The sequence below is a fragment of the Reyranella sp. genome, assembly GCF_965279465.1.
Classification (GTDB): domain Bacteria; phylum Pseudomonadota; class Alphaproteobacteria; order Reyranellales; family Reyranellaceae; genus Reyranella.
Genome location: NZ_OZ257242.1, coordinates 3,966,210 through 4,022,987, shown reverse-complemented (window position 1 = coordinate 4,022,987; position 56,778 = coordinate 3,966,210). Strand labels below are relative to the sequence as shown.

Below are 56,778 nucleotides of genomic sequence, written 5' to 3'. Positions count from 1 at the left end.
ATGCACGTCGTACTGCAGCACCAGCAGGCAGGACGCGAGGCCGGCCAGCGCGCCGCCGATCGCCGAGGTGACGACGTAGATCCGCTTCGTGTCGACGCCCATCAGCGCCATGATCTGGCGGTCCTGCGCGATCGCCCGGATCGCGGTGCCGGTGTAGGTGCGCGTCATGAAGAGATAGACGGCGATCATGCCGACACCGGCGGCGAGGAAGGCGAGCAGGCGCGAATAGCTGAAATGCATCTCGCCCAGCGCCAGCACCGGCAGGCGGATGCCGAGATTGCGGAAGTCGATGCCGAAGGCGACGGTGGCGAAGCTCTGCAGCACGAACAGCACGCCGCCTGTCGCCAGCAGCTGGTTGATCGGCGCGGCCGAGAGCAGCGGCGCGATGACGATGACGTGCAGCGCCGCCCCCAGCCCCGCCACCAGCAGGATGCAGAGCGGTGCCGCGATCCAGTACGGCACATGATAGACGCTGAAGAGGTAGTACATGCCGTACATGCCGATCATCACCAGCTCGGCGTAGCAGATCCACGTCACGTCGATGACGCCGAAGATCAGGTTGAGCCCGAGCGCCAGCAGCGCCAGCACCCCACCCAGCAGGATGCCGTTGACCACGGCCTCCAGCAGATAGATGTCGAAGATCTCGATGAAGGACTGCATCGCTACCCTTTTTTCCTCACCTCGCCCGAAACGGGCAGGGCAATCGCATATAATCCTGTCCTCCCTGGCGAAGCCGGGGAGGTGGCGCGGTAATCCGCGACGGAGGGGTCAGACGCAACCCTTTGGCGCTCATGACCCCTCCGACCGCGTAAGACGCGGCCACCTCCCCGGCTTCGCCAGGGAGGAAAGGAATATGAAACGCATCAAACACCGAGATACGCCTGCTTGATGGTGTCGCTGGCCAGCATCTCGGCCGAGGTGCCGGAAGCGCGGATCGAGCCCGCCTCCAGCAGGTAGGCGCGGTCGACCACCTTCAGCACCTGCTGCACGTTCTGCTCGACGATCAGCACCGTGAGCCCGCCGGCCCGGATGCGCTTCACCAGCTCGAAGACCTGCTGCACGACGACCGGCGCGAGACCGGCCGACGGCTCGTCGAGCAGCAGCAGCTTGGGATCGCTCATCAACGCACGGCCGATGGCGCACATCTGCTGCTCGCCGCCCGACATGGTGCCGGCCATCTGGTGGCGGCGCTCCTTCATGCGCGGGAAGAGGTCGAACACGAAGGCCAGCCGGTCGGCGAACCTGGCCCGCGCCGCCGGCATGAAGGCGCCCATCTTGAGGTTGTCCTCGACCGTCAGCCGCGGGAACAGCCGGCGGTTCTCCGGCACGTGGGCGATGCCGAGGCTGACGATGCGGTGCGGCGCGGTCGCGAGGACGTTCGTGCCCTCCATCGTGATCGTGCCCTTGCGCGGCCGGATCAGCCCCGAGATGACGCGCATCAGCGTCGTCTTGCCGGCGCCGTTCGGACCGATCACCCCGACCGCCTCGCCCGGATGGACGTCGAGGCTGACGCCGAACAGCGCCTGGAAGCTGGCGTAGCCCGCGTCGACCGACCTGAGCTCGAGCATCGCGCTCATCGCCGGGCCTCCGCCGCAGCCGCCTGCGTCGCGTCCGCGTCGGTGCCGAGATAGACCTCGATCACGCGCGGATCGGACGACACATGGCTCGGCAGGCCTTCCGAGATCTTCTCGCCGTGGTCCAGCACCATGACGCGATCGACCACGCGCATCAGCACGCCCATGATGTGCTCGACCCAGATGATGGTGATGCCGAGCTCGTCGCGGATCTTGCGCAGCATGTCGGCAGCCTGGTCCATCTCCGCCTCGTCGAGGCCGCCGAGGCTCTCGTCGGCCAGCAGCAGCTTCGGCGCGGTCGCCAGCGCCTTGGCGAGCTCGAGCTTCTTCAGCCCGGCGGCGCCCAGCCCGTCGACACTTGCCTGCCGGTCGGTCGGCAACCCGACCATACCGAGAGCCTTCTCCGCCGACTCGAAGGCTTTCGCCCGGCTGACGCTGTTCTGGCCGTAGTAGCCGGCCAGAGCCACGTTCTCGAAGAGGGTGAGGCGCCTGAAGGGCCGTGGGATCTGGAATGTGCGGCCGACGCCCAGGTTGATGATGCGATGCGGCGCAAGCCCGGCAAGCTCCTGCCCTTCGAACAGGATTGATCCCGCCGACGGCGGGAAGGTGCCCGACAGCATGTTGAAGATCGTGCTCTTGCCCGACCCGTTGGGGCCGATCAGGCCGAGGATCTCGCCCTGGTCGACCTTGAACGACACGTTGTTGACCGCGGTGAAGCCGCCGAAGCGCTTCACCAGCCCGTTCACCGCCAGCATCGCCGGCTCCCCGCTACGCGACGCAACCGCCTACTGGTTCGAGTAGGTCATGCCCTTGGGGAGAGGCAGCACGGGTTCGCGCTGCGCCTGGCTCTTCGGCCACACGACGTACGACTTGTCGTCGATATACTGGATGACGACCGGGAAGGAGCGCTCGTTCTGACCGGCCATGGCCGCGCCTTCGGCCGGGAACTTCACGCCGAAGCCCAGCATCGTGCCGCCCTCGGGGATGTCGATCTCCATCGCTGCCTTGCGCAGGGAGTCGGGATCGATGCCGCCGTATTTCTTGATCGCGCGCGGCAGCACCTCGGTCATCAGCAGGTAGGTGTTGGACGCGGCCATGCCGACATGCGCCGAGCGGATCGCCACGCCGGGCTTGAGCTTGTCGAACTCCTCGCCGATCTGCTTGATCACCGGCGGCAGCTTGGCGTCCATGGTCTTCTGGTTGGCGAGCCAGATCGAGATCGGGTCGGTGTTGAACAGGTAGTTGGCGTCCGGCCCCATGCCTTCCTTCAGCTTCTCGTAGACGCCGTAGCCCGCACCATGGCCGACCAGCGCGGCGAACTTCAGCCCCTGCTCGCGCGCCTGGCGGGCGAACAGCGTGATGTCCGGGTTGTAGCCGGTATGGAAGATGACGTCCGGCCGGGCGCGCTTGAGCTTGGTGACCAGCGCGGAGAGATCGGGCGCCGTCGCCGAGTAGCCTTCCTTCATCACGACGTTGAAGCCCGCCTTCTTGGCGCCGGCCTCATTGCCCTTGGACACGTCGACTCCATAGGCGCCGTCCTCGTGGATGATCGCAACGCGGAGGTCCTTCGGCTCCTTGCCCAGCTTCGACTTCGAGAAGTTCTCGATGAAATCCATCGTCATCTTGCCGAACTGATCGCCGCTGGCTTGCGGACGGAAGACGTACTTGTAGTTCTTGTTCTCGAGCACGGCGGAGGAAATGCACGTGGTGATCCACATGAACCGCTTGAGCTGCTCGACCTTGGCCGCGACCGGCACGCACTGCGCGGACGAGTAGAAGCCCATCACCAGATCGACCTTCTCCTGCTCGATCAGGCGGGTCGCTTCGTTGATCGCCACGTCGGGCTTGGATTGGGCGTCGGCATAGACGACATCGATCTTGTAGCCCTCGATGCCGGTCTTGACGAACTGGTCGAGCATGATCTTGGCGCCGATGTACTGCAGCTCCGAGCCGCCGCCCGCGAGCGGGCCGGTCAGGTCGTAGACCACGCCGATCTTGATCTTCTTTTCCTGGGCGGCGGCTCCGGCCGCCAGTCCCAGCACCGCCGCCGCGGCGAGGACGCACGCGCCCGCACGGCGCCCAATCCTGCGCATGGACATGTCGTTTCTCCCTGAATGGCTTTCTTCTTGTTGTCGCCATCACAGGGCGCGCGCTGCCCGATGTCAAGCGTGCAGCGATCTACAACCGGCCTTCTCCCGGCGTCAGGATGTCGAACATCAGGGTCGACGGCTGGTCGAGCATGCCGAACAGGGCGGCGAGCCGCGACGGGTCGCCGTCGATCTTCAGCGCGCCCGACATCAACGCCTCCGGGACCTGGAGCTTGCCGAGGATGAGGGAATCGAGCGTCGCCCGCGTCGTGGTGACGGAGGCGGCCGCACGGTCCGACCATGCGCCGAGCCGGTGGCTGAGCGTGCTGTGGGCGAGAGTGAGCGCGAGCTTCTCGTCGCGATCGGTGAAGTGCCAGTTGACGACCATCGCCTGGCCGGCCGACTTCGCCGGATCGAGGCGGATCGCCAGCATGTCGAAGAAGACGTCGGTGGCGAGACCGGCCAGCGTGTCTGCCGACAGGTTGATGCGGGCCGGCATCCTGAAGACGCCGTGGCGCAGCTCCTGCGCGCCGTAGAGGAAGGCGTTGCGCCAGGTCGCCGACTCGGCCTGGTAGCCCATCTGCTCCAGCGCATCCGCACACAAGGCGCGCGCCTCGATGTTGTCCGGCTCGGCGTAGACGACCTCCTTCATCACCTGCGCAACCCAGCGGAACTCGCCCTTCGCGAAATCGGCCTTCGCCCGCGCGATCACGGCCGCGGCACCGCCCATGTATTCGACGAGCTTCCGCGCCGCCGGCCCCGGCGGCAGCGGATGGAGATTGCACGGGTTGCCGTCGTACCAGGAGAGATAGCGCTGATAGACGGCTTTCACATTATGGCTGACGGTGCCGTAGTAGCCGCGCACCGACCAGCGCTCGGCCAGTCCCGGCGGCAGGTCGATCGCCTCCGCGATCTCGGCCGGCCGCCAGCCCTTGTTCATGTGGCGCAGGGTCTGGTCGTGGATGTGCTTGTAGAGGTCGCGCTGCGCCGCGAGATAGTCGGCGATCGCCTCGCGACCCCAGGTCGGCCAATGATGCTGGCCGATCATCACCTCGGTGCGCGGGACATACAGGGCGATGGCGTCGCCGATGTATTTCGCCCAGATGCGCGGATCGCGCGCCACCGAGCCGCGCAACGGGATGAAATTGTGCAGCAGCGGACAGGCGTTCTCCGCCATGTTGAGCACGCCGAGCCCGGGATAGAACATGTGCATCTCGGCCGGCGCCTCGGTCTCGGGCGCAAGCTGGAAGACGATCTCGATGCCGTCGATCGTATGCGTCTCGATCGGCCGTTCGATGCTCCGCGTCGGCGCGATCAGCCCCGACGTCCCGCGCGCGATTCCCTTGCCCAGCCCCGCATCGACCTGCCCACGGGCGCCGCGCGGCAGCAGGGAGCCGAACTGGAACTGCGCGCGGCGCATCATCGGCAGGCCGGCCAGCACGTTCTCGCCCGAGATCGCGTCCATGAAACCGGCCGGTGCAATGACCGCGACCTTGCCGGCCTTGACGTCGGCCTCGTCGATCACGCCGCGCACGCCGCCGTAGTGGTCGATATGGCTGTGGGTATAGATCACCGCGACCACCGGCTTGTTCGGCCGGTGCGCGTAGTAATGCGCGAGCGCGGCGCGCGACACTTCCGCCGTGGTGAGCGGATCGATCAGGATCACGCCGCTGTCGCCTTCGAGCACCGTCATGTTGGCGATGTCGAAGCCGCGCAGCTGGTAGACGCGCTCGGCGACCTTGAACAGGCCGTTGGCGAGATTGAGCCGCGCCATGCGCCACAGGCTGGGATTGACTGTCGCCGGCGCCAGCTCGCCGTTTATGAAGGCGTACTCGCCGAGGTTCCACAGGACGGTGCCGGTATCGGTCCGCACGATCCCGTCGGGCACCGGCGCGATCAGGCCGCGCCTTGCCGCCTCGAAGTCGCGCGTGTCGCCGAACGGAAGCTTCGCCGCCATCGCCGCATTCGCGGCCCGAGTGGCGGCTTCGGCGTCACGCGCCACATCGAGGTGGGAGGCCGGGACGGGAACGGCGGAGCCTGCAGCCATTTCGCTTTTCCTTGTATGTCGACCGCGGCACTTTGCGGGTCCACCATGGCCGCACGCAAGCTCTCGCTCGCCACCATCCGAAAGGTCGCTCGCCCTGCCCGGCGTCGAGCAAGGCACGTCCTACGGGACAGCGGCTTTCTGCTTCAGGATGAAGCGGATCGCGCGCCTGCATCGGGACGGCGAGGCTCTTGCGCCGGGCGATTACAGGAGCAACGAGATGAAACTCTACTTCAGCAACGGCTCGCCGTTCGCCCGCAAGGTCCGGGTGGTCCTTGCCGAATTGGCACTCGCCTACGAGACCGACATCCTGGACGGGCTTCGGCCGACATCGTCCCCGCCGGGACCGACGATCGCGGTTCCCGTGCTGGAGGACGGAGCGTTGCGGCTCTGGGAATCCGACCTGATCGTCGACTACCTGCTGCGCTCTTATCCGGTCGCAAAACCCGCGGGAGAGCCGCCGCTGTCGCCCTGGATGGCCCGGCCGGAACGGCACTGGCAGGACATGACCGTCCTGGCGACGATTGCGACCTGTGCCACCAGCATCGTCAATCTCCGCCTGATGCAGCCCGACGGCATCACGCCCGACAGCTCCGCCTACATGGCGCGGCAGAAGGCGAGGGTCGACAGCTGCCTCGACTGGCTGGAGACGCAGGTCACCGACGACGGCTTCGCACCGGGTTGGTTCTCGATCATGGACATCGCGTTCTTCTGTCCCGTCGCCTTCTGCGATGCGCGGGGCGTAATGCCCTGGCGCGGCCGGCGGAAGCTCGAAGCACTATACGATCGCTGCCGCGCGCGTCCCTCCATGCTCGCCACACCGATCGGCGGGCTGCAGCCTTCATAGTCTCGGAATTCTCATGCTCTTCCGGACCGCGAGCGTCTCGCTCGCTGATGTGCATGAGCGAGCGAGACGCTCGCGGTCCGGAAGAGCATGAGCGGCTCGGCCACAGCTTCTTTTCCTCCCAGGCGAAGCCGGGGAGGAAAGCTAGCTCGCTAGCCCTCGACCTTGATGTTGTTGTCCTTGACCACCTTGGTCCAGCGCTCGGTCTCGAACTTCAGCTTCTCCATATAGGCCTCCGGCGTGCTGCCGGTCATGACGAAGCCGAGGTCGTTGTAGCGTTTGATGACTTCGGGATCCTTGATGATCTGCTGCACCAGCCCGTTGAGCCGATCGATGATCGGGCGCGGCACGCCGGCCGGCGCCACCAGGCCGTAGAACACCGCGCTCTCCATGTCCTTCATGCCGAGCTCGCCGACCGTCGGCACCATGGGGCAGATGCTCGAGCGCTCGGCCGAGGCCAGCGCGAGCCCGGTCAGCCGGCCCGCCGCAACGTGATTGCCGGTCGGCAGCACGACGTCGATGATGATCGGCACATGACCCGCGAGGACATCGCGCAGCGTGTCGGCGACGCCCTTGTAGGCGACGTTCTCCATCTTGAGGCCGAGCCGGGCCAGCAGAAGCCCGGCCCACAGGTGCGGCTGGTTGCCGACACCGGACGTGCCGTAGCGCACGGTCTGGGGCTGCTTCTTCACCCACTCGACGAACTCGGCAAGGGTCTTGGCCGGCACCGACGGATGGATCGCGACGATGTCGGGGATGTCCGCGACAGTCGAGATCGGCTGGAAGTCCTTCAGCGGATCGTAGGGCTGCTTGAGGCCGAGCGCGGCGTTGGTCGCCAAGGTCGTTGTGCCCAGCAGCAGCGTGTGGCCGTCCGGCTTGGACTTGGCGACCAGCTCCATGCCGATGATGGTGTTGCCGCCGCCCCGGTTCTCGACGATCACCTGCTGGCCGAGCAGCGCGGTCATCTTCTCGGCCACGATGCGGCCCGCCGTGTCGGTTGCGCCGCCCGGGATGTAGGGCACCACGATCTTGATCGGCTGGCTCGGCCACGCCTGCGCCCGCACGGCCGAGGCTCCGACGATCGTCCAGCCGGCCGTGCCCGCCAGCACTCCGCGACGCTTGATCATTGCTTCCTCCCTATTGGGAGGCTTCTTACTCTGCGGGTTTCAGGGCCGCCATGGCGTTCTGACGCTCGCTGGGCAGAAACGAAATGGCGATCACGGTGCACAGCGCCACGAGCGCGAGCGTCATCAGCAGGGTCGGAAAGCCCGCCGCCTTGACCGACGGACCGATCGCCGCGACGACCAGCGAGCTGACGCCGAAGCCGATCGCAAGCCGCATGCCGGTGACCCGGCTGCGCATGCGGTCGTCGACGTAGCGCACGATCATCGCGTCGGTGAACGGGATGGCGCCGAACACGAAGACCATGAACAGGGTCGTCACCCCGACCAGCGCCCAGCCTTCGGCATAGGCGGCGAGCAGGAACAGCGGCACCTGCGCGATCAGGATCGGCAGGTAGATGTTCTTCAGCGGATAGCGGTCGATCAGCGCGCCGACCACGAGCTGGGCCAGAGAGGCGATGGTGAAGACGAAGAACAGGACAGTGCTCAACAGCCAGGGATTGGCCGCCAGCTCCTCGATGCGCGCTTTCAGCATCTCGCCGTTGGAGTTGGTCGTGAAGTTGAACACGATCGAGCCGGTGACAGCGGCGCAGGTCATGATGAAGAAAACCTTGGCCATGACGCTGGGCGGCAGGTCGAGCATCTTGGACCTGCGCTTGGCCGGCGCCTCCCTCTCCTTCGGCACCAAGGCAGCGAACAGCAGCGCGGCAACGAGGCTCACGACGCCGGGCACAATGTAGGCCATCTGCCAGCCGTAGCGCGTGGCCAGCAGCACCGACACGCTGGCACCGATGGCGATGCCGAGATTGCCGACAAGACCGTTCACGCCGATCACGAAACCGGGCTTGTCGGCGCCCTGAACGATCATCGGGATGCCGACCGGATGGTAGATCGACGCAAAGGCGCCCATCAGGGTCAGCGCGATGCCGATCTGCCACGCATTCTGGCACAGCGCGATCAGCAGGCACGAGACGCCGAGGCCCGCGAAGAAGACGATCATCATGGAGCGCCGACCCCAGGAGTCGCCGAGCTTGCCGGAGACGATCGAGCCGGCACCGAACATGAAGGAAGCGCCGAATGCGTAGGGCGTCAGTTCCTTCCAGTCGGTCCCCCAAACGCCGGCGATCACGCTCACCGTGTAGAGAAAGATCGCGATGACCCAGTGGTCCATCGCATGGCCGAGGTTGAGCAGGAGGGAGGTCGGGCTGCTGAGCTTCATGACTGTAGAATAGGTCGCACGTTGCTGGCGGTCTTGCGCTAGAATGCCAAACTATGTCGCGAAATAGCCAAATCGAGCGTTCGACCGACCCGGCCGACTATCAGCATGTGCCGGGCGCCGTCGCGGCCATGCCCAAGGATTTCGTCGCCGGCTTCGAGATCCTGCCCCACCATCACGAGCGGGCACAGCTCATCCATGCCACGGCGGGCACCATGCGGGTGTCGACCGATGACGGTGTATGGGTCGTGCCGCCTCAGCGCGCGCTCTGGATGCCGGCCGGCGTGCGGCATGCCATCGCCATCCTGAGCGACACGACAATGCGCACGCTCTATGTCCGCGACGATGTGGCCGCCTTCATGCCGAAGTCGTGCCATGTGATGTCGGTCTCGCCGCTTCTGCGCGAGCTGATCGTCAGGGCAACGGAACTGCCGGTGCAGTACGACGAGAGCGGCCCGGCCGGCCATGTCGTGGCGCTGATCCTTTCGGAACTGCGCGGCCTGCAATCCCTGCCCCTCCAGCTTCCGATGCCGCGCGATCCCAGGCTGCGGGCACTGTGCGAGGCGCTGCTGGCGGCACCGGCCGAACAACGCCCGCTCGAGGCCTGGGCGGAAACGATCAACACCAGCGCCCGCACCCTTGCCCGCCGCTTCCAGTCCGAGACCGGTCTCAGCTTCGGGGCCTGGCGCCAGCAGGCGCGCGTCCTGGACGCCATGGGGCGGCTGGGCGGCGGCGAGCCGGTCACGCAGGTGGCGCTCGACCTCGGCTATGAAAGCGTCAGTGCGTTCAGCGCGATGTTCCACCGAGCCACCGGTACTTCCCCCAGCCAGTTCCGCAATCGTCCTCCAGCGTCGTGAATATCCCTTTTTGACTTATGGGATTGCGGTGCTGCAGCATTTTTCGGGCGCACAGAAAACCTTGACGGAATGGGTGTGAATATACCCAATGCGCACCCCAAGTAGCGTACTATAAATTGTCATTCAGCCAGATCGGTCGCTGCCGTGCAGCTCCGGAGTGAGTTAGTTTGAAGCCGACAGACATCTCGAATCCCGACTACTTCCACAAGGTCGTGGATTGCCAGTGGGCCTGCCCTGCGCACACCCCGGTTCCCGAATACATCCGCCTGATCGCGCACGGCCGCTATTCCGATGCGTACATGATCAATTGGAGGTCGAACGTGTTCCCGGGAATCCTGGGCCGCACGTGCGATCGTCCGTGCGAGCCGGCCTGCCGGCGCAGCCGCGTCGAGGACGAGACGCTGGTGAAGGGCAAGAAGGAGCCGGTCGCGATCTGCCGCCTCAAGCGCGTCGCCGCCGACTACAAGGACGACGACGACATCGACGCCAAGATGCCGAAGGCGCCGGCGAAGAACGGCAAGCGGGTCGCCTGCATCGGCGGCGGCCCGTCCTCGCTCACCGTCGCGCGCGACCTCGCGGTGCTGGGCTACGAGATCGTGATCTACGATCAGGATCCCAAGCTCGGCGGCTTCATCCGCACCCAGATCCCGCACTTCCGCCTGCCCGAACACGTGATCGACGAAGAGGTCGGCTACATCACCGGCATCGGCAACATCGCGTTCCGCCACCAGAAGGTCGACTCGCTGAAGGCGGTCCTCGCCGAGGGCTACGACGCGGTGTTCGTCGGCTCCGGCGCGCCGCGCGGCCGCGATCTCGACGTGCCCGGCCGCAAGGAAGCCGCCGCCAACATCCATATCGGCCTCGACTGGCTGTCGTCGGTTTCGTTCGGCCACATCACGAAGATCGGTAAGCGCGTGATCGTGCTCGGCGGCGGCAACACCGCGATGGACTGCTGCCGCACCGCGCGCCGGCTCGGCGGCGACGACGTGAAGGTGATCGTGCGCTCCGGCTTCGACGAGATGAAGGCGTCTCCGTGGGAGAAGGAAGACGCGATGGGTGAGGACATCCCCATCCTGAACATGCTCGTGCCGAAGGAAGTGAAGCACGAGGACGGCAAGATCAGAGGCGTACTGTTCGAGAAGGTGAAGGCCGAGTACGACGCCAAGGGCCGCCGCTCGCTGATTCCCTCGGGCGAGCCCGACGAGTTCCACGAGTGCGACGACGTGCTGGTCGCGATCGGCCAGGAGAACGCCTTCCCCTGGATCGAGAAGGACGCCGGCATCGAGTTCGACCGGTGGGGCCTGCCCAAGCTCAACGAGGCGACCCTGCAGTCGACCCAGCCGAAGGTGTTCTTCGGCGGCGACGCGGCGTTCGGCCCGAAGAACATCATCTGGGCGGCTGCGCACGGCCACGACGCGGCGATCTCGATCCACAAGATGCTGATCGGAGAGAACGTCGAGGAGCGTCCGGCGCCGGGCGTGAACATCGTCAGCCAGAAGATGGGCATCCACGAGTGGAGCTACGACAATGCTCCGACCATCGACCATCGCCTCAAGGTGCCGCATCGTCCCAAGGTCGAGGCGCTGAAGGACATCATGGCCGAGGTCGAGCTCGGCTTCGATCCCGCACTCGCCTTCAAGGAAGCCGAGCGCTGCCTGAACTGCGACGTGCAAACGGTGTTCGAGGGCAAGCTCTGCATCGAATGCGATGCCTGTGTCGACATCTGCCCGATGGATTGCATCACCTTCACCGACAACGGCGAGGAGAAGGAGCTGCGCACACGGCTCATGGCCCCGGCGATGAACCCGACGCAGGACCTCTACATCGGCGACGGTCTCAAGACCGGCCGCGTCATGGTGAAAGACGAGGACGTCTGCCTGCACTGCGGCCTGTGCGCCGAGCGCTGCCCGACCGGCGCATGGGACATGCGCAAGTACTACATGGAAATGACCCAAGCGGAGCACGCATGCCGCAAGCACTAGCCGCCGTTAACGATTTCGTCGTCAAGTTCGCGAACGTCAACGGATCGGGATCGGCCTCGGCCAACGAGCTGTTCGCCCGATCGATCCTGCGCATGGGCGTGCCCGTCAGCCCGCGCAACATCTTCCCCTCGAACATCCAGGGCCTGCCGACCTGGTACGAGGTCCGCGTCACCGAGAAAGGCTATCTCGGCCGCCGCGGCGGCGTCGACATGATGGTCGCGATGAACCCGCAGACCTGGGCCGAGGACGTGAAGGAGATCACGCCGGGCGGCTACCTGTTCTACGATTCGACCAAGCCGATGCCGTCGTCGATGTTCCGCGAGGACATCAACATCGTCGGCGTGCCGCTCACGGCGATCACCAACGCGACCTACTCCGACGCCCGCCAGCGCCAGCTGTTCAAGAACATCATCTACGTCGGCGCGCTCTCGATCCTGCTCGACATCGACGAGACGAAAATCCAGGGATTGTTCGGCGAGCAGTTCAAGGGCAAGGAAAAGCTGATCGATTCCAACGTCAAGGCGCTGCAGCTCGGGCGCGACTGGGTCAAGCAGCATGTCGATCCCGGCACGGTGAAGCTCAAGGTCCGGCCGTCGAACAACGTCGGCAACCGCATCTTCGTCGAGGGCAACAACGCCGCGGCGCTGGGCGCGGTCTATGGCGGCGCCACGGTCTGCGCGTGGTACCCGATCACACCCTCCTCCTCGCTCGCCGAGGCTTTCCAGTCGCACTGCAAGCGGCTGCGCCACGACAAGGCGACCGGCAAGGCCAAGTACGCCATCGTGCAGGCCGAGGACGAGCTCGCCTCGATCGGCATGGTGATTGGCGCCGGCTGGAACGGGGCGCGCGCCTTCACCAGCACATCCGGCCCGGGCATCTCGCTGATGACCGAGTTCATCGGGCTGGCTTCCTTCGCCGAGGTGCCGGCGGTGCTGGTCAACGTGCAGCGCGGCGGTCCGTCGACCGGCATGCCGACGCGCACCCAGCAGTCGGACCTGCTGTCCTGCGCCTACGCCTCCAACGGCGACACCAAGCACGTCCTGCTGTTTCCCGAGGATCCGAAGGAGTGCTTCGACTTCACCGCCGAGGCGCTCGATCTCGCCGACCGGCTGCAGACGCCGGTGTTCGTCATGACCGACCTCGACATCGGCATGAACCATCGCCTGTGCGAGCCTTTCCAGTGGGACGAGACGCGCGAGCTCGACCGCGGCAAGGTGATGACCGCCGCCGACCTCGACGCCGGCAAGACCTTCGGCCGCTATCTCGACGTCGACGGCGACGGCATCCCGTTCCGCACCTATCCCGGCACGCATCCGACCAAGGGCTCGTACTTCACCCGCGGCACGACCAAGGACGAATATGCGCGCTACTCCGAGGAAGGCGCCGTCTATGTGCGCAACATGGAACGGCTGCAGAAGAAATTCCTGACCGCCGCGAAGATCGCGCCGCAGCCGCTGCGCACCTCCGCGCCCAAACCCACGAAGTACGGCGTGATCTACTTCGGCTCGACCAGCCCGGCGATGGCCGAGGCGCTCGACCACCTCGAGGCCGAGGGCCAGCACGTCAACGCGCTGCGCGTACGCTCCTTCCCCTTCTCGAGCGCGGTCGAGGACTTCATCCACGAGCACGACAGGGTGTTCATCGTCGAGCAGAACCGCGACGCGCAGCTCCGCACCATGCTGATGAGCGACTTCACGCTCGACGGCCGCAAGCTGATCCCGGTGCTGCATTACGACGGCACGCCGATTACCGCACGCTTCATCGCCGGCGACATCGCCAAGAAACTCGACCAGCTGAAGGTCGTTCCGTTCGAGAAGGCCGCGTCATGACCTATATCGCCAAGCCCAAGCTCCACCATCCGTCGCTGGTCAAGAACAAGGCCGGCTACACGCGCCGCGATTACGAGGGTGCGGTCTCGACCCTGTGCGCCGGCTGCGGCCACGATTCGATCAGCGCGGCAATCATCCAGGCCTGCTACGAGCTCGACATCCTGCCGCATCAGGTCGCCAAGCTCTCGGGCATCGGCTGCTCGTCCAAGGCGCCGACCTACTTCGTCGGCGCGAGCCATGGCTTCAACACCGTGCACGGCCGCATGCCGTCGGTGATGACCGGCGCCAACCTCGCCAACAAGGACCTGATCTACATGGGCGTGTCGGGCGACGGCGACTCCGCCTCGATAGGCCTCGGCCAGTTCGCGCACGTCATGCGCCGCGGCGTGAACATGACCTACATCGTCATGAACAACGGCGTGTACGGCCTGACCAAGGGCCAGTTCTCGGCCACCGCCGACAAGGGCTCGATCAGCAAGAAAGGCGTCGCCAACTCCGACGAATCGATCGACATGGTGTCGCTCGCCATCCTGATGGGCGCGACCTTCGTCGGGCGCTCCTTCTCGGGCGACAAGCACCAGCTCGTGCCGCTGATCAAGGCCGCGATGAGCCACAAGGGGGCGGCGTTCCTCGACGTCATCAGCCCGTGCGTCGCCTTCAACAACCACGCCGGCTCGACCAAGAGCTACGAGTACGTGCGCGAGCACAACGAGGCGCTGAACCGGCTCGACTTCATCGAGGAGCGCGAGGAGATCACGACCGAGTACGATGCCGGCACGGCGACCACGGTGCAGCAGCATGACGGCTCGTTCCTGCGCCTGCGCAAGCTCGGCGAGGAGTACGATCCGTCCGACAAGGTCGCCGCCATGAAGCGCGTGCAGGAAGGCCTCGCGGCGGGCGAGGTCGTGACCGGCCTGCTCTATCTCGATCCGACGCCGAAGGACTTGCATCACAACCTGAACACGGTCGACGTGCCGCTCAACAGCCTGAACACGCCCGACCTCTGCCCCGGCACGGCGGCGCTGGACCGCATCAACGCGAGCTTGCGCTGATCAGGATCCTGCTCGCCCTATGGGGCGGGCTGATGGCCTCCGTCATCGTGGCGCCCTTGCTGGCGATGGCGTTCGCCGCGGGCGCTACCTTTCTCTACGGCGGCTTCGAGGGCGCCGCCGCCATGGGCGGCGGCGTGATCGGCGGCGCGCTCGGAGTGCTTGCGGGCTTCGGCGGCGGCCTCTGGCTGGTGCTGCGCAAGGGTAGCCATTGGGGCGGCACCGCCGTCACCTGGCTCACCGTCGGTGCCCTCCTGATGCTCCTCTGCCTGGCCTACGTCGCCTTCTCTTGAAAGCTGGGAGCGCGGCTCTCCAGAGCCGCGCTTCCTTCGGCTTGCTAAATCCCATGAGCGGCCTGGAGAGCCGCGCTCCCAGCCACGCCCACCTCATCGGAGCGCGCCAGTCCACAGACGCTCATGAATCTGAGCGCCACTGGAGTGGCGCGCTCCGATGAATCGGCTCACCGCACCGTGCTTCAGTGCTCGAGGTCGAGCGTCTCTGGCGCCGGCGCGGTCTTCAGGTTCATGCGGCCGTCGTAGATCGGCCGGCCGCCGGTGGTCGGGCCGGGATACTGCACGAACAGCACCGTGCCGCCGGTCTCCGTCTTCATCTCGTTCTCGAAATGCGGGTCTTCCATGTAGACGATGGTGCCGGGGCCATACGTCCTCTCGCCCATCTGGAACTCGCCCTCGATTACGTACCAGACCTGCGCGAAGTCGTGCTTGTGCATCGGGAAGCCCGCGCCAGGCTCGTAGCGCAGGAAGCCGACGTTCGGCGTCGTCGGCCGCTCGGGCGTCGGATGGAACAGGAACTTGGTGACGTTTCTGAAACGCCCCATCTCCCAGTCCATCTCGTCGGGATGCTTGAATTCCGGAGCATTGTGCATGGCTTCCTCCTGTTTCAGCTCGTCGGCAACTCGACCAGCTTGCCGACCTCTCCCGGACGGCGCTGCAGGTCGAGCCGGTGGTCGTGCCACTGCCGCAGGGTCGGGCGATGCCCGATCGAGACCATCGTCATGCCGGGCAGACGTTCCTTGAGCGCGCCGTAGACTGCGGCTTCTGCCGGCTCGTCGAGGGATGCGGTCGCCTCGTCCATGAAAAGCCAGTCCGGCTTGAAGACCAGCGCACGCGCAACGGCGAGCCGCTGCTGTTCGCCGCCCGAGAGAATGTTGCTCCAGTGCGCCTCCTCGTCGAGCCGGCCGGCGAGCTGGCCGAGCTGCGCGGCCTGCAGCGCCGCCACGATCTCGGCGTCGCTCGCCATCGACTCCTCGTCGGGATACTTCACCGCGTCACGCAAGGTGCCAATCGGGATGTAGGGCTTTTGCGGCAGGAACAGCACGCGTGCGCCCGCCGGAATGCTCACGTGGCCCTGGCCGAAGGGCCAGATTCCGGCCAGCGCGCGGAACAGGGTGCTCTTGCCCGAACCGCTGGCGCCGGAGATCAGCGTCGCCCGGCCCTTGGGCAATTCGACCCGCGCATCCTTGAGCAGTGCCTGCCCGTTCGGCAGCGCCAAGGTCAGCCCGTCGGCAACGACATCCCGGCCGCCGGCCTGGGGCACGATGTCGAGCGTCGTCGCGGGCTTGTCGTCGGTCGCAGCCTGCAGGCCCTTGAGGCGATCCATCACCGCTCGCAGTTCGGCAAGCGAAGTGTAGTTGTCGATGAAGAACGACAGGGCCGACTGGACCTGCCCGAACGCCGAGGCCGTCTGCGTCATCACCCCGAAGGTGATGGCGCCGGCGAAGAAGCGCGGCGCCGTCACGACATAGGGGAAGATGATGGCCAGCTGCGCGTAGCCCGACTGGTAGAAGGCGAGCTGGGCCTGGGTGAACAGCACGCGCCAGCCGTTGGCGAAGATGTCGGCGAAACGCATGTTGAGGAGGTCGGCCTCGCGTTGCTCGCCACTGTAGAGAGCGATGCCCTCCGCATTCTCGCGCACCCGCACCAGGGCGAATCGAAAGTTCGCTTCGAAGCGCTGCTTCTGGAAGTTGAGATTGATCAGGCGCCGGCCCACCAGGTTGGCGAGAAAGGTGCCGGCGAAGGCATAGATCAGCGCAACCCAGGCCATGTACCCGGGGATGGTCGCGTCGATGCCGATGAAGGAAAGCGACAGCGGCCCGGAGAGCTGCCACAGGATGAACAGGAACGAGACCAGTGTCGCCACCGCCCCGAGCAGGCCGAGCAGCAGCGACATCGTGTACTCGCCCAGAAAGCGCAGATCCTCGGCGATGCGCTGGTCGGCGTTGTCGACGCTGCGGGTCAGCTCGATGCGGTAGTAGCCGCGGCCATCGAGCCAGTGCGCGAGATAGGTCCTGGTCAGCCAGCGCCGCCAGCGCAGCCGGAGGTACGGGCTCACCACCGCGCGCGCGACGTAGTTCAGGATGAAGAACACAGCGAGCCACGAAAAGGTGATGATCTCCGTCCAGAAGACCGCTTCGTTCTTGTTCTGGATGCTGTCGTAGAAGCGCCGGTTCCAGTCGTTGAACAGCACTTCCAGACCGACCCCGGTGAAGGTCAGGGCGATCGCGCCGATCAGCAGCGGCACCGCATAACGCCAGTCCTCGGACTTGAAGTACGGGATGACGAGCCGCCACCAGTCGACGAGGAACGAGCCTACCTTGTTCATGCGGGGGAGATCCTTTCGGCCCGCACAGTATCCTTACAAGAGACCCGGCAGCCACAGAGCGATGATGGGAAAGGCGATAAGGATGACGAGTCGCAGGATGTCGGTTGCGATGAACGGCAATACACCCTTGAAAATCGACGAAAACGTGACGTCCTGCACCACGCTCTTGATCACGAAACCGTTCATGCCGACAGGCGGATGGATCAACCCGAGCTCGCCGTCTTGCTCGTGTTGCTCCGCGGTAATCTCGTCGGCCCAGCCGAATGCGCGCGCCAGAACAAGCTTCGTAACCCGTTTCCTCCGAAATTGTTTGGTGCCCCCGCCATTCCGGCGCATGACAGAAGCGCCCCGCGGGTTTATAGCGCCGCGCGATGGACGATCCCCTCGCTTCCCGGCGCGTCGCACTCGAGGTTCTCACCTCCTGCCTCGACAAGGGCCAGCCGCTCGACGATGCGCTGGCACAACACAATGGCTTCGCGGTCCTCGCGCCTCGCGACCGCGCCTTCGTGCGCCTGCTTCTGGCGACGGTCCTGCGGCGGCTGGGCGAGCTCGACGAGGTGCTCCGCGGCATGATCGAGCGGCCGCTCGACGGAGCGAACGCGCCGGCCTGGATGATCCTGCGGCTGGGTGCCGCGCAACTGCTCTTCCTCGGCACGCCCGCCCACGCCGCAGTCGACACGACGGTTCGCCTCATCGAAGGCATCGGCCTTCCCCATCTCAAGGGCCTCGCGAACGCGGTGCTGCGCCGCCTCGATCGCGAGGGTGCCGCGGTTTTGGGCGACCGCGATGCCGGCCGGCTCAACACGCCGCGCTGGCTGTGGGAGAGCTGGGTGGCGACCTATGGCGAGGAGGTGACGCGCGCCATCGCCGCAGCGCATCTGATCGAGGCGCCGCTCGATATCACGCCCCGTTCGAACACCGACTTCTGGGCGGGCCAGCTCGACGCGGTCGTGCTGCCGACCGGCTCGCTGCGCCGCACCGCCGGCGGCTACATCGCCGACCTCCCCGGCTTCGCCGAGGGCGCGTGGTGGGTGCAGGATGCCGCCGCGACCCTGCCCGCCCGCCTCCTCGGCGATATCGCCGGCAGAAAAGTCGCCGACCTCTGCGCCGCACCGGGCGGCAAGACAATGCAGCTCTGCGCCATGGGCGCGCAGGTGACAGCCGTCGACATTTCCGCCCGCCGCATGAAGCGGCTCGGCGAAAACCTCGCGCGCTCAGGCCTGTCCGCGGAGCTGGTGACCGCCGACGCAAGCAAGTGGACGGCCGCGGAGAAGTTCGACGCCATCCTGCTCGACGCCCCCTGCTCCGGCACCGGCACCCTGCGCCGCCATCCCGACATCGCCTGGCTCAAGGACGAGGAGGATGTCGGTCGCCTCATGCTCGCCCAGGACCGACTGTTGCTGCACGCGCTCGACCTGCTCAAGCCCGGCGGCACGCTCGTCTACGCCGTCTGCTCTCTGCAGGAAGACGAAGGCCCCGCCCGCATCGACGATCTGCTGAAGCGCGAGCGTCGCGCCAGGCTCGTGCCGATCGCCGCCACCGAACTGCCCGGCCTCGCCGAAGCCGCCTCGCCCGCCGGCGACGTCCGCACCCTGCCCTCGATGTGGGCAGAGCGCGGCGGCATCGACGGCTTCTACATCGCGCGGCTGTCGGTTGATTGATTGATATTCCTCCCTGCGCGCAGGGAGGAATGTGATCCGTCGTCGAGCGGTTTAGTGGATGGCCGTCTTCGGTTTGTCCGGCCGACGATGCGACGCAAAGCGCTCCACCATGGTGGCACTTGCCTCGTTGAGGCCAATGATTTCCACCTCGGCGCCGTGCCGTCGCAGCTTCAGGACGATGACGTCGAGCGCACCGATCGCCGTCACATCCCAGAAATGCGCCTGGCCGACATCGATCCGGACCTGCGGCGGCACATCCTGGTAGTCGATCGCTTCCGTCAGAACGTTGGATGACGCAAAGAAGACCTGTCCGGTGACGACGTAGGTGACGACCCGCCCGTCCTCGGACCTCATTGCTTCGACCGACATCAGGCGGGCCACCTTGGCCGCGAAGAAGACGCCGCTCAGCAGCACGCCGACCAGGACGCCCATCGAGAGATCGCCCGTGCCCACCACCACGACCACCGTGGCCAGCATGACGACGGAAGAACTCAAGGGATAGGAACGGAGGTTGGTGACCGACGACCAGCTGAAGGTGCTGATCGATACCATGATCATGACCGCGACCAGCGCCGGCATGGGAATCTGCTTCACCCAATCGCCCAGCACCACGATGAGGAAGAGCAGAAGGCATCCGGCGAAGAAGGTCGAGAGCCGGGTACGGCCGCCGGCCGTCACGTTGATCACCGACTGTCCGATCATGGCACAGCCGCCCATCGCGCCCAGGAAGCCGGTCACGAAGTTGGCAACGCCCTGTCCGACGCACTCGCGGTTCTTGTTGCTGCCGGTGTCGGTCATGTCATCGACGATCTGGGCCGTCAGCAAGGACTCCAGAAGGCCGACTGCCGCCATGGTCAGCGAGTAGGGAAAGATGATCCTCAGCGTCTCGAAATTAAGCGGCACGTTCGGGAGCGCGAACATGGGCAGGCTGGACGGGAGCTCGCCCATGTCTCCCACCGTATGGACCTGGAGGCCACTGAACATCGCAAAGCCGGTCAAGACGACGATGCTGACGAGCCCCGACGGGACCCGCTTCGTGACGAAGGGGAATAGATAGATGATTGCCAGGCCGGCCGCGACCATCGCGTAGGTTTCCCAGCCCACGCCCGTCAGCTGCGGGACCTGGGCAAGGAAAATCAGGATCGCTAGTGCATTCACGAAGCCGGTGATCACCGATCGGGAGACGAATCTCATCAGCAGGCCGAGCCGCGCCGCCCCCGCCGCGACCTGAAGAACCCCCATCAGAACGGTGGCCGCGAACAGGTACTGGATCCCGTGATCGCGGACGAGGGTCGTCATCAGCACCGCGGTCGATGCCGTGGCCGCCGAGATCATCGCGGGCCGGCCACCCACGATCGATGTCACGACGGCTATTGAGAAAGACGCGTAGAGACCGATCTTGGGATCAACGCCCGCGACGATCGAAAAGCCGATCGCCTCGGGGATCAGTGCCAGTGCCACCAGGGTTCCGGAGAGGATCTCCGTGGGAATGTTGGACAGCCACTCTTGCCGAAAACGCGTAACGATACTCATGCAAGCATCACTACACGAAGTCGGACGAGCGTCACACCATCGAGCTCGGGCGGTAGAACGGCTCGTGCTTCGAGGTGTCGATGTAGTCGGCGTAGAACTTGCGCACGTGCGGCAGCAGCGCTTTCGAGAGTTGCCGGCGCTCGACCTCGTCGTCGCTCAGCGCCTTGGCGAGATCATCGTGCAGGGCCTTGAGCGCCACGGTCTTGTCGACCTTGGTGAACTTGCCGTCCTGGTAGATCACCTCGCCGTCGCACATTGTCATGGTGACGGCCTGGCTCTTGGCGCGCTGCACGACGGCGTCGAGCGTCGGCGTCAGCTCGTCGAGATACGGGTAGGCCACGCTGTCCCAGTCGATCAACACCATGTCGGCCGCCTTGCCGACCTCGAGCGTGCCGAGCTGGGTGCCGAACGGCGTCGTCTTCGCGCCGCCGACCGTCGCCATGCGCAGCACCTGCGCCATGGTCGGCACATCCTCCTCGATCATGCCGGGGACGCGATGAGCGCGCAGCACGAGCTTGAGCTCCTGCAGCATGTCGCGGTCGTCGTTGATGCCCGCCTCGTCGAGCCCGATGGCGGTGTTGATGCCTTTCTTCTCGAAATGGTTCAGCGCAGCCACGCCCGAGCGCAGGCGGAAGTTGGACGAGCAGTTGTGGCAGACGCAGCCCTTGGCCTCGGCCAGGCGATTGATGTCGCTCTCGTTCAGCCACACGCCGTGGCCCAGGGTCAGTCGCTCGTTCACCAGGCCGAAGCGATCGATGTATTCGAGCGCCGTGCAGTCGCCGCGCCGCTTGGCGTATTCCTTCTGATAGGCGGTCTCGACCAGATGCATGTGCATCGGCGCGTTGTATTTGGACGAGGCGTCGGACAGCAGTGTCAGCGCCTTGTCGGAGCACCAGTGAAGGTTGGCCGGCGCGAGCTGGATCTTCACCCGGCGTTTGTTGTGATGGATCGAATGGAACGACTTGAACATGTCCATCGCATCGTCGAGGCCCATCTGGAAGCGGTCGTACCAGCGCTGCATGGGGCCTTGCAGGTCCTTGGGCAGGCTCTTCACGAACTCCTCGTCGGCCTGATAGACGAGCCGGTTCTGGTCGCGCACGGCGTAGCAGTAGCTGACCCGCATGCCGACGTCTTCGTAGGCCTTGATGGTGTCGGTCGCGCGCTTCTCGACGTCCGGCAGGGTACCCGGCATCCAGCCCTGGATGTGCTGCACCGTCGTGATGCCCGAGCCGATCATCTCGAAGGCCGAATAGAGCGTGTCGAGATAGAGATCGACGTTGCGGATCACCATGCGGGTGATGAACCACAGCTCGAGCGGCATGTCGGGTGAGCCGAGCTGCACCGGCGTCAGGCCGACATGGTGATGGCCGTTGACGAAGCCCGGCAGCAGGATCTCCTTGCCGTTGCCGATCACCGGCACGGTGGGGTGCTTGCGGTGCAGGTCGTCGTAGGTGCCGACGGCTGTGATGACGCCGTCCTCCTGCAGGACGGCGCCGTCCTTTATCTCGTTCCAGGACAGACGGTCGGTCGTGCCGGTGATCGCGGCACGGCTACGGATCAGGCTGGTGGCCATTCTGGCTTCTCCTAGAGGGCTGAGGCTAAAGAGCTGAGGCGAGAGCTTCCTGCTCGGCGAAGGCGCGGTCGACCTCGTCGCGCAGCAGGTCGGTGAGCTGGATACGCAATCCTTCCGCCTCGGGCGAGAAGAGATTGCGCGGCCGCGGCATGTCGATCGGCACGATGGTCTTGATACGGCCGGGCCGTGACGTGAACACGACCACCCGGTCGGCCAGCGCAACCGCCTCGTCGATGTGATGGGTGACGAACAGCACCGACGCACCGGAATCGCGCCAGACATCGAGCAGGAAATCCTGCATGCGCGCGCGGGTCTGGACGTCGAGCGCGGCGAACGGCTCGTCCATCAGCAGGACCTGCGGGCGCATGGCGAGCGCGCGAGCCACGGCCACCCTCTGGCGCATGCCGCCCGACAATTCGTCCGGCCGCTTTTCCATCGCGGCGGTGAGTCCGACGCGCTGCAGCGCCTCCTTGGCAACGGCGCGGCGCTCTTCCTTGCTCGCGCCGCGGATCGACAGGCCGAAGCTCACATTCTCCCAGACCGTCAGCCAGGGAAACAGCGAGGTCTCCTGGAAGATCAGGCTGCGCTGCGGAGACGGCGCCTCGACCTTGTCGCGGAACGACCAGATCTGCCCCGCGGTCGCATCCTCCAGGCCGGCGATGAGATACAGCAACGTGCTCTTGCCGCAGCCCGACGGGCCCAGGAAGACCACGAACTCGCCCGGCTTCACGTCGAGGTCGATGTCCTTCAGCGCCTCGTGGGCGCGCTTGGTGCCGGCGGCCCAGGTCTTGCCGACGCCGCGGCAGACCACGGCATCCTTCGACGAGTAGGTCGGCGGAGCGTCAGAGGCCACGCAGCTTCTCCGTCTGGTCGGGCAGCCAGTAGAGGATGCGGCGCTGCGCCTGGCGCAGCAGCCAGTCGAAGACGAAGCCCAGCACGCCGATCACCGCGATGGTGAAGAACACCAGCGAGGGGTTGAAGGTGTTGCGCGCCAGCATGATGACCTGGCCCATGCCGTAGCCGACGCCGGTCGATTCGGCGATCAGCACCACCATCCAGGCGGCGAACAGGTTCATGCGCAGCACCGCCAGCATGCCGGGCAGGATGGCGGGCACGATCACGCGCCAGTAGATCTGCGCCTTGCTCGCGCCCATGGTGCGGGCGACGTTGATCAGGTTGTTGGACACGCCGTCGATCTGGGTGATGGTCGCCAGCACCATGTGGAAGAACAGCGCGATCACGACCATGAAGATCGCCGGGCCGTTGCCGATGCCGAACAGGAAGATCGCCACCGGCAGCCAGGCAATCGGCGAGACCGGCGACAGCAGGGTCACCGTGGGCAGCACCAGCCGGTCGAACAGCTTGAAGTAGCGCACCATCACCCCGACCCCGATGCCGAGAATGGTTGCGATCAGCAGGCCGACGAAGACGCGCATGGTAGTGGCGCCGACGGTGATCATCACCGACTCGAAGGCCGACGGCCCGTCGGTCATCGACTTGCCGACCTGCCAGCGCGTCGCGGTATTGAAGAACTTGCCCTGCTCGGCGATCGATCCGATGAAGATGTGCGGCGGCGGCAGCAGCTTGGGGTCGGCCCAGCCGACCAGCCAGCAGAGTTCCCACAGGCCGGCGAACAGCCCGATCGACAGGATCGTCCAGCCGATCCGGGCCAGCATCCCCTCGCCCCCCATCGCGGCGCGCAGGCGCGCTACCGCCGCCGGGCGGGATGTCCCGGCGGCGGACCCCTCGGAGAAGGCGGGGGGCGCGACAACGGCCATCAGGCCGCCGACTTGTACTTGAGCTTGCCGTAGAGGTCGGGATTTTCCTTGATGACCTCTTCCAGCATCGTCCAGTCGATGGCGTCGCGGCCGGGCTTCTTCTTGATGTAGCCCATCTCGACCACGCTGTCGGTGCGGTCGAGGATGAACTGCGTCTGGCTGCGCGCGTCGACGATCGCCGGCTGCTTGCCCTGGGCGATCTTCGCGTTCTCCATCGAGGTCTTGTAGTACTTGCCGACCAGCTCCTTGAGCACCGCGTCGGTCTGGGTCTCGGCGTCGTATTGGGCCTGCATCATGCCCTTGATGATGGCCTTCAGGCCGGCCGGGTTGTCCTTGATCAGGCTGGCGCGGGCGGCAAGCACGCAGTCGGTGTAGCCCTTGCCGTACATGTCGATGCCGTCGGTCAGCATCACGGCGCCCTTGACGTCGTTCACCAGCGCGGAGGCGTAGGGCTCGATGGTGCAGATCCAGTCGAGTGCGCCCGCCTTGAAGGCCTCGATCGCCTCCGGCGTGTTGCCCATGTAGCGGACCTTCACGTCCTTGAAGGAGATCTTGTGCTTCTTGAGGTAGTCGTACGGCATCACCTCGAGCGTATCGAGCTGGAAGGTGCCGAGGGTCTTGCCCTTGAGCTTCTCCGCCGTGTCGAGGCCGGGGCGCGCGACGATGGCGCAGCCTTCGACGCCGCCGCCGGCCACGATCTTGACCGGCGCGCCGGCGTCATAGAGCGCCATGAAGGAGGTATAGGGCATCAGGCCGACGTCGACCTGCCCCATGCCGAGGAACGTCACCATCTCGGCCGAGGTCGGCGTGTTGACGAACTCGAGCTCGACGCCCGCCGCCTTCGAATACTGCCGCGAATGGGCGAGGAAGATGTTGAGGTTGCAGAAGCCCGAGCCGTGCGTCGACTTGATGCCGGCTGCGGCGTGCGCCGCGCCCATCATGGCCCCGCCCACGCCCATGCTGATCGTCGTGACCGCGGCGGCCTTCTTCAGGAAGCCGCGCCTCGACGAGACGGCGCGGCCGGAAAAATCCATATCCGTAAGCTTGGGAAAGTGCGTACAGCCAATGCGATCACACATGATGGCCTCCTCGGGCAGCAGAATTATCGGGAATCAAAGAGCGGATCGGGTCGGTAACAGGGCTCTGACGACTCCATCGTCGGCACGCCAACCGAAGAGAACCGCTTTCGCGGCCTGCGCTGTTATCGATGGCGCTGCAAGGCGCGTGCCAAGTTCCACAAGGCGCCTGTGCCGCCCAGAGCCGCCTCTTCGCGGCACTACGCCCGCTCAAAAGTTGGTCACTTGGCCAAACTTCTTGCGCAGTGGTGGAGGGCTCGTCCCTGGGCGACGGTAATCAGGACCGTGCGGAGAGCTTTGCCCGGTATCTCACCCGTTCGCGGTAGCCGATGTACAGACCCGAGGCGATGATCACGGCGGCGCCGACCCAGGTCCACAGGTCGGGGAATTCGTGGAAGACGATGAAGCCCATCGCCGCCGAGCCGATCAGCTGGGTGTAGTTGAACGGCGAGACCACCGCGGCCGGGGCCTGGCTGTAGGCGATGGTCAGGAAGTAGTGACCGGTGCCGGCCATGATGCCCATGCCGACGAACAGCGCCATATGCCAGGTCGAGGTCGGCATCACCCATTCGAACGGCACGAACGGCGTCGCCGCGACGGTGCCGACGATCGTGGCCAGCGTCGCCGAGGCATCGGGCCGCTCGCTCTGGCCGTAGCGGCGCGAGAAGAGCTGATAGAAGGAGCTGCAGACCGTGCTCGCCACGATCAGCAGCACATGCCAGTCGAAGCCGGCATGCCCCGGCCGCACCACGATCAGGGCGCCGATGAAGCCGACCACCACCGCGGCCCAGCGGCGCGGTCCCACCGGCTCGCCGAGCAGTCGGGACGAGAGCGCCGTCACGATGATCGGGCTCGCCAGCGAGATCGAGGCGGCGGTCGCCAGCGGCAGATAGACGACGCCGTGGAAGAACAGGTAGGAGGAGAAGAACAGCAGCAGCCCGCGCACCACCTGCGTGTCGAGCCGGCGGATCGAGAACAGCTTCATGCCGCTCCTCGGCAGGAACATCGCCAGCATGAAGACGAAGGCGAAGACGTAGCGTGCCCAGATGACCTCGATCACCGGATAGCCGCTGGTCGACAGCGTCTTGGACATGGCGTTCAGGATCGAGAAGCACATCATCGCCAGGACGGTCGACAGGATGGCGCGCAGGATGCGGTCGGTCGGCGGCGGGGGCGTACTGGGGCTCACCGCCCGAACCTAGCGTGCCTCCGCCTGTTCCGCATCGGTCGGCCAAATGAGCAGCGAAACGATCAGCAGGATGCCGAGCCCGCCGGCGATGCCGGCAAACCGGTCGAGGCCAGGCATGATGCTGGACGGCGGTTCCGACCCCTGGACCAGGGTGACGATGAACACGAACGCCGCCTGGGTGCCGAGATAGCCGACGCCGTGCCGCCCGACCTGGATATGCATGCCGACCCACGCCGCCGCGCCGATCATGGCCAGCCACCACGGAAAGGACGTCACGCTGAGCGCCAGGCAGCCCAATGCCACCACGCCGCCCAGCAGGCAGCCGAGGAAGCGATGGACCGCGCGGATCGCCACGCTGTGACGGGTGTCGAGGCCGCCGGGTGCGGCCGGCGCCGACATCACCACGGCGATCGAGATGGCCATCCCCGAAACCTGCGGCAAATCGAGCAGGATCCACACGACAATGACCGCGACCACCGAGATTGCCGAGCGCGCTCCGTGCAGGACGGCCGGCCATTGCTGGCCAAGCAGGTGGCGCCATCCGGGCGCGGTCGGCGGCGGATCGGCATGCCAGTCCTGCAGCAGGTTCGCCGTGATGATCGCCGAGGCCACCCCGACGGCCACTTCGAGCGTGCGATAGCAGGCCACGCTGTACGCCTGCTGCGGCTGGTCGAGGCTCGACAGCAGCACAAGGCTCGAGGTGATGGTCAGGAAGAGCCAGGCCAGCCCGTGCGGACTGACCTGCATGGCGACCACGCCCAGCATGGTGACGGCGGCGAGAAACAGGCACAGCGCGACCTGGTCGTAGAGCAGCCAGCGCGACATCACGAAGCCGACGAACGCACCGGCAATCGTGCCGATCATGCGCAGGGTGCCGCGGCGCAAGGACCCGGCGCCGGTGGCCATCAGCGACATGAAACCGCTGATCGCGGCCCACCATGGCGCCTCGAGGTGGAACAGAAGGGCCAGCGTGGTGGCCAGCATGACCGAGCAGGCGGCAACGAGGCCCTGTCGCGTGCGCGCCGGATCCTCGCCAAGCTCGAGTAACTCGCGCCGATAGCCGTCGACGGCTCCGGCCATCATGCCGCCGATCTCGGCGATGTCGTCTCGCACGTCTCGGGTGAAACGGCGCAGGTTCATTGGAAGAGGTGGCTCATTGGAAGATGACGGTGCGGGCGTCCGCCCCCATGTAGAGCACCTCGCCTGGCGGCGGATCGACCAGCACCATGGTCACAGGGATACGGCGCTGCAGACGGATCCAGTCGGTGGTCGGGGCGACATAGGGCAACAGCATCGGCGCCCGCTCGTCACGACTGAAGCCGCGGGCGATACCGGTGATTCTGGCGCGATGGAGCTTCCAGGGCGCGCTGTCGAGCCACACCCAGGCCTCGTCGCCGATCCTGAAGGATCGGACGTAGTACTGCTTGTAGTTGGCAATGACGCGCCACGCATTGGCATCGACGATGCCGATCAGCGGAATGTTCTGCGTCCCGGTGTCGCCTACGCGCACGGTGAGATTGGTGACCGTGCCGTCGGTTGGCGCCACGATCTCCGTCTTGCTCAGCCGCCATTGCGCCGTTGCCATCTGCGCCTTGGCGAGGTCGAGTGCCGCGTGCTGCACGGCGATGGAGGTCTGGGCCTTGGTGACCGCGGTCTGTGCAATCGTGATGCCGGCCTGGGCGCGCTTCAGCTCGTCGTTCCATTTATCGAGCTCTGCGCGCGGCGCGTAGCTGTTTTTGGCAAGGTCGGCATATCTCGACTGCTCCTCGGCTGCGTAGGTGCGGGACGAGACTGCCTGGTCGAGTGCCGCCACGGCCGTCGCCAGCTCCTCCTGCGCGACCTTGAGCAACGCCGTCGACTCGTCGATCTGCGCCTGGCGCTGGTTGACATCGAGCTGGAACGGCAGCGGATCGATCGTCACCAGCCTGTCGCCTTTCTTGATGGCCTGGTTGTCGACGATATGCACCGCAGTGATCGGGCCGGTGATCTCCGGCGCCACGGCAACCAGATCCGACCGCACGTAGGCATCGTCGGTATAGGCGATGAAGGAGGTGAAGGCTTCCCAGGCTACGAACAGGGCCAGCAGCGTGCCGCCGACCGTAACGACCCGGCGCAACCGGGCGCGCGCAACCGCCGACATCCGCGGTGCTTCTGGCGCGGGCGGCTCCGGAGGGCGCGGCTCCGGTGCCGGCGCAGGCTTGGCCTCTGCGTTGTCAGCCGGCACGGGTTGGGCCGAATCGGGGCTCATCGACGCGAAGATACGCCAGCGCCGCCGGCCTAGCCATCCGGCCTAGAAGCCCATGCCCTTGATCTTGGCCGCCAGCGCCGAGATCGAGAACGGCTTGCCGATGAAATTCACGCCCGGATCCAGCATGCCATGGTGAACGATGGCATTGGCCGTATAGCCCGTCGTGAACAGGACCTTCAGTTCCGGCCGGCGCGCCACCGCCGCATCGGCCAGCTGGCGGCCGTTCATCGTGCCCGGCAGGCCGATATCGGTGAACAGCAGCGCGATGTCGGCATTGCCCTCGAGCACGGCCAGCGCCTCGGCGCCGCTGCCCGCCTGGTGCACGGTGCAGCCGAGCTCGCGGCAGGCCGACACGGCGAACTCGCGCACCACGGGATCGTCCTCGACGACCAATGCGACCGGCCCCTTCCCCACCCGCTCGACCGGCGGCACGGTCTTCTCGGCGGCCGCGTCGGCTTCGCCCAGCGCGCGCGGCAGGTAGAGCTTCATCGTCGTGCCGTGGCCGACCTCGCTGTAGATCTTGAGATGGCCGCCGACCTGCTTGACGTAGCCAAACGTCATGCTGAGCCCCAGCCCGGTGCCCTGGCCGCGCTGCTTAGTGGTGAAGAACGGCTCGAAGGCGCGCGCGATGACCTCCGGCTCCATGCCGGTGCCGGTGTCCGACACGGCGATCAGCACGTATTGGCCCGGCGTCACCTCGACGTTGGCTGCGGCGTAGGCGTCGTCGAGATGGGCGTTGGCCGTCTCGATGGTCAGGGCGCCGCCTTCGGGCATGGCATCGCGCCCGTTGATCGCAAGATTCAGGATTGCGCTTTCGAGCTGGGCGACGTCGGCCTTGGCGCGCCACAGCCCGCCCGCCAGCACCGTCTCGATGCGGACCTTCTCGCCCAGCGTCCGCCGCAGCAGCTCGGACATGCCGGCGACCAGCCGGTTGGCGTCGATCGCCTCGATCTGCAGCGGCTGCTGACGCGAGAAGGCAAGCAGCCGCTGCGTCAGGGTGGCGGCACGGGCGACGCCGTTGCGGCCGAGCTCGATGAAGCGCTCGACGTCCGGCGAGGGCTGGATTGTCCGGCGCCGGATCATCTCGAGCGCGCCGCCGATGCCGGTCAGCAGGTTGTTGAAGTCGTGGGCGATGCCGGCGGTGAGCTGGCCGACGGCGTTCATCTTCTGCGCCTGGCGCAGGCTTTCCTCGACGCTCGCGCGGCGGACCTGCTCCTCGCGTAGCTGCGCAAGCGCGCTATTCTCCTGCACTGCGCGGCGCGCAGCCAGAACGGCCAGCATGAAGAGGCAGAGCGTCGCCGGAACACCGAAGATCAGGTGCGAACCCATGCGCGCGAGCCAGGCGTCGCGGATCGTCTGGTTGGCATAGCCGTGCACCACGTAGATCGGCAGCTCGGGCAGCTTGCGATACACGAACGTGCGGCCGATGCCGTCGACCGCGCCGGCATCGACGCCGTAGCGCCCCTCCTGCGGCAGCCTCGCGATCGTGCGCATGAAACCGGTCGCGGGGCCGAGCATCGTGGGGCCGACGGCAGGATAGCGCGCCAGGATCTGGCCGTCGGCGCGGATGATCGAGGCGGTGAAGCCCTTGGCATCGGACGCGCGCGAGAACTGGTTGGAGAAATAGGCCGGCGAGATCGACACGACGACCACGCCGCCGAAGCTGCCGTCCGGCTGCAGCCGGCGTTCGCTGTACTGGAAGTACTCGAGGTCGGTCAGCCTGCCGCGTGTCGGCTGGCTGACGCTGCGCTGGGCACCGCTATCGCGGTGGGCGATGAAGTAGGCACGGTCGCTGTAGTTCAGGCCGGCTGGCAAGGGGTAGGTCCGGGCGGTGACGAGAGGCGCGCCCTGCTCGTCCAGCACCCAGACATTCTCGACCTGGGGCAGCGGCGCGATCAGCCGCGCCAGCCGCTCATGGATCCGCTGCTCGTTCGACCTGATCTCCGCGTTGCCGACGTCCGCGAGCATCTCGGTGACGTTCGCGGCGACCAGGTACTCGCTCTCGAAGGTGGTGCGCACGCTTGTGTAAAGCAGGTCGAGGGTGCGAGCCATCCGCTCATCGGCCTGCTGGCGGGTCTCGCGGTAGGTGATCGCGCCCGCACCTGCGAACAGGAGCAGCGGCAGCACGAGCGCCGCCACCGCCACGACCATGGAAGCTTCCGCCGCGTTGTTGCCGCGGATGCGCCAGGTGCGCCCTTTCAGGAGTCGGCGCATGAAACCTGGTCAGCCCGCGCCGCGAACCAGTGCGGCCACGAACCTCGACAGTTCCTCCGCATTGTAGGGTTTGGAAAAGACATGGATCTTCTGGCCGGCCACGTCGGGCGGTCGCAGGTGCGAGCCCGAGCACTGGATGATCGGCGTCCCCGGCCGATGACGCACGGCTGCCTCGATCACCCGTTCCCCCGACATGTCGGGCAGGCCGAGATCGACGATGACCGCCGCAAGCGGCGTGTCGCCCGCCAGAACGTCGAGCGCCGCCTGGCCCGTGGCGGCCTCGATGCAGGTCATGCCCGAGTCACCCAGGGCATCGACCAGCACGGCACGGATCAGGAATTCGTCCTCAGCCAACAACACGCTCGACATGGAGCTCCTATAAGGCCGCCGCCTATTCCGCCGCTCGGGCCAATTGGGGCTGAGGCTTGAACGGCAGGATGGTTGTCGCCCGCGCCGCGGGTAGAGGCAAGGGCGGCGTTTCTACTCCGAGCGCCCGGGCGGCATTCCATCCCCAGCGCGGGTCGAGCAGGAAGGCGCGGGCATGGGCGGTGCAGTCGGCCTCGCCGGAGGCCACGATCTGCTCGGCCTGCTCGGGCTCGGTGATCACGCCGACCGCCCAGGTCTTGATCCCGGCCTCCTTGCGGATGCGGGCGGCGAAGGGCACGTGATAGCCTGGGGTCACGGCGATCTTCTGGGCCGGCGAATTGCCGCCCGAGCTCGCATCGACGAAGTCGCAGCCCAGCGCCTTCAGCTGGCGCGCGGTTTCCACCGTGTCCTCGATCGTAAGGCCGCCCTCGACCCAATCGGTGGCGCTGAGACGCATGCCGAGCGCCTTGTCGGCCGGCACCAGCGCCCGGCAGGCCTCGAAGACCTCGAGCGGGAAGCGCCGGCGCTTCTCCATGCTGCCGCCGTACGCGTCCGTCCGCTGGTTGCTGAGCGGCGACAGGAACTGGTGCAGGCAATAGCCATGCGCACCATGCAGCTCGATGACGTCGAAGCCGAGCCGCAGGCTGCGCAAGGTGGCGTCGACGAACGCCTGCTTCACCCGCGCGAGCCCGACCGCATCGAGCGCGACCGGCGTGTGCCACTTGGTGTCGTAGGGGATCGCCGAAGCCGCGAACGTCGTCCACGGCAGGTCGGGCGCATCGGCCTGGGTGAGCGGCCCGCCGCCCTTCCACGGCCGCTGCGCCGAGGCCTTGCGACCGGCATGGGCGAGCTGGATGCCGAGCTTCACATGAGGCATCCAGCCCCTCACCCATTCGACCACGGGCTTCAGCGCCGCCTCGTTCTCGTCGCTGTAGAGGCCGAGGCAGCCCTGCGTGATCCGGCCCTCGCGCTCGACATGCGTGGCCTCGAGGCAGAGCAGCCCCGCGCCCGACATCGACAGCATGCCGTAATGCACTTGGTGCCAGGGCTGGGCGCTGCCGTCGACGGCCGCATACTGGCACATCGGCGACACGACGATGCGATTGGGCAGCGTGACGCCACCCAGCTCGACGGGCGTGAACAGAACACTCATGGCAACTCTTTCGCTGGGAGCGCGGCACTCCAGTGCGGCTCATGGGGGGCCGGAGGGGTCAAACGAGAGAACTTGGCGGCGACGCTAGATTTGTCCCAAAGGTCCGCCGGTTGACGCGCCGAGCTCAAGGAATCTCCCATCTCCGGTTTAGGAAACCGCTGCTCTATCCGGCTGAGCTACGGGGACGTGGGAGCCCTATAGCAACATCAAGTGCCCGTCGCATCTGCGTTTTTGCCCTTTCGTTGGTGCCGATGATTAGTCGCCCGAGAACCCATTCCACAGCCTGTCGGGGACTCTTGTCGGGAACTTCGTTCCCCTTCCCACCCGGCCGCCGCTCGGTGCTATGCTGGTTCGATGACGTTCAAGGAATATCTGGCCGCTCGCCACGTGATTGATGCCCCGGCGGGTGACTTCACGGCCGCTGCGCGCTCCGGTCGCGATCTTCCGAACGCGTCGACATGACAACAGTTTCGCTCATATCTGGAGCGCGAGGCCAGTTGGGAAATTCTAGAGGATGTCATCAAATCCGGCCGTGAAGTGCGGCGAGGCTATCAACGACCGCTCGAGCGAGGCCGGTAGTTCCAACCGAACACACAATGGCAGGAGCGTCCCGCCAGCGTGATCAGCAGCGCCGTTAAGATCATGCGGATTGCGACCGGCCTGACGGTGAGCGTGGCGCCCTCGCTCGGGCAGACGGTCGAGCCCGACGGCGCGGCCCACCGGCTGGTGAAGGCGGGCGATCAGCGATCGGAGGCGCCGGTCCGCCATCGCGAGCAGGTCGCGTTGTGGGTGAGGTGGGTCTACCCGGGTGCGCCACTGACGCCAGAAGCTGGAATTTGATCATGGCGTGGTTGCCCCCGACCTCTCCTCAAATTTTCCATATCGTTCACTACGACCGGCTGCCGTCGATCCTCGCCTCCAATGCTCTGTTCTACGACTCAGTTATTCAGCAGCACGTGGTCAGCGGCAGCACCATAGGAATGGGGAGCATCAAGAGCGATCGCCTAAACCTTCCCGTGCACTGTCACCCGGGAACCATGGTTGGCGACTTCGTGCCCTTCTACTTCTGCCCGCGGTCGGTGATGCTCTACCTGTTGCATCGGAGCAACCATCCCGAGCTCGCTTACAAGGGCGGGCAAGGCCCCATCGTGCACTTGGAGGCTAGATTTGACGAGGCTGTGGAGTGGGCGCAGGAAACTGGAAAAGAGTGGGCGTTCACCGCCTCGAATGCAGCCGCCCGATACACCCAATTCTACAGAGATCGCAAAGACTTAAGCCGCATCAACTGGGACGCGGTGAGGGCCAACCTGTGGCGCGATGCTGCCATCAAAGAGGGCAAGCAGGCCGAATTCCTGGTGCGCCATAGTTTTCCATGGTCCCTCTTCCGGCGGATAGGCGTTTCTTCTCAAGGCGTGTACAGTCAGGTTGCCTCCATCATCTCAAACGCGGCGCACAAGCCGAGAATTGAGATCAAAACTGACTGGTATTATTGAGGCTCGCGATGATGACCTTCACCACCGGTGATCTCCTCGCTTCCGACGTTGAAGCGCTCGTGAATACCGTCAACTGTGTCGGGATCATGGGCCGGGGCGTTGCGCTGCAATTCAAAAATGCCTTCCCGGAGAACTTCGCGGCCTACGCCCGCGCGTGCGACTTGAAAGAGGTTGTGCCAGGCAGGATGTTCGTGTTCGAGAACCAACACACCGTTAACCCGCGCTTCATCATCAACTTCCCGACCAAACGCCACTGGAAGGGCAAGAGCAGGATGGAGGACATCGAGAGTGGATTGGTCGACCTGAGGCGTGTCATAGAAGCCAAGCACATCAAGTCGATCGCGTTGCCGCCTCTCGGCTCTGGGCTGGGCGGGCTGGTTTGGGAGGATGTTCGCGCTCGTATTGAGCGCGAACTGAGCGACCTGCCGAATGTTCGAATAATGGTCTTCGAGTCTCGCAACGACCCGACGGATCGACGCGGCAACATCTCCAGCAATGTCCCGAAGATGACCCCTGGGCGCGCCGCGCTTGTGGTCCTGATCAGCCAGTATTTGCGCTGTTTGCTGGATCCGTTCGTGACCTTGCTCGAGGTTCACAAGCTTATGTACTTCATGCAGGCGTCGGGCGAGCCATTGCGCTTGAAGTACAGGAAGGCAACCTACGGACCTTATGCGGAAAATCTGCGCCATGTGATGCGCACCGTCGAGGGGCACTTTACGACGGGTTACGAGGACGGCGGCGACGCCCCCGACAAGCAGATCGAGGTCGTCCCTGGCGCACTCGAAGATGCCAACAGGCTACTTGAGCAGACGCCCGCCACTCTCGCCCGATTTGTGCGTGTTGCCGATGTGGTCCGAGGGTTCGAAACTCCATTCGGCCTCGAGCTGCTGTCGACAGTACATTGGGTGGCAATTGAACTCGACACCATCGACATCGATCGCATCGTCGCGGCCACGTATGCGTGGGGTGACAGAAAACGCCAATTCTCGCGCGAGCAAATTAGGTTGGCTCTCGACGTGTTGGTGGAGAAGGGATGGGTAGGACGGCAAAGTAATGTCACCGCGCCGACGCTCGCCCACTCGCTTTAAGCCACTCACGGCCGAGCGGGTCAACTCGGCCGGCATGCGCTAAGCTCAGTTGGCCTTCGGTGGCATACGTGCCACAGGTCGTGCGGGCGGTAGGCCCTTTGATGAGCAGTTCGCACAGGAGTGAGTTGGGTACCTGCTGCGGCGCGCGCTGCCCTACTAGCGTTGCGCGACCGACTGCTGTCCACGTGAGTTCACTGCCGCAGAGATTCTTATCCTGCATGGCCTTCACCCTGTTTGCCGTCTCGGGTTTCGTCCAATGCGAGCAATCTATCATGATCATGCACGCGCTCTCTGAATCCTCTGCCCCCTCCTGAGAACATCAAGGAGGGCGATGCCTTCTTCTTCAACACGGGCTGGGGGAAGCTGTGGATGAAGAACAACGACAAGTACAACAGCGGCGAGCCCGGCATCGGCCTGGAAGTCTGCAAATGGGTGATCGACAAGGGCGCGGTCATGACCGGCGCCGATTGCTGGGCGACCGAAGTGGTGCCTAATCCCGACAAGAACCTGATCTTCCCGGTCCATGGCGAGCTGATCACCAAGAACGGCATCTACAACCACGAGAACCTGGACTTCACGGCGCTGATCGCCGACGGGAAGTATCAGTTCCTCTACATCTTCGCCCCGGCGCCCATCAGGGGCGCCACGGGCTCCAACGGCAGCCCCATCGCGATCACCTGAGGCTGACGCGAAGCCCCGCCTTCATGTTCATGCTATCTCCCGGCGCGCAGCGTGGGGAGATAGTCCGTCGCGTAACCGCCCCTACCCGCTGATCGACGGGCCGGCTTCGTGGCCGAGCCACTCCTCGATCAGGCGGCGGGCGATCGAATCGCGGCGCGGCATGAAGAAGGAGCCGTCCTTGGGCAGGTTCTCGGGGCGAAGCTCCTCGCGGCTCATCCAACGCGCCGAGGCGAGCTCGTCGAGGTTGACCTCGAAGTCGAGGCTCTCGGCCTCGGCATGGAAGCCGATCATCACCGAGGCCGGGAACGGCCAGGGCTGCGAGGAGCGGTAGGTGACGTCATGCACCTTCACCTTGACCTCCTCGTAGACCTCGCGCGCCACGGCGTCCTCGAAGCTCTCGCCCGGCTCGACGAAGCCGGCCAGGGTCGAATGCATGCCCTTGGGGAACTGCTTGCCGCGCCCCAGGAGGCACTTGTCGCCATGATGGACCAGCATGATGACGGCCGGATCGGTGCGCGGGAAATGCTCGGTCTTGCAGCTCTCGTTGGTGCACATGCGGACATGGCCGGCTCGCGTCACCTTCGTCGATGCCCCGCAGACGCCGCAGTAGCGGTGCCGCTTGTGCCAGTAGGTCATGCCGCGGGCATAGGCCAGGATCGAGCCTTCCTTGGCGAACAGCAGCGCGCCGAACTGGCGCAGGTCGACGAACTCGCCCATCTCGGCGAGCGGCGTGTCCTTGCCGCTGACGTCGACGGCGAAGTACGGCGTGCCGTCGACATAGCCGAGGAAGATCTGATGGTCGGCGGCTCCGACCACGGCGCGGGCCATCATGCCCTGCAGGAAGACCGGCTCGGGATTGCCGCCGCCCTTGCTGACGAGGTTGCGCTCGGTGTCGATCGGCACGAAGCGGGCGGCGCCGGACGAGGCGAGCTCGATCATGCGCTCCTCGTTCTCGCGTTCATGGCTGGCGCGGTCGATCTCCGCGCTGGAATAGGGATTTCTGGGTCTTTGCATGGCCGCGGACCGTGCCATAGGGGGCCATGGGCTGCAACGCCGTCCGGTCATGGGTGGAGCCGATGGAACGACTCCTTGCAAATTGTTCCGCTCATCGAGCCGGGTTAGCGCCCGTGATGATGATGCACGCCGCCTGCCCCGCCGGCGCGATAGCCGCGAAGCTCCGCGTAGCGCTCGACCTGGGCGGGCTGAAGCAGGTCGAGGGTCGACAGATGGTAGCGCAAATGGGCCGCCCGCAACCGCGCCTGGGTGGCTCCGATCTCCGCGGTCACCGCGGCGACGCGCTCGGCCGTCGCCTCACGTGTGGCGAACAGCGCATCGAGCTCGGTTTCCTGGGCGATCAGTTGCTCGCCGATCGGGATCGTCTCCGCCTTCATGGCATCGAACAGACCACGCACCGTCTGCCGTTGCGCGTCGGTGAGGCCGATCGGGTCGGCCAATTCCAGCAGATGGCTGGGGCCGGGATAGCCGTTGAGCTCGGCCGGCAAGGCCAGCCCCATGCCGCGTCCGGCCTTCAGGTCGGCAATCTGCTGCTCCGACAGGGCCTTGACCGGGCGCGCTTGCAGACCGCCGTAGGGTGCCTGAGCGAACGACGGCTGCGCAACGGCAAGACCCGCGACCAACGCGACGAGCAGAAATCTCATCATCTCTGCGCCTCCTTCTTGGGCGAACGTACAGCAGACAGCCTACCCGGCGCCCCGCGAGCGCCACAGGCCCACGCAACGTTCCGTCTGCGTCGCGGAATGCTGCTTGAGATCGCCGCATCCGGCCTCGGGCCTGACGAGGCGACCTCGAGCCGCTTCAGAAGCGCAAGCTCACCGCGAACGCCGCCGCGGCCCCCAGGATGACCACCAGCCACGGGGGAGCCTTCCACGACACCAGCAGCAGCAGGGCCACCGCGGCGATCGCGAAATCGGCCGGCGCATGGATCGCACTGGTCCACACCGGATCGTAGAGCGCGGCCAACAGCAGCCCGACCACGGCCGCATTCACGCCCTTCAGCACCGAGCGCATGACCGGGTGCTGGCGGATCCAGGTCCAGAACGGCAGCGGGCCGATGGCGAGGAAGAACGACGGCAGGAAGATGCCCGCCAGGCAGAGCAGGCCGCCCGCCCAGCCGTTGGGCGGCTGGCTCATCACCGTGCCGAGATACGCGGCGAAGGTGAAAAGCGGCCCCGGCACCGCCTGTGCGGCACCATAACCCGCCAGGAAGGCGTCGTTGCCGAGCCATCCCGGCTGCACCGTCGCCGCCTGCAGCAGTGGCAGCACGACATGGCCGCCGCCGAACACCAGGGAGCCGGAACGATAGAAGGCATCGAACATCGCGAGCGCATGGCTGCCGGTCGACGACACCGCGATCGGCAGGCCGATCAGCAACGCGAAAAACAGCACGATCGAGCCGATCGACCACAGCCGGCTGATGCGCACCGGCAACGGCGTCAAGGCGATCGTCTCGCCGGGCAGGAAGAACCAGCCGATCAACCCGCCGATCGCGATCGCGCCGACCTGGCCGAGCGTTGTCGGCACCATCAGCGCGAACACCGTGGCTGCCGCCGCGATCGCCAGCCGCTCGCGGTCGGGGCAGAGGTTCTTCGCCATGCCCCACACGGCCTGGGCGACCACCGCGACGGCGACGATCTTCAGCCCATGCAGCCAGCTCGCCCCGGCGAGATCGCCGATCGCGGCAACGCCGTAGCCGAAGGCGATCAGCGCGAGCGCCGACGGCAGCGTGAAGCCCAGCCACGCCGCCAGCGCTCCCGCTATACCGGCACGCAGCACACCGACCATGATGCCGACCTTGCTGCTGGCCGGTCCCGGCAGGAACTGGCTGAGCGCCACGATGTCGGCATAGTGCTCCTCGCTCAGCCAGCGCCGCCGCGCGACGAACTCGGTGCGAAAGAATCCGAGGTGAGCGATCGGGCCGCCAAAACTGGTCAGCCCAAGGCGAAGGAAGACGAGGAAAACCTTCCACGGGCCATCAGAAGAGGTCGTGTCAGGCGTGCCCGCGACGGCGGTCATCGCCGATGCGCTCTACTGCTTCTGCGCACGAAAGTCCTGGTTCGAGAACGGCGAGCTCTTCGGGACCTGGATAACGATCATGCCGACGTTGGCGCTCTGATGGCAGGCGTTGCAGGTCTCGGTCAGGCGCGCATAGGTTTGCGTGAAGCCGGCGGCGTCCTTGGCCTTGATCGCCTGCTCGACCGCCTCCAGCGGCGCCTCCATGGTCGCCTTGATCGTTTCGGCGATCTCGACCTGGCGCCATTTCGGCCAGTCATGCGCGACGTGCTCGAACGATTCCTCCAGCTCGTGCAGCTCGTAGGCGGCGTAGGCCCAGTTCTTCTCCTGCCCGGCCAACCCGAGCTTCAGATGGCGCGGCTGCACCGTCATGGTCATGAGGTCGCCGAGGCTTGGACGATAGGCGGGTGCCGGCGGATTGCCCTGGGCCAGCGCGCCCACCGTCACTGCGGCCGCGACCGCGCAAAAGCCGAAGAACGCAAGCTTGGGCATCGGCCGCTCCTCCCGGGACTGCCCGGTCCGCCCACGGTGCCACATCACCTACGATATCGGCAACCGATGACGAAAGACGATCATTGCATTGCTCGTCATCGTCTTCCGGACAGCGAGCGAGACGCTCGCGGTCCGGAAAAGCATGAGCACCTGCTCCAATCTGCGAGTGCAACTCCCTCGCAAGTGTTGGGCTATAGTGGTCGCAGCATCGAGGACGGGAAGTTGAACGACAAGGACCTCTATGGCGGATTGATCCGCCTGCACGTTCTGCATCATGCAAGCCAGGGCCCGGTCTTTGGATTGTGGATCATCGAGGAACTGCGCGAGCATGGCTACCGTCTCAGCCCGGGCACGGCTTATCCCATGCTTCACGCGATGGAGACGAAGGGCTATCTGAGCGTCACCGTCGTGCGGCAGGGACGGCAGGTCCGCCGGATGTATCGCGCGACACCGCTTGGCCGCGCAGCGCTCAGGGCGGCGAAGAAGAAGGTGCGCGAATTGTTCGGCGAACTCTTCGAGGAAATCGTGAAACCCGACCCGCCCCCGCCGGCGCGTCGCAGGCCGCAGCCATGACCGCTTCCCTGCCGTCCCTGCTCCCGCACGCCACGCGCGACCTCGCCCGCTTCGCAGCCGAGACCCGCTTTGCCGACATCCCGCCGGCTGTGATCGACCGGGTGAAGCTCAGTATCCTCGATGGCCTCGGTGTCTGCCTGCACGGCTCGACCCTGCCCTGGACGCAGAAGGTGCGCGACGTCGTGCTCGAGGACGGCGGCAAGCCGCTGGCCTCGGTGTGGAACAGCGGCGTCAAGGTCGGCCTCGCCGGCGCGGTGCTGGTCAACAGCACCGCCGGCCACGCCTTCGAGATGGACGACATCCACAAGGAGTCGATCCTGCATCCCAACTCGCTCTCGGTTCCGACGGCGCTTGCCCTGGCCGAAGCCGACCCGACGCTGAGCGGCCGCGACATCGTCGCCGCGATCGCGATGGGCGCCGAGATCGGCATCCGGATCGGCAATGCCGCGACCATGGCGCTGTTCCTCAACGGCTTCCATCCGCAAGGCACCTCGGGCGCCTTCGTCGCCGCCGTCACGGCAGGCCACCTGCTGAAGCTCTCGCCCAAGCAGATGCAGCACGCGATCGGCATCGCGGGCTCGCTCGGCGCCGGCCTGATGGCTGCGCAGGAAGGCGCCATGGTGAAGCGCCTGCACGCCGGCCGCGCGGCGCAAGGCGGCATGACGGCGGCGCTGCTCGCGAAGAAGGGCTTCACCGGCATCTCCGATGTCGTCGAAGCCGGCTACGGCGGCTTCTTGAGCACGATCGCACGGACACCCAACCCGGCACGACTGCTCGACGGCCTCGGGACCGACTGGGAAGTCGCGAAGGTCGGCTTCAAGATGTACCCGAACGTGACCAGCATCCACGCTGCCCTCGATGCGACGCGTGCCGTGCTGGCCGAGGAGCGCCTCGCGCCCGGCAACATCGATGCGATCGAGATCGGATGCGGCCGCATGACCTTCGTCCATACCGCCTGGGCCTATCGTCCGGCCGGCGTGACGGCGGCGCAGATGAACATGTTCTACGGCATCGCAGTGATGGCGCTGCGCGGTGACGTCTCTGCCCGCGACTACACCGAGGCGACGATCGCCGACCCCGAGGTGCTGTCCTTCATTCCCCGAATCAAGGTCTTCGTCGACGACGAGCTCGAGGCGATGGGTCCGGCATTCCGTCACGCCGCGCGGGTCATTGTGCGCACCGCCGATGGCCGCACCTTGAAGCACGAGGTGTTGAACCGGCGCGGCAGCCCGGAGAACCCGATCATGCGCGAGGATGTCGAGCGCAAGTTCGCCGGCAATCTCGCCGGCCTCCTGGACCGCGAAGAAATCGACCGCCTGGGATCGCTCGCGCTCGGTCTCGACACGCTTGCCAACGCCGACGATATCCTCCGGATCATTTGCCTGGCGCACCCGCCCATGACCATCCTGTGATCGGCTGAAGTGTCGCGCCGGCTTCAGGAGCCGGGGGCTACTATGGCCGTTCAGTCTGACATTTCCCAGTCACCGACCGATCGAGGCCCCATGTCGTCGACCGAACGGACTTTGCCTGCCAACGAACTGTCCGACGGCGTCGCCGAGACGCCGTTCTACATTCCCGCCGTCGCGGCCGCGACCCGGCCGCGCCGGACGCTGAAGTCTGGCGACACGTTCGCGGTGCTCGACAGCCATGGCGACATCGGCGGCGCGGTCGGCGGCGCGGAGGGTCTGTTCCACAGCGACACCCGCTACCTTTCGGAGCTCGAGCTGCTGCTGAACGGGCAACCGTTGCTGCTTCTCGGCTCGAACCTGCGTGACGACAACGCGCTGCTCTCCGTCGATCTCACCAATCCCGACTACTACGTCGACGGGCACATCGTCCTGCACAAGGACTTGCTGCACATCGAGCGCACGACCTATCTCTGGCGCAACGCCGCATGTCAGAGGCTGGCGCTGCGTAATTTCAGCGACCGTCCCATAGGCCTCACGCTCGCCATCCGCTTCGCCAACGACTTCGCCGACCTGTTCGAGGTCCGCGGGCTCAGCCGGTCGCGGCGCGGCACCGCGACGGCGCAAGTGGCCGGACACGACCGCGTCGTCCTCGCCTATCGCGGTCTCGACGGCAAAGCGCGCAGCACGACGGTCAGCTTCGATCCGGCGCCGACCGCACTTGCCAAGGATCACGCGATCTACCGCCTGGAGCTCGCCCCCGGGAAAAGCCGGCCGATAGGCCTCACGGTCGGCTGCAACGAACCGTCGTCCGGGCAACGCACCGTTTCCTTCACCAGGGGCCTGCTCGCCGCAGGACGCGAGCTGCGTGCAGCAACCCGCGACGCCACGACGGTCGAAACGTCGAACGATCTCCTCAACGAGATCCTGTGCCGGTCGGCCGCCGATCTGCAGATGCTGATGACCGACACGCCGGATGGGCGCTATCCCTACGCCGGCATTCCCTGGTACTCGACGACCTTCGGCCGCGATGGACTGATCACGGCGATCCAGATGCTGTGGTGCGATCCCGGCATGGCCCGGGGCGTGCTGCGTCGCCTGGCGGCGCATCAATCGACCAGGAACGATCCGGTGTCCGACGCCCAGCCGGGCAAGATCCTGCACGAGATGCGGTCGGGCGAAATGGCGGCGCTGGGCGAGGTGCCCTTCGCGCTGTACTACGGCAGCGTCGACTCCACGCCTCTCTTCCTGCTGCTGGCAGGCCTCTATGCCGAGCGCACAGGCGACCTCGAAACGCTCGAGTCGCTGTGGCCCGCGGTCGAGGCCGGCCTTGCCTGGATCGACCACCATGGCGACATCGATCGCGACGGCTTCGTCGAATATTTCCGCGCGACCGAGTCGGGCCTCGCCAACCAGGGCTGGAAAGATTCCTTCGACGCGATCTTTCACGCCGACGGGACGCTCGCCACCGGCCCGATCGCGCTGGCGGAGGTGCAGGGCTACGTCCATGCGGCCAAGTCCACGCTTGCCCGCTGCGCCCGACGCCTGAACCGGACGGATCAGGCGTCGCGGCTCGAGACCGAAGCCCGCCTCCTCGCCGACAAGTTCGACCGGGCATTCTGGTGCGACGATCTCGGCATCTATGCCTTGGCGCTGGACGGCAACAAGCAGCCCTGCCGGGTTGCCACGTCGAACATGGGGCAGCTGCTCTTCTCCGGCATCGCACGGCAGGACCGCGCGCGCTCGGTCGCGGCAGCGCTGATGGAGAAGCGATTCTTTTCCGGCTGGGGCATCCGCACCGTGGCGCTCGGCGAGGCGCGCTACAATCCGATGTCCTACCACAACGGCTCGATCTGGCCGCACGACAACGCCCTGATCGCGCTCGGTCTCGCCCGCTACGGCTTCAAGCCGGCGGTCGAGCAGGTGTTCAAAGGCCTGTTCGACGCGGCGACGTACATGGACCTGCGCCGCCTGCCCGAGCTGTTCTGCGGCTTTCGCCGCCGCGCCAATCGCGGCCCGACGCTGTATCCCGTCGCCTGCTCGCCTCAGGCCTGGGCGAGTGCCACGCCGTTCTCGCTGATCGAAGCCGTGCTCGGGCTGGAACTCGATCCGGTACGCGGCGAGATCAGGCTGCACAACCCGAGGCTGCCGGCGTTTCTCGACGACGTGATCCTGCGCAACCTGCACCTCGGCGACGCGCGCCTCGATCTCAAGGTCCGGCGCCACGACCACGCTGTCTCCGTCGAGCTTCTGAAGCAGAGCGGACTGGCACGGGTCTCGATCATTTCGTCCTGACCGGGGAGCGTGCAGATGAATGCCAGACCCTGGTTCGCTGCGTTTGCGGTCGCGCTCGCCTGGACTCATGCGATGGCGCAGAACCCACGGGCTGCATCGCCCACCGACCAGAACGCCACCCCGCCCTCGGTGACCGTGCTCGGCAGCCGCGAGGTGCAGGGCATTCTGGGCGGCGAGGTGCGCAGCACGGGCAACGAGGCGATGGGCCGCATCGCCGACGTCTTGGTCGACGGCGAAGGCAAGCCGCGCGCCGCCATCATCGATTTCGGCGGCTTCCTGGGCGTCGGCAGCCGCAAGATCGCGGTCGCCTGGGACGCGCTGCGCTTCGTTCCGGAAGCCAGCAAGCGCTACAGCATCGCACTGGAGCTCAGCCGCGAGCAGGTCAAGGCTGCGCCGGAATACAAGCAGGGCGAACCGATCGTCGTCCTTGGACCATCGGGCACGCTGGAGCGTATCCCCTGATGAAACCATCGCGACGCAGCCTTCGCGGTCTCGACTGGTTCGTCTTTTTCGTTGCCGACGTGCAGACCGGCTTCGGCCCGTTCGTCGCGGTCTATCTGACGACCGAGAAATGGACGCAGGTCGATATCGGCCTCGTCCTCTCCGTGTCGGGCGTCGTGGCGCTGGTCGGACAGGTTCCGGGCGGCGCGCTGCTCGACTGGGCGCGACGCGAGCGGCTGGTTGCCGGGGTTGCCATGGCGCTGATCAGCGCCAGCGCAATCGCCTACGCCGCGTGGCCGATATTTCCCGTGATCCTCGCGGCAGCCGTCCTGCATGCGGCGGCGAGCTGCGTGCTCGGCCCCGCCATCGCCGCCATGAGTTTGGGCCTCGTCGGACCGAGCGGCATCGGCGAACGGCTCGGGCGCAACGCGCGCTTTGCCTCCATCGGTGCCGGCCTGTCGGCGGGCGTCATGGGTGCCTGCGGCTATTTCTTCGAGACACGCTCGGTCTTCCTGGTGACGGCGGCGCTGCTCCTGCCGGCCTGGTGGGCGCTGCATCTCATCGCGCCGCAGGAAATCGACCCCGAGCAGGCGCATGGCAATGTCGCCGCGCCCCGCGTCACCATCTCCAGATCGGCCAATCGTCCGCCCTCCTTCGGCTTGCGCAAGTTGATCGGCCAACCGGCGTTGCTCGTGTTCGGAGCCTCGATCCTGCTGTTCCACCTCGCCAACGCGGCCATGCTGCCGCTGATGGGCAGCGTCCTGACGACGCGCTCCAGCGAATGGGCCACGGTGCTGATCGCCGCCTGCATGGTCGGTCCGCAACTCGTGGTCGCTGCCTTCTCGCCGTGGGCCGGCCGAATGGCCGAGCGCTGGGGGCGCCGGCCGATCCTGCTGGTCGGTCTCGCCGCCCTGCCGATCCGCGGCTTCCTGTTCGCCACCGTGTCCGATCCTTACGTCCTGGTCGCCATCCAGCTCCTCGATGGCATAACGGCTACCGTGATGAGCGTGATGGTCCCGCTCACGATTGCCGACCTCACCCGCGGCACCGGCCGCTTCAACCTCACCCAGGGGCTGATCGGAACCATGATGGGCGTCGGCGCCTCGCTCAGTCCCGGTCTTGCCGGCTACGTGACCGACCGGTTCGGCAGCGCGTCGGCATTCGCCGCGCTTGCGGCCATCGCGGCGATCGCGCTCGTCCTCGTCGCCCTACGGATGCCGGAAACGCGACCGCACACGGCTCTGCGCCGTAACAAGGTCGAGCAGCATGTGCCCTGAAAGGGCCTGTCTTCGTCGTGCTGGGAGCGCGGGTCTCCAGACCCGCTTACCCTGAGCGGCTCTGGAGAGCCGCGCTCCCAGCAAGAGCTTAGCAGTCAGGCCTTGACGAGGCGCAGGCGCCGTTCGCCGGCTGCGACCAGGCTCTGGTAGACGTTCAGATAGTCCGCGGCCATGCGCTGCGCCGTGAAGCGCTCCTCGAAACGAGCGCGGATTCTTGCTCGCGACAGGGACGGCACCCGATCGCGAATTGCATCAGCGGCCGCGGCTTCGTTATCGACGATGAAGCCTGTGACACCGTCCTCTACGATTTCCGGCACGGAGCCCGCGCCATAGGCGATCACGGGCGTTCCGCACGCCATCGCCTCGATCATCACCAGGCCGAACGGTTCGGGCCAGTCGATCGGCACGAGAAGGGCGATCGCGCCGCTCAGGAAGCCGGACTTCTGCGTGTCGCTGATCTCGCCGATATAGTCGATGCCCGGCAGCCCAAGGTGCGGATGGATCTCGCGTTCGAAATATTCGCGATCGACGGAATCGATCTTGGCGGCAATCTTGAGCGGCAGCTTGCTGCGCACGGCGATGCGAATGGCACGGTCGACCGCCTTTTCCGGGGCGATGCGGCCCAATACGGCGAGATAGGAAGGCACGCCGTCCCGCGGCCGGAGCAATTGGGCCGGCAGGCCGTGATAGATATTGCTCACCCAGTTGGCCTGGAGGACCGGCCGGCGCTGGGCATGGGAGATCGAGATCACCGGTGCCTCGGGAAACGTATCGAAGACCACCTGATGCTCGGGAAGATCCAGCCGTCCGTGCAGCGTCGTGATGAACGGTGTCGACTGGCGGGAAAACAGGGAGAACGGGTAGTAGTCGAGATGGAAATGAAGCACATCGAACTCCCCGGCACGCTGGTAGACGCGCTCGAGCATCGACATATGCAAGGCCATCGGGTCGCGGACCGTCCCATCGAGACGTAAGGCTCGTGGCCAGATCGGCTCGAGCTTTGCCTTGGTCACCGAATCGCCGCTCGCGAAAAGTGTGACGTCGTGGCCGAGGTTTATCAGTTCATCCGTCAACCACGAAACCACTCGCTCGGTGCCACCATAGAGTTTCGGCGGAATGGCCTCGGTCAAAGGAGCTATCTGCGCGATACGCATACCTGTACCTCCAGTTTCAAGCCCAATCACGTGCTGGACAAATGTGGTGGACGCGCGGCGGCTCCTTATTTGTCACAATTCTTCGTTGTTTCAGAACTGCTGCGCCGCGGCGGTTACACGCATCCCGAGCGTTTACGCGCGACACCCGATTATGTTCCGTATTTGTCACAGACACCGTTCGCCGCGGCGCGGCATTAAAGGTCGATGGACCATCTGAGCACCTACGCCCGACGTCCGATCGTCTTCCTGTTCCGATACGTACGCCGCCGACCCAAGGCACACGCCGCGATCTTCCTCGCCGTGTTGGCTGCCGTCGGCTGTTCGGTGAGCACCCAATATGCGGTGAAATCGTTGGTCGACGCCCTGGGCAGAGGTCCGGCTCACGCCGGCATCTGGCTCGCCTTCGCCTTCCTCGTGACGCTGGTTGCCGCCGACAATCTTCTGTGGCGGCTCGCCGGCTGGATCTCGAGCCACGCCTTCGTCGGCGTGACGGGCGACCTGCGAGGCGAGATTTTCCGGTACCTCACCGGTCATGCGCCGAGCTACTTCGCAGAGCGCCTGGGGGGCACCCTGACCGGCCGGATCACGGCCGCCTCCAACGCCGCCTTCGCCATCGGCAATCTGTTCATCTGGAATGTATTGCCGCCCTGCGCCGCCACGCTGTTCGCGGTGGCCTACCTCGCCACGGTCAGCCTGCCGATGACGGCCGCGCTGACGGCGATCGCCGCCGGGATGATCTATCTTCTTTTCCGGCTGGCCGCCGCCGGTGCGCCCCTGCATCACGGCTTTGCCGACAAGGCGGCCAGGGTGGAAGGCGAGCTGGCCGACGTGATCGGCAACATGCCTCTGGTCCGCACCTTCGGCGCAGCCGGCCGCGAGCACGTCAGATTCGAGAAGACACTCGGGCACGAGATGACGGCGCGGCGCAAGAGCCTGCTCTACCTCGAGAAGGTGCGCCTGCTTCACGCCGTCATCACCGCCAGCCTGGCGATCGCAGTGCTCGCCTGGGCGATCATGCTGTGGCAGCGCGGAGAGGTGAGCGGCGGCGACGTCGTGCTCGTGTGCACCTTGGGCTTCACGATCCTGCATGCCACGCGGGACCTCGCGGTGGCCCTGGTCGACGTCACCCAGCACATGGCGCGGCTTGCCGAGGCGATCGCCACCCTGTTGCAGCCGCATGTGCTGCGCGATCCCGTCGGGGCGGCGCCTCTGCAGTCACGTCATCATGATGTTGCCTTCGAGAAGGTGTCGTTCGCCTATCCCGGCCATCGCCCCGTGCTTCACGACTTCAGCCTGCACTTCGAGTCGGGTCAACGAACCGGGCTGGTCGGTCCCTCGGGCAGCGGCAAATCGACGATCCTCAAGCTCGTGCAACGCCTCGCCGACGTCGACGCCGGATGCATCCGGATCGACGGCCAGGACATCGCGCGGATCACGCAGGACAGCGTGCAGCGCGCCATCGCCTACGTGCCGCAGGACATCAGCCTCCTGCACCGCTCGATTCTGGACAATATCCGCTACGGTAAGCCCGACGCAGGCGACGCCGAGGTCAAGCGCGTGGCCGAAATGGCGTGCTGCCGGGATTTCATCGAGGCGCTGCCATCGGGCTTCGCCACCGTCGTCGGCGATCGCGGCGCGCGCCTGTCCGGTGGCCAGCGGCAGCGCATCGCCATTGCCCGTGCCCTCCTCAAGGATTCGCCGATCCTGCTGCTCGACGAGGCAACCTCCTCGCTCGACACCGCATCGGAAGAGGCCATTCGCCAGGCGTTGGAGCGGCTGATGCGCGGCCGTACGGTGATCGCGATCGCGCACCGCATCTCGACCTTGCGCAGCTTCGACCGGATCGTGCTCCTGCAGGAAGGCCGCGTGATGCAGGACGGAGCGCCCGGCGACCTAGTGCGGCGCGGCGGCCCGTACCGCACGCTGGTCGACCAGGAAATGGCCCGCCTGTCCCGCCAGGCCGCCTGATCCTGCTGGGAGCGCCGCTCTGGAGAGCCGCGCCCTCAGCGCGAGTCGCGCCTACTCGGGTTTCAGCAGGCCCAACTTGGCCAGTCCGCCAATGTTCTTCTCGTCGGCCTTCATGACCTGGATGAGCTCTTCGGGCGTCGACGGGCGGACCACCGCACCGAGTTCGGTCAGGCGCTGGCGGACCGCCGGGACATCCAGTGCGGCGACGATCGCTGCGTTGAGCGCCATGATGATGGGCTTGGGCGTCTCGCTCCGGACGAACATGCCGAGCGTCGTGCCGCCGTCGAAGGGCGGGATGCCGACATCGGCAAGGCTCGGCACGTCCGGCAGCTCGGCCACGCGCTGCGGGCCGATGATGAGGAGGGGCCGCAGCTTGCCCGACTTGATGTGCGGCAGGGAGGTCGAGAGCTGGTCGACATAGCCGTCGATCTGTCCGGCCATCACGTCATTGAGGCCGACGCCCGAGCCCCTGTAGGGCACGATGTTGAACGTCACCTTCTCGCTCAGCTGGATGAGCAGGATGTCAGTATGGTTGCTCGTGCCGTTGCCGGCATGGCCGAGCGTCACCGTGCCGGGCTTGGCCTTGGCCTCAGCCATCAGCGCCTTCCAGTCGGCAAAGCGGCTGTTGGCGGGAACATCGACCACCATGGGAACCGTGCTCAGCATGCTGACCGGCGCAAAGGACGGGATCATCGACGGCTTGCCGGCCATCAGCGGTGCCACGTAGAGCGTGCCGAACGCACCGACGACGAGGGTGTAGCCGTCGGCCGGCGCGGCGAGGGTCGCGTCGTTGCCGACCACCCCGCCCGCTCCCGGACGATTGTCGATGATCACCGACTGGCCGAGCTGGCGCGACATTGCCTCGCCGACCAGCCGAGCGGTGACGTCCACGTTCCCGCCCGCCGCAAAGGGCGCGATGATGCGGATGGGCTTCGACGGAAAATTCTGCGCTGCAGCAGGCACCGCGGCGGCGGCCGACGACACCGTAGCCGCGAAGGCGCCGAGCATGAGCTCGCGCTTGTTGATCGTCACAATGTACTCCGATTCCGATTAACGACTGGAGAGGTCTCTTAGCCGTCGCCAGTGGCGATTGCCTATCCCGGCGATCCGCCTGGCGGCCTTCGTGCTCCTCGCGGAAGCACTACCCCAAGGCGCGCTCGAGCACCTGCGCGACGTGCAGCGCGTGGCGGTTGGCGCCGTCGGCGATCTGGTGGCGGCAGGAGGTGCCGTCGGCGACGATCAGCGTATCGGCATCGGCCTTGCGCACCGCCGGCATCAGCGACAGCTCGGCCATGGCGACAGAAGTCGCATAGTGCTCGGCCTCGTAGCCGAAGCTGCCCGCCATGCCGCAGCAACTGGACTCGATCGGCTTCACCGCCAGCTCGGGGACCAGCGCCAGCGCTTCCTGCACTGCGCTCATCGCGCCGAACGCCTTCTGGTGGCAATGGCCGTGCAGCAGCGCGGTCTTCTCGGCCAGTGGCTTCAGCTCGAGCGCGAGCCGGCCCGCCTTCTTCTCGCGCACGAGGAATTCCTCGAACAGCAGCGCGCTGTCGGCCGTCCGGCGCTCCGCCTCGCCGAGACCGAGCGAGAGGAACTCGTCGCGCAGGGTGAACAGGCAGGACGGCTCCAGCCCGATCACCGGCACGCCGCGCGCCACGAACGGCGACAGCGCCTCCAGCAGACGCCTGGCCTCGTCACGTGCCTTGTCGACCTGGCCGGTCGCGAGATAGGTCCGGCCGCAGCACAGCGCGCGCGCGCCGAGGGTCGGCCAGGCCACGGCGACCCGATGGCCGGCCGCGGTCAGCACCCGCCGCGCGGCATGCAGGATCTCGGGCTCGAAATTGTTGGAGAAGGTGTCGGCGAAGATGACGACGGTCGCGTCGACCTCGTCCGGCTCCGTGGTCGCCAGGAACGTGTCGCCGCGCCACTTCGGCAGCGCACGCTGCTTGGCGAACCCGATGAAGGGCTGCACGAACGCGGCCATGTTGAACAGCCACGGCATCCGTCGCGCCCACGGCGCCATCGCCGGCAGGTCGCCGATCAGCCTGTCGCGCAGCCGCAGGCCCTTGCTCATGCGCCGCGCCGACTTCACCTCGATCTTCATCTTCGCCATGTCGACGCCGGTCGGGCAGTCGCGCTTGCAGCCCTTGCAGCTCACGCAAAGGTCCATCGCCCTGGCGACGGCATCGGAGGTCAGCGCGTCGGCGCCGAGCTGGCCGCTCAGGGCGAGCCGCAACGTATTGGCGCGGCCGCGCGTCAAATGGATCTCGTCGCGCGTCACGCGGAAGGAGGGACACATCGTGCCCGCGTCGAACTTCCGGCAGTGGCCGTTGTTGTTGCACATCTCGGTGGCCTTCGCGAAGCCGCCGCTCGCATCGCCGCCAGTGCCGGGCTCGGTCAGCTCTTCGGTGCGCGGATCGTTCTGCACGTTCCACGCCGACCAGTCGAGCGCGGGCTTGTATTCGACGCTGCCGTAGCCCGGCTTGAAGCGGAACAGCTCACGGTCGTCCATCCTCGACGGCCGCACGATCTTGCCCGGATTGAGCCGGTTGTCCGGATCGAACAGGTCCTTGATCGTCTCGAAGGCTTTGGTGAGGCGCGGCCCGAACTGCCAGCCGACCCACTCCGAGCGCACCAGCCCATCGCCGTGCTCGCCCGAATAGGCGCCCTTGTATTCACGCACCATCGCCGAGGCCTCCTCGGCGATCGCGCGCATCTTGGCCGCCCCCTCGCGGCGCATGTCGAGGATTGGGCGCACATGCAGCGTACCGACCGACGCATGCGCATACCACGTGCCCTTGGTGCCGTGCTTCGCAAACACCTCGGTGAGGCGCTGTGTGTAGTCGGCGAGATGCTCCAGCGGCACCGCGCAATCCTCGATGAAGGAGACCGGCTTACCGTCGCCCTTCATCGACATCATGATGTTGAGGCCGGCCTTGCGGACCTCCCACAGCGCGGCCTGCGGCCCCGGATCGGGCATCTCCACCACGCTGCCCGGCAGGCCGATGTCGCCCATCAGCTCGACCAGCCGCTGCAGGTCGCGCAGCTGGTCCTCGCGCTCCTCGCCCGCGAACTCGACCAGCAGGATCGCCTCGGGCTTGCCGATCAGCGCCTTTTCGATCACCGGCCGAAAGGCCGGATTGGCGCGCGCCAGCTCGATCATCGTGCGGTCGACCAGCTCCACCGCCGTCGGCTTCAGCCTCACGATGTGCTGCGCCGAGTCCATCGCCTTGTAGAAGCTCGCGAAGTTCACCACGCCCAGCGTCTTGTGCTTGGGCAGGGCCGAGAGCTTGAGGGTCAGACGTTCGGTGACGGCCAGCGTGCCTTCGCTACCGACCAGCAGATGCGCCATGTTGACCGAGTTGTCGGTCGTATAGGGCCGCTCCGACTGCGGGAAGAAGATGTCGAGGTTGTAGCCCGCCACCCGGCGCAGCACCTTGGGATACATGCGGACGATCTCGTCCTGCTCGGCGATGGCCAGCCCGGCGACCCTGTCGGCAATGGCGCGCACGGCCGGATGCATGTCCTCCGGCCGCTGGGCGTCGAAGCGCGCGCGCGTGCCGTCGGCCAGGATGGCGTCGAGGCCGGCGACGTTGTGCACCATGTTGCCGTAGCGGATCGACCGGCTGCCGCAGGAATTGTTGCCCGCCATGCCGCCCAGGGTGCATTGCGCCGAGGTCGAGACATCGACGGGATACCAGAGGCCGTGCGGCTTCAGCCACGCATTGAGCTGGTCGAGAACGACGCCGGGCTGGACCGTGACCTCGGCGCGATTCTTGTCAAAGCCGACGACGTTGCGCATGTGCTTGGAGAAATCGATAACCAGCGCCTCGCCCACCGTCTGGCCGCACTGCGAGGTGCCGGCGCCGCGCGGCAGGATCGCGGCCTTCGCGTCGCGCGCCACGTCGAGCGCGATGCCGAGATCGGTCTCGTCGCGCGGGATGACGATGCCGACCGGCTCGATCTGGTAGATCGAGGCGTCGGTCGAGTAGCGGCCGCGCGAGGCCCGGTCGAACAGGACCTCGCCCTTGACCGCGTCGCGCAGCCTGTCTTCGAGCGTGCTCACTCCAGTTTCACTCCTGCTGCGGCCACGACCTTCTGCCACTTCTCGAGTTCGGTCCGGATGCGCTTGGCGAACTCGGCCGGCGGCTCGCCGCCCACTTGCGCCACCTGCTCCTTCCAGATCGCCTGCATCTTCTCGGTCTTCAACGCTTTTGCGATCTCGGCGTACATGCGATCGACGATCGGCTGCGGCGTGCCCTTGATGGCCCACATGCCATACCAGGTCGAGACGATCCAGTTGGGCACGCCGACCTCGGCCGAGGTCGGGATGTTCGGGAATTCACCGACCCGCTGCGGCGTCGCCGTCGCCAGCCCGATCAGGCGGTTCTGGCGGATCTGCTGGGCCGAGGTGCCCATGCCGTCGAACATCATGTCGACATTGCCGGCCAGCAGGTCCTGCATCGCCGGGCCTGCGCCGCGATAGGGCACGTGGGTGAACTTGGTGCCGGTCTCCAACGCGTAGAGCTCGCCCGCCAGGTGATGCGCCGTGCCCGCGCCGGGCGAGGCATAGTTCACCTTGCCCGGGTTCTTCTTCACGTAGTCGAGGAACTCGGCGTAGGTCCTCACCGGCAGGCGGCTCGGGTTGATCGAGATCACCTGCGGCACCAGCGCGATCATGGTGAGCGGGATGAACGAGGTCTCGAGGTCGTAGTCGAGGTTCTTGTAGATCCAGGGCGCGATGGTGTGGTGCACGGCACCGACGAAGAAGGTGTAGCCGTCCGGCTTCATCTTGGCCGCCAGCGAGGCGCCGACCGTGCCACCGGCGCCGCCCTTGTTGTCGATCAGGATCTGCACCCCGAGCTGCTCGCCGACCTGCGCCGCCAGCGGCCGGGCGAACGTGTCGGTGCCACCGCCGGCGGGAAACGGGTTGATCCAGGTGATCGGTCCGGTCGGCCAGGCGGCCTGCGCACGGCCAATCGAAGGCGCCGCCAGAGCGGCGGCGAGGCCACCGGAGAGCAATCGGCGACGCGAAGACTGCAACGACTTGGACATGACCCTACTTTCCTCCCCAGGACTCTTTACTGATCATCCATGGTCTCCAGCACGGCGCGCAGCTTGGTGCGCACATGCCGGACCAGCAGGTCGCGCAGCCGCTCGCCGTCGCGCGCTGCCAGCGCCTCGATCATCTCGCGATGCTCTCTCACCGCATGATCCCACTTGGCCTGCACGAGGTTGGAGCGGAAGCGCAGCGCATGCAGGCGCGCATTCAGCGTCTTGAAGCTGTGGGTCAGGATCGGATTGCCAGCAATCGCATTGATCCGGTCATGGATGGCGCGATTGACGCGGTAATAGGCCGGCAGGTCGCGGCGGGCATGCGCCCGCTCCATCTCGTCCTGCAGGCCGCGCAGCGCCTCGAGGTCGGCGTCGGCGACCCGCGCCACGGCCAGCTCACCGGACAGTCCCTCCAGCGCGGCCATCACCTCGAAGGCGTGCCGCACGTCCTCGCGCGAGAGGGCGACGACCTGGGCGCCGCGGTTGGGCAGCTGGACCAGCAGCCCGTCGGCCGCGAGCATGCGGAAAGCCTCGCGCAACGGTGTCCGTGACACGCCCAGCCGCTCGCTCAGCTCGCGCTCGTTCAGTCGCGCGCCGGGGGCAAGCTCGCCCTCGATGATCAGGGTGCGCAGTCGCTCCGCCGCCGCCTCGGGCAGGCTCGAACGCGCGATCGGGAAAGTCGTACCGTCCATAATGCTGGACTCACTCTCGCATGTTGTATACAAAATGCAACTCCAAATCGCAGAAGGATTGCATTCCATGCGCCTGAACTCCCATCCGAGCGGTCGGCATTTCCTGCAAATTCCCGGGCCCACCAACGTCCCGGACCGGATTCTTCGCGCGATGGATTATCCGACCATTGATCACCGCGGTCCGGAGTTCAATGCATTGGCCAAGAAGGTCCTGCGCAGCGTGAGGCAGGTCTTCCAGACAAAACAACCGGTTATCGTCTATCCCGCATCCGGAACAGGAGCCTGGGAAGCGGCCCTGGTGAACACTCTCTCGCCCGGAGACCTGGTGCTGATGTGGGAGACCGGCCACTTCGCCTCTCTTTGGAAGAAGATGGCCGACAAGCTTGGAATCAAATCGGAATTCATGGGCGGCGACTGGCGCCTGCCGGCCGATCCGGCAGCCATCGAAAAACGCCTGACCGCAGACACCGGCCACGCCATCAAGGCGGTCTGCATCGTCCACAACGAGACCTCGACCGGCGTGGTGAGCGATATCGGCGCCGTGCGGCGTGCGATAGACGCCGCCAGGCACCCCGCCCTGCTGCTGGTCGACACGATCTCGTCTCTGGGCTCGATCGACTATCGCCACGATGCCTGGGGCGTCGACGTCACTGTGGCGGGTTCGCAGAAGGGGCTGATGCTGCCACCCGGCCTGTCGTTCAACGCGGTGAGCGAAAAGGCGCTCGCGGCATCCAAAACCTCGAAGATGACCAAGGCGTTCTGGGGCTGGGAGGAGATGTTGGCGACCAACGCCAATGGCTGGTTCCCCTATACGCCCGCGACCAACCTGATCTACGGCCTGGGCGAGGCCTGTGACATGCTGCTGGAGGAAGGCCTCGATTCGGTGTTCGCGCGCCACGCCCGCCATGCCGAGGCGACCCGCACCGCGGTGACCGCCTGGGGCCTCGAGATCCTGTGCAGTGATCCCAAGGCCTATTCGGGCTCGCTGACGGCGATCCTCATGCCCGAGGGCCACGACGCCGACGCCTTCCGCAAGGTGGCGCTGGAGAACTTCAACATGTCGCTCGGCCAGGGCCTGACCAAGGTCGCCGGCAAGGTGTTCCGCATCGGCCATCTCGGCGACTTCAACGACCTGATGCTGATGGGCGCGCTGAGCGGCGTCGAGATGGCCCTCGGCCTCGCCGGCGTCCCGCACAAGGCGGGCGGCGTGCAGGCCGCCCTCACCTACCTCCGCGACACCGCGCCGGGCGCGCGCCGGTCCTGACCTTCCTCCTCGGCGCAGGCGGCGCCTTTCCATTCGCCTGCGCAGGGTCGAGAGCTATCGTCGGCGATCAGGCCACCACGGTGAAGTTGGTGTTGCTGACGGTGGGTGTGCCGGCGAGCTGGGCAAATTGCACGGCGGCGTTCCCCCCCGTGCCATCGCTGTCGTAGAAAAGATTACCGGTGGCCGAGTTGTAGACGATGCGATCGTCCGCATCGCTTGCTGCCGCACCCGTGAAGAACGCCGTGGCGGACAGCGTGCCGAGCGTGGTGATGGCGGCGAAGATGCTCTGATCGAGCTGTATCGTGTCGTTTGCCGCGCTGAAGTCCGCGACCAGATCGGTGTTGCCGGCCAGCGCGGAGTCGAACACGAACGTGTCCTGGCCGCCGCCGCCCGTCATCAAATCCACCCCAGTCCCGCCGTTCAGCACATCGTTGCCGCTCCCGCCGTCCAGGGCATTGTTGCCCGAGTTGCCGGTCAGCGTGTTGGCCAGCGAGTTTCCGGTAGCACTGTTGTTCCCGCTGCCGGTCAAGGTCAGGTTCTCGAGATACTGACCGGCCAGGCTGTAGCTGGCGGAGCTGAAGACCTGATCGGTCCCCGCGCCGCTCGCCTCGACCGCGGAGTCGCTGGCACCGTTGACATAGTAGGTGTCGTCGCCGGCACCGCCCTCCATCGTGTCCGCGCCGGTCCCGCCGTCCAGGACATTGTTGCCCGAATTGCCGGTCAACGTGTTGGCCAGCGAGTTGCCGGTGGCGTTGGTGTCCCCGCCGCCGGTCAAGGTCAGGTTCTCGATATGCTGACCGGCCAGGCTGTAGCTGACCGAGCTGAAGACCTGATCTGTCCCCGCGCCGCTTGCCTCGATTACGGAGTCACCGGCAGCGTTGACATAGTAGGTGTCGTCGCCCGCGCCGCCGGCCATCGTATCCGCGCCGGTCCCGCCGTTCAGGACATTGTTGCCCGAATTGCCGGTCAACGTGTTGGCCAGCGAGTTGCCGGTGGCGTCGATGTTCGCGCCGCCGGTCAAGGTCAGGTTCTCGAGATACTGACCGGCCAGGCTGTAGGTGATCGAGCTGAAGACCTGATCGATCCCCTCGCCATTCGCCTCGATCACGGAGTCGCCGGCATTGTCGACATAGTAGGTGTCGTCGCCCGCGCCGCCTGCCATCACATCCGCGCCGGTCGCGCCGTCCAGGGCGTTGTTGCCCGAATTGCCGGTCAGGGTGTTGGCCAGCGCGTTTCCTGTGCCGTCGATCGCGGCTGCCCCGGTCAGTGTCAGGTTCTCGAGGTTTGCCGAGAGGGTGTGCGTGACCGAAGACTGGACGGTGTCGATGCCGCCGGCCACTTCGGCAGCCACGTCGCCGGCGCTGTCGACGATGTAAAGATCGTCGCCGAAGCCGCCATTCATGTTGTCGGCGCCCGTGCCGCCATCCAGCGTGTCGTTGTCATCGCCGCCGCTCAGCGTGTCGGCTCCGTCGCCGCCCCTCAGCGTGTCGTTTCCGGCAAGGCCCGACAGGACGTTGTTGCCGCTGTTGCCGGTGATCACGTTGGCCTTGGCATTGCCGGTGCCGTTGATCGCACCGGTTCCGGTCAGGGTCAGGTTCTCGAGGTTCACCGACAGCGTGTGCGTGACCGAGGCCTGCACCGTGTCGACGCCGGCGGCCACTTCGCCGGCCACGTCGCCGGCATTGTCGACGACATAGAGATCGTCGCCGAGGCCGCCGTCCATGGTGTCGGCGCCCGTGCCGCCATTCAGCGTGTCGTTGCCGTCGCCGCCGCTCAGCGTGTCGGCACCGCCGGCACCCTTCAACGTGTCGTCGCCCGTGAGGCCGGACAGGACGTTGTTAGCGGCGTTGCCG

The 56,778-nt window shown here is 66.2% G+C and carries 49 protein-coding genes and 1 pseudogene (2 of these 50 running past the window's edge); 19 read left to right on the top strand and 31 right to left on the bottom strand.

From position 1 onward, the window contains the following. The 5 genes from ACQY8M_RS19610 to ACQY8M_RS19590 all read right to left on the bottom strand — a co-directional run. Positions 1-660 carry the 5' portion of a branched-chain amino acid ABC transporter permease gene (locus tag ACQY8M_RS19610; protein ID WP_428675269.1) on the bottom strand. The gene continues 222 nt to the left of window position 1, outside the view, so the window shows 660 of its 882 coding nt (coding positions 1-660); it begins with the start codon at positions 658-660; the stop codon falls past the left edge of the window. A 203-nt stretch (positions 661-863) separates the two neighbouring features. Continuing rightward, positions 864-1,568 (bottom strand): ABC transporter ATP-binding protein, encoded by a 705-nt coding sequence (locus ACQY8M_RS19605; RefSeq protein ID WP_428675407.1) that lies wholly within the window; start codon positions 1,566-1,568, stop codon positions 864-866. 5 nt (positions 1,569-1,573) lie between these two features. Further along, on the bottom strand, positions 1,574-2,329 hold the full coding sequence (locus ACQY8M_RS19600; protein WP_428675268.1) for an ABC transporter ATP-binding protein: 756 nt from the start codon (positions 2,327-2,329) through the stop codon (positions 1,574-1,576). Between the two features lie 30 nt (positions 2,330-2,359). Further along, positions 2,360-3,667: an ABC transporter substrate-binding protein gene (locus ACQY8M_RS19595; protein WP_428675405.1), complete on the bottom strand. Its 1,308-nt coding sequence runs from the start codon at positions 3,665-3,667 to the stop codon at positions 2,360-2,362. A gap of 85 nt (positions 3,668-3,752) precedes the next feature. After that, a complete protein-coding gene (locus ACQY8M_RS19590; protein WP_428675267.1) occupies positions 3,753-5,708 on the bottom strand; it encodes an alkyl/aryl-sulfatase in 1,956 nt (651 codons plus the stop codon). 217 nt (positions 5,709-5,925) lie between these two features. Between ACQY8M_RS19590 and ACQY8M_RS19585 the strand changes: the two genes are divergently transcribed. Continuing rightward, the gene (locus ACQY8M_RS19585; RefSeq protein WP_428675266.1) at positions 5,926-6,552 is read left to right on the top strand and encodes a glutathione S-transferase family protein; all 627 of its coding nucleotides are present in this window, start codon (positions 5,926-5,928) and stop codon (positions 6,550-6,552) included. 149 nt (positions 6,553-6,701) lie between these two features. On the opposite strand, the gene ACQY8M_RS19580 is transcribed toward ACQY8M_RS19585, so the two are convergent. Next, positions 6,702-7,676 carry a Bug family tripartite tricarboxylate transporter substrate binding protein gene (locus ACQY8M_RS19580; RefSeq protein ID WP_428675265.1) on the bottom strand — a complete coding sequence of 325 codons (975 nt, stop codon included), beginning with the start codon at positions 7,674-7,676 and terminating at the stop codon, positions 6,702-6,704. Positions 7,677-7,701: 25 nt separating this feature from the next. Next, on the bottom strand, positions 7,702-8,889 hold the full coding sequence (locus ACQY8M_RS19575) for an MFS transporter (RefSeq protein WP_428675264.1): 1,188 nt from the start codon (positions 8,887-8,889) through the stop codon (positions 7,702-7,704). Positions 8,890-8,942: 53 nt separating this feature from the next. Here ACQY8M_RS19575 and ACQY8M_RS19570 point away from each other — a divergent pair, with 53 nt between their 5' ends. From ACQY8M_RS19570 to ACQY8M_RS19550, 5 genes are all read left to right on the top strand, one after another. Beyond that, the gene (locus ACQY8M_RS19570; protein WP_428675263.1) at positions 8,943-9,743 is read left to right on the top strand and encodes an AraC family transcriptional regulator; all 801 of its coding nucleotides are present in this window, start codon (positions 8,943-8,945) and stop codon (positions 9,741-9,743) included. Between the two features lie 167 nt (positions 9,744-9,910). After that, the gene (locus ACQY8M_RS19565; RefSeq protein WP_428675262.1) at positions 9,911-11,725 is read left to right on the top strand and encodes an FAD-dependent oxidoreductase; all 1,815 of its coding nucleotides are present in this window, start codon (positions 9,911-9,913) and stop codon (positions 11,723-11,725) included. Continuing rightward, the gene (locus ACQY8M_RS19560; RefSeq protein ID WP_428675261.1) at positions 11,710-13,554 is read left to right on the top strand and encodes a 2-oxoacid:acceptor oxidoreductase subunit alpha; all 1,845 of its coding nucleotides are present in this window, start codon (positions 11,710-11,712) and stop codon (positions 13,552-13,554) included. Before ACQY8M_RS19565 ends, ACQY8M_RS19560 begins: the two co-directional genes overlap by 16 nt. Continuing rightward, positions 13,551-14,606, top strand: coding sequence for a 2-oxoacid:ferredoxin oxidoreductase subunit beta (locus tag ACQY8M_RS19555; protein ID WP_428675260.1), 1,056 nt, complete (start codon positions 13,551-13,553; stop codon positions 14,604-14,606). Before ACQY8M_RS19560 ends, ACQY8M_RS19555 begins: the two co-directional genes overlap by 4 nt. Positions 14,607-14,638: 32 nt before the next feature. Beyond that, positions 14,639-14,896, top strand: a complete 258-nt coding sequence (locus ACQY8M_RS19550) for a hypothetical protein (RefSeq protein ID WP_428675259.1) — start codon at positions 14,639-14,641, stop codon at positions 14,894-14,896. 182 nt (positions 14,897-15,078) lie between these two features. Here the strand turns inward: ACQY8M_RS19550 and ACQY8M_RS19545 are convergent, their stop codons facing one another. The 3 genes and pseudogenes from ACQY8M_RS19545 to ACQY8M_RS19535 form a co-directional block, all read right to left on the bottom strand. Beyond that, positions 15,079-15,489, bottom strand: a complete 411-nt coding sequence (locus ACQY8M_RS19545) for a cupin domain-containing protein (RefSeq protein ID WP_428675258.1) — start codon at positions 15,487-15,489, stop codon at positions 15,079-15,081. Positions 15,490-15,503: 14 nt separating this feature from the next. Then, positions 15,504-17,225 carry an ABC transporter ATP-binding protein/permease gene (locus ACQY8M_RS19540; RefSeq protein ID WP_428675257.1) on the bottom strand — a complete coding sequence of 574 codons (1,722 nt, stop codon included), beginning with the start codon at positions 17,223-17,225 and terminating at the stop codon, positions 15,504-15,506. A gap of 33 nt (positions 17,226-17,258) precedes the next feature. Next, positions 17,259-17,441 (bottom strand): annotated as a pseudogene (locus ACQY8M_RS19535) (TRAP transporter large permease subunit); the annotation flags it as partial. A 155-nt stretch (positions 17,442-17,596) separates the two neighbouring features. On the opposite strand from ACQY8M_RS19535, the gene ACQY8M_RS19530 reads away from it, so the two are divergent. Continuing rightward, a complete protein-coding gene (locus ACQY8M_RS19530) occupies positions 17,597-18,886 on the top strand; it encodes an RsmB/NOP family class I SAM-dependent RNA methyltransferase (protein WP_428675256.1) in 1,290 nt (429 codons plus the stop codon). Positions 18,887-18,937: 51 nt separating this feature from the next. Here ACQY8M_RS19530 and ACQY8M_RS19525 read toward each other — a convergent pair whose 3' ends face one another. The 11 genes from ACQY8M_RS19525 to ACQY8M_RS19475 all read right to left on the bottom strand — a co-directional run bounded on the left by ACQY8M_RS19525 (position 18,938) and on the right by ACQY8M_RS19475 (position 32,016). Then, positions 18,938-20,419, bottom strand: coding sequence for a SulP family inorganic anion transporter (locus ACQY8M_RS19525; protein WP_428675254.1), 1,482 nt, complete (start codon positions 20,417-20,419; stop codon positions 18,938-18,940). Positions 20,420-20,450: 31 nt separating this feature from the next. Next, positions 20,451-21,992 carry an amidohydrolase family protein gene (locus ACQY8M_RS19520; protein WP_428675252.1) on the bottom strand — a complete coding sequence of 514 codons (1,542 nt, stop codon included), beginning with the start codon at positions 21,990-21,992 and terminating at the stop codon, positions 20,451-20,453. Between the two features lie 25 nt (positions 21,993-22,017). After that, positions 22,018-22,845: an ABC transporter ATP-binding protein gene (locus ACQY8M_RS19515; protein ID WP_428675250.1), complete on the bottom strand. Its 828-nt coding sequence runs from the start codon at positions 22,843-22,845 to the stop codon at positions 22,018-22,020. Beyond that, positions 22,835-23,770 carry an ABC transporter permease gene (locus ACQY8M_RS19510; protein ID WP_428675248.1) on the bottom strand — a complete coding sequence of 312 codons (936 nt, stop codon included), beginning with the start codon at positions 23,768-23,770 and terminating at the stop codon, positions 22,835-22,837. Before ACQY8M_RS19510 ends, ACQY8M_RS19515 begins: the two co-directional genes overlap by 11 nt. Then, positions 23,770-24,849: an ABC transporter substrate-binding protein gene (locus ACQY8M_RS19505; RefSeq protein ID WP_428675246.1), complete on the bottom strand. Its 1,080-nt coding sequence runs from the start codon at positions 24,847-24,849 to the stop codon at positions 23,770-23,772. Before ACQY8M_RS19505 ends, ACQY8M_RS19510 begins: the two co-directional genes overlap by 1 nt. A 274-nt stretch (positions 24,850-25,123) precedes the next feature. Further along, positions 25,124-26,035 (bottom strand): DMT family transporter, encoded by a 912-nt coding sequence (locus ACQY8M_RS19500; RefSeq protein ID WP_428675244.1) that lies wholly within the window; start codon positions 26,033-26,035, stop codon positions 25,124-25,126. A gap of 9 nt (positions 26,036-26,044) precedes the next feature. Then, complete coding sequence (locus tag ACQY8M_RS19495; RefSeq protein WP_428675242.1) at positions 26,045-27,175, bottom strand: FUSC family protein; 1,131 nt, start codon at positions 27,173-27,175, stop codon at positions 26,045-26,047. Positions 27,176-27,188: 13 nt separating this feature from the next. Further along, positions 27,189-28,175: an HlyD family secretion protein gene (locus ACQY8M_RS19490; RefSeq protein WP_428675240.1), complete on the bottom strand. Its 987-nt coding sequence runs from the start codon at positions 28,173-28,175 to the stop codon at positions 27,189-27,191. A gap of 150 nt (positions 28,176-28,325) precedes the next feature. Beyond that, complete coding sequence (locus ACQY8M_RS19485; protein ID WP_428675238.1) at positions 28,326-30,497, bottom strand: ATP-binding protein; 2,172 nt, start codon at positions 30,495-30,497, stop codon at positions 28,326-28,328. 9 nt (positions 30,498-30,506) lie between these two features. After that, positions 30,507-30,866 carry a response regulator gene (locus ACQY8M_RS19480; RefSeq protein WP_428675236.1) on the bottom strand — a complete coding sequence of 120 codons (360 nt, stop codon included), beginning with the start codon at positions 30,864-30,866 and terminating at the stop codon, positions 30,507-30,509. Positions 30,867-30,888: 22 nt separating this feature from the next. Then, entirely contained in the window at positions 30,889-32,016 is a 1,128-nt protein-coding gene (locus ACQY8M_RS19475) for an NADH:flavin oxidoreductase/NADH oxidase (protein WP_428675234.1), read from the bottom strand. A gap of 618 nt (positions 32,017-32,634) precedes the next feature. Here ACQY8M_RS19475 and ACQY8M_RS19470 point away from each other — a divergent pair. The 4 genes from ACQY8M_RS19470 (at position 32,635) to ACQY8M_RS19455 (ending at position 35,278) form a co-directional block, all read left to right on the top strand. Next, positions 32,635-32,856, top strand: a complete 222-nt coding sequence (locus tag ACQY8M_RS19470; RefSeq protein ID WP_428675232.1) for a hypothetical protein — start codon at positions 32,635-32,637, stop codon at positions 32,854-32,856. A 2-nt stretch (positions 32,857-32,858) separates the two neighbouring features. Further along, positions 32,859-33,509, top strand: a complete 651-nt coding sequence (darT, locus tag ACQY8M_RS19465) for a type II toxin-antitoxin system toxin DNA ADP-ribosyl transferase DarT (RefSeq protein WP_428675230.1) — start codon at positions 32,859-32,861, stop codon at positions 33,507-33,509. A gap of 8 nt (positions 33,510-33,517) precedes the next feature. Further along, positions 33,518-34,597, top strand: a complete 1,080-nt coding sequence (darG, locus tag ACQY8M_RS19460; protein WP_428675228.1) for a type II toxin-antitoxin system antitoxin DNA ADP-ribosyl glycohydrolase DarG — start codon at positions 33,518-33,520, stop codon at positions 34,595-34,597. A 369-nt stretch (positions 34,598-34,966) separates the two neighbouring features. Then, positions 34,967-35,278 carry a hypothetical protein gene (locus tag ACQY8M_RS19455; protein WP_428675226.1) on the top strand — a complete coding sequence of 104 codons (312 nt, stop codon included), beginning with the start codon at positions 34,967-34,969 and terminating at the stop codon, positions 35,276-35,278. An 81-nt stretch (positions 35,279-35,359) separates the two neighbouring features. Here the strand turns inward: ACQY8M_RS19455 and nudC are convergent, their stop codons facing one another. From nudC to ACQY8M_RS19435, 4 genes are all read right to left on the bottom strand, one after another. After that, positions 35,360-36,292: an NAD(+) diphosphatase gene (nudC, locus tag ACQY8M_RS19450; RefSeq protein WP_428675224.1), complete on the bottom strand. Its 933-nt coding sequence runs from the start codon at positions 36,290-36,292 to the stop codon at positions 35,360-35,362. 104 nt (positions 36,293-36,396) lie between these two features. After that, a complete protein-coding gene (locus tag ACQY8M_RS19445) occupies positions 36,397-36,939 on the bottom strand; it encodes a Spy/CpxP family protein refolding chaperone (RefSeq protein ID WP_428675222.1) in 543 nt (180 codons plus the stop codon). A gap of 154 nt (positions 36,940-37,093) precedes the next feature. After that, the gene (chrA, locus tag ACQY8M_RS19440; RefSeq protein WP_428675220.1) at positions 37,094-38,311 is read right to left on the bottom strand and encodes a chromate efflux transporter; all 1,218 of its coding nucleotides are present in this window, start codon (positions 38,309-38,311) and stop codon (positions 37,094-37,096) included. A gap of 12 nt (positions 38,312-38,323) precedes the next feature. Next, positions 38,324-38,800, bottom strand: coding sequence for a cytochrome family protein (locus ACQY8M_RS19435; protein ID WP_428675218.1), 477 nt, complete (start codon positions 38,798-38,800; stop codon positions 38,324-38,326). A gap of 66 nt (positions 38,801-38,866) precedes the next feature. Here ACQY8M_RS19435 and ACQY8M_RS19430 point away from each other — a divergent pair, with 66 nt between their 5' ends. From ACQY8M_RS19430 to ACQY8M_RS19410, 5 genes are all read left to right on the top strand, one after another. Next, positions 38,867-39,373 carry a PadR family transcriptional regulator gene (locus tag ACQY8M_RS19430; protein WP_428675216.1) on the top strand — a complete coding sequence of 169 codons (507 nt, stop codon included), beginning with the start codon at positions 38,867-38,869 and terminating at the stop codon, positions 39,371-39,373. Beyond that, positions 39,370-40,785, top strand: a complete 1,416-nt coding sequence (locus ACQY8M_RS19425) for an MmgE/PrpD family protein (protein WP_428675214.1) — start codon at positions 39,370-39,372, stop codon at positions 40,783-40,785. The genes ACQY8M_RS19430 and ACQY8M_RS19425 overlap by 4 nt, the downstream gene beginning before the upstream one ends. A 90-nt stretch (positions 40,786-40,875) precedes the next feature. Then, complete coding sequence (locus ACQY8M_RS19420; RefSeq protein ID WP_428675212.1) at positions 40,876-43,074, top strand: amylo-alpha-1,6-glucosidase; 2,199 nt, start codon at positions 40,876-40,878, stop codon at positions 43,072-43,074. Positions 43,075-43,089: 15 nt separating this feature from the next. Beyond that, the gene (locus tag ACQY8M_RS19415; protein ID WP_428675210.1) at positions 43,090-43,536 is read left to right on the top strand and encodes a PRC-barrel domain-containing protein; all 447 of its coding nucleotides are present in this window, start codon (positions 43,090-43,092) and stop codon (positions 43,534-43,536) included. Continuing rightward, the gene (locus ACQY8M_RS19410; RefSeq protein WP_428675208.1) at positions 43,536-44,792 is read left to right on the top strand and encodes an MFS transporter; all 1,257 of its coding nucleotides are present in this window, start codon (positions 43,536-43,538) and stop codon (positions 44,790-44,792) included. The genes ACQY8M_RS19415 and ACQY8M_RS19410 overlap by 1 nt, the downstream gene beginning before the upstream one ends. Before the next feature lie 95 nt (positions 44,793-44,887). On the opposite strand, the gene ACQY8M_RS19405 is transcribed toward ACQY8M_RS19410, so the two are convergent. After that, positions 44,888-45,946, bottom strand: coding sequence for a glycosyltransferase family 4 protein (locus ACQY8M_RS19405; protein ID WP_428675206.1), 1,059 nt, complete (start codon positions 45,944-45,946; stop codon positions 44,888-44,890). On the opposite strand from ACQY8M_RS19405, the gene ACQY8M_RS19400 reads away from it, so the two are divergent. After that, positions 45,836-46,144: a hypothetical protein gene (locus tag ACQY8M_RS19400; protein WP_428675637.1), complete on the top strand. Its 309-nt coding sequence runs from the start codon at positions 45,836-45,838 to the stop codon at positions 46,142-46,144. The genes ACQY8M_RS19405 and ACQY8M_RS19400 overlap by 111 nt on opposite strands. Before the next feature lie 6 nt (positions 46,145-46,150). Further along, complete coding sequence (locus ACQY8M_RS19395) at positions 46,151-47,914, top strand: ABC transporter ATP-binding protein (RefSeq protein ID WP_428675204.1); 1,764 nt, start codon at positions 46,151-46,153, stop codon at positions 47,912-47,914. Positions 47,915-47,965: 51 nt separating this feature from the next. On the opposite strand, the gene ACQY8M_RS19390 is transcribed toward ACQY8M_RS19395, so the two are convergent. The 4 genes from ACQY8M_RS19390 to ACQY8M_RS19375 form a co-directional block, all read right to left on the bottom strand. After that, positions 47,966-48,946 carry a Bug family tripartite tricarboxylate transporter substrate binding protein gene (locus ACQY8M_RS19390; protein WP_428675202.1) on the bottom strand — a complete coding sequence of 327 codons (981 nt, stop codon included), beginning with the start codon at positions 48,944-48,946 and terminating at the stop codon, positions 47,966-47,968. 109 nt (positions 48,947-49,055) lie between these two features. After that, entirely contained in the window at positions 49,056-51,980 is a 2,925-nt protein-coding gene (locus ACQY8M_RS19385) for an FAD-binding and (Fe-S)-binding domain-containing protein (protein WP_428675200.1), read from the bottom strand. After that, a complete protein-coding gene (locus ACQY8M_RS19380) occupies positions 51,977-52,969 on the bottom strand; it encodes a Bug family tripartite tricarboxylate transporter substrate binding protein (RefSeq protein WP_428675198.1) in 993 nt (330 codons plus the stop codon). The genes ACQY8M_RS19385 and ACQY8M_RS19380 overlap by 4 nt, the downstream gene beginning before the upstream one ends. A 26-nt stretch (positions 52,970-52,995) precedes the next feature. Further along, the gene (locus ACQY8M_RS19375) at positions 52,996-53,661 is read right to left on the bottom strand and encodes a GntR family transcriptional regulator (RefSeq protein WP_428675196.1); all 666 of its coding nucleotides are present in this window, start codon (positions 53,659-53,661) and stop codon (positions 52,996-52,998) included. Positions 53,662-53,728: 67 nt separating this feature from the next. Here ACQY8M_RS19375 and ACQY8M_RS19370 point away from each other — a divergent pair, with 67 nt between their 5' ends. Continuing rightward, positions 53,729-54,925 carry a pyridoxal-phosphate-dependent aminotransferase family protein gene (locus ACQY8M_RS19370; protein WP_428675194.1) on the top strand — a complete coding sequence of 399 codons (1,197 nt, stop codon included), beginning with the start codon at positions 53,729-53,731 and terminating at the stop codon, positions 54,923-54,925. Positions 54,926-54,992: 67 nt separating this feature from the next. Here ACQY8M_RS19370 and ACQY8M_RS19365 read toward each other — a convergent pair whose 3' ends face one another. Beyond that, on the bottom strand, positions 54,993-56,778 hold the final stretch of the coding sequence (locus tag ACQY8M_RS19365) for a beta strand repeat-containing protein (protein WP_428675192.1). 2,396 nt of this gene lie beyond the right edge of the window; 1,786 of the gene's 4,182 nt are visible here — the last part of the coding sequence; the start codon falls outside the window, past its right edge; the stop codon is at positions 54,993-54,995.

Bases quoted from the DNA above. Each gene is read 5' to 3' on its own strand.
- ACQY8M_RS19605 (WP_428675407.1), bottom strand. From the start codon at position 1,568: ATGCTCGAGCTCAGGTCGGTCGACGCGGGCTACGCCAGCTTCCAGGCG.
- ACQY8M_RS19600 (WP_428675268.1), bottom strand. From the start codon at position 2,329: ATGCTGGCGGTGAACGGGCTGGTGAAGCGCTTCGGCGGCTTCACCGCG.
- ACQY8M_RS19595 (WP_428675405.1), bottom strand. From the start codon at position 3,667: ATGCGCAGGATTGGGCGCCGTGCGGGCGCGTGCGTCCTCGCCGCGGCG.
- ACQY8M_RS19590 (WP_428675267.1), bottom strand. From the start codon at position 5,708: ATGGCTGCAGGCTCCGCCGTTCCCGTCCCGGCCTCCCACCTCGATGTG.
- ACQY8M_RS19585 (WP_428675266.1), top strand. From the start codon at position 5,926: ATGAAACTCTACTTCAGCAACGGCTCGCCGTTCGCCCGCAAGGTCCGG.
- ACQY8M_RS19580 (WP_428675265.1), bottom strand. From the start codon at position 7,676: ATGATCAAGCGTCGCGGAGTGCTGGCGGGCACGGCCGGCTGGACGATC.
- ACQY8M_RS19575 (WP_428675264.1), bottom strand. From the start codon at position 8,889: ATGAAGCTCAGCAGCCCGACCTCCCTCCTGCTCAACCTCGGCCATGCG.
- ACQY8M_RS19570 (WP_428675263.1), top strand. From the start codon at position 8,943: ATGTCGCGAAATAGCCAAATCGAGCGTTCGACCGACCCGGCCGACTAT.
- ACQY8M_RS19560 (WP_428675261.1), top strand. From the start codon at position 11,710: ATGCCGCAAGCACTAGCCGCCGTTAACGATTTCGTCGTCAAGTTCGCG.
- ACQY8M_RS19555 (WP_428675260.1), top strand. From the start codon at position 13,551: ATGACCTATATCGCCAAGCCCAAGCTCCACCATCCGTCGCTGGTCAAG.
- ACQY8M_RS19550 (WP_428675259.1), top strand. From the start codon at position 14,639: ATGGCCTCCGTCATCGTGGCGCCCTTGCTGGCGATGGCGTTCGCCGCG.
- ACQY8M_RS19545 (WP_428675258.1), bottom strand. From the start codon at position 15,489: ATGCACAATGCTCCGGAATTCAAGCATCCCGACGAGATGGACTGGGAG.
- ACQY8M_RS19540 (WP_428675257.1), bottom strand. From the start codon at position 17,225: ATGAACAAGGTAGGCTCGTTCCTCGTCGACTGGTGGCGGCTCGTCATC.
- ACQY8M_RS19530 (WP_428675256.1), top strand. From the start codon at position 17,597: ATGGACGATCCCCTCGCTTCCCGGCGCGTCGCACTCGAGGTTCTCACC.
- ACQY8M_RS19525 (WP_428675254.1), bottom strand. From the start codon at position 20,419: ATGAGTATCGTTACGCGTTTTCGGCAAGAGTGGCTGTCCAACATTCCC.
- ACQY8M_RS19520 (WP_428675252.1), bottom strand. From the start codon at position 21,992: ATGGCCACCAGCCTGATCCGTAGCCGTGCCGCGATCACCGGCACGACC.
- ACQY8M_RS19510 (WP_428675248.1), bottom strand. From the start codon at position 23,770: ATGGCCGTTGTCGCGCCCCCCGCCTTCTCCGAGGGGTCCGCCGCCGGG.
- ACQY8M_RS19505 (WP_428675246.1), bottom strand. From the start codon at position 24,849: ATGTGTGATCGCATTGGCTGTACGCACTTTCCCAAGCTTACGGATATG.
- ACQY8M_RS19495 (WP_428675242.1), bottom strand. From the start codon at position 27,175: ATGAACCTGCGCCGTTTCACCCGAGACGTGCGAGACGACATCGCCGAG.
- ACQY8M_RS19490 (WP_428675240.1), bottom strand. From the start codon at position 28,175: ATGTCGGCGGTTGCGCGCGCCCGGTTGCGCCGGGTCGTTACGGTCGGC.
- ACQY8M_RS19485 (WP_428675238.1), bottom strand. From the start codon at position 30,497: ATGCGCCGACTCCTGAAAGGGCGCACCTGGCGCATCCGCGGCAACAAC.
- ACQY8M_RS19480 (WP_428675236.1), bottom strand. From the start codon at position 30,866: ATGTCGAGCGTGTTGTTGGCTGAGGACGAATTCCTGATCCGTGCCGTG.
- ACQY8M_RS19475 (WP_428675234.1), bottom strand. From the start codon at position 32,016: ATGAGTGTTCTGTTCACGCCCGTCGAGCTGGGTGGCGTCACGCTGCCC.
- darT (WP_428675230.1), top strand. From the start codon at position 32,859: ATGGCGTGGTTGCCCCCGACCTCTCCTCAAATTTTCCATATCGTTCAC.
- darG (WP_428675228.1), top strand. From the start codon at position 33,518: ATGATGACCTTCACCACCGGTGATCTCCTCGCTTCCGACGTTGAAGCG.
- ACQY8M_RS19455 (WP_428675226.1), top strand. From the start codon at position 34,967: ATGAAGAACAACGACAAGTACAACAGCGGCGAGCCCGGCATCGGCCTG.
- nudC (WP_428675224.1), bottom strand. From the start codon at position 36,292: ATGCAAAGACCCAGAAATCCCTATTCCAGCGCGGAGATCGACCGCGCC.
- ACQY8M_RS19445 (WP_428675222.1), bottom strand. From the start codon at position 36,939: ATGATGAGATTTCTGCTCGTCGCGTTGGTCGCGGGTCTTGCCGTTGCG.
- chrA (WP_428675220.1), bottom strand. From the start codon at position 38,311: ATGACCGCCGTCGCGGGCACGCCTGACACGACCTCTTCTGATGGCCCG.
- ACQY8M_RS19435 (WP_428675218.1), bottom strand. From the start codon at position 38,800: ATGCCCAAGCTTGCGTTCTTCGGCTTTTGCGCGGTCGCGGCCGCAGTG.
- ACQY8M_RS19430 (WP_428675216.1), top strand. From the start codon at position 38,867: ATGACGAAAGACGATCATTGCATTGCTCGTCATCGTCTTCCGGACAGC.
- ACQY8M_RS19425 (WP_428675214.1), top strand. From the start codon at position 39,370: ATGACCGCTTCCCTGCCGTCCCTGCTCCCGCACGCCACGCGCGACCTC.
- ACQY8M_RS19420 (WP_428675212.1), top strand. From the start codon at position 40,876: ATGTCGTCGACCGAACGGACTTTGCCTGCCAACGAACTGTCCGACGGC.
- ACQY8M_RS19415 (WP_428675210.1), top strand. From the start codon at position 43,090: ATGAATGCCAGACCCTGGTTCGCTGCGTTTGCGGTCGCGCTCGCCTGG.
- ACQY8M_RS19410 (WP_428675208.1), top strand. From the start codon at position 43,536: ATGAAACCATCGCGACGCAGCCTTCGCGGTCTCGACTGGTTCGTCTTT.
- ACQY8M_RS19405 (WP_428675206.1), bottom strand. From the start codon at position 45,946: ATGCGTATCGCGCAGATAGCTCCTTTGACCGAGGCCATTCCGCCGAAA.
- ACQY8M_RS19395 (WP_428675204.1), top strand. From the start codon at position 46,151: ATGGACCATCTGAGCACCTACGCCCGACGTCCGATCGTCTTCCTGTTC.
- ACQY8M_RS19380 (WP_428675198.1), bottom strand. From the start codon at position 52,969: ATGTCCAAGTCGTTGCAGTCTTCGCGTCGCCGATTGCTCTCCGGTGGC.
- ACQY8M_RS19375 (WP_428675196.1), bottom strand. From the start codon at position 53,661: ATGGACGGTACGACTTTCCCGATCGCGCGTTCGAGCCTGCCCGAGGCG.
- ACQY8M_RS19370 (WP_428675194.1), top strand. From the start codon at position 53,729: ATGCGCCTGAACTCCCATCCGAGCGGTCGGCATTTCCTGCAAATTCCC.